The sequence below is a fragment of the Streptomyces racemochromogenes genome, assembly GCF_044129415.1.
Taxonomy (GTDB): domain Bacteria; phylum Actinomycetota; class Actinomycetes; order Streptomycetales; family Streptomycetaceae; genus Streptomyces; species Streptomyces racemochromogenes_A.
On sequence record NZ_JBBDHD010000060.1, the window covers coordinates 1 to 42,925 of the forward strand.

Consider the following 42,925-nt stretch of genomic DNA (forward strand, 5'->3'; position numbering starts at 1 on the left):
CTGTCAAGGGCGCTCCTTCGTCGCGTCGCTGCGCGATGGCCTCCGGCCACCCTTGACAGACCGTCCCGCCCCGGAAAGACAAGGACTGCCGGGAAGCCCCCAGAAGAACGGCACGGTCCAGAGTCGGACAATCGGCTCCCTCAGCGACCAGCCGGGATGGTCGGGGGCCGCCTCGCCGGGCATCCGGGCCCCTCCGGCTGTGACCGGCGCCGCCGTCCGCGACAGATCGCTACGCGCTCCTCCCGCCCCAGCGTCCGCCCCCCGTCTGGGGCTGATACCCGCAGGAAAAGACGACGGAATCGTCCCCCGGGGCCGGTGGGCGCGACAGATCGCTACGCGCTCCTCGAAATTCGGCGTCCGGCGGCCGCCTGGGGCTGATACCCGCACGAAATGCCAATCAGGACGGCATTCCGGGCCGGTAGGCGCCACAGATCGCTACGCGCTCCTCGAAATTCGGCGTCCGGCGGCCGCCTGGGGCTGATACCCGCACCAGATGACGAATCGACCAGCCTACGGAGCACCCAGGGCCAGATCGCTGCGCGCTTCGCTCTTCTCGGCGGCCGCCGGCCGTCCGGGGCTGATCAGACCGTCAGGAGTGCTCGCCCATGGCTTGGCGGAGCCAGTCCAGGGTGCCCTGGGCGAGGAGTTCATCGGCGAGGCGCTGGGCGGTTTCGGTGGTCAGTCGGCCGCGGCTGTTGTCGATCCAGCGCTGCGCGCTCGCGTAGCCCTGGGCCTTGTATTCGATGCCCTGGAGCATGCACTCCAGCTTGTCGGCATCCCTCGCGCAGATCGATTCGGGTGTCTCCTTGGCCTCGTACTCCGCGACGAGGTCCTGGATGGTCGCGGCGAGGAGGTCGGGCATGCCGGCCGTCTGGTCGGCTGTGATCGCGGCGGGTTCGGCGGACGGGGAGTACTTCTTGCCCAGGTGGTTCACATCGCCGCTGCGCGTTTCCTGCGTGTCGTGCCAGACGGCGAGGAAGGCCGCACGTGCCGGATCGGCTCCTTCCAGTTTGGCGATCACGGAAGCGATCAGAGAGGTACGCCAGGAGTGCTCGGCCACGCTCTCGGGGTTGTTGACGCCGGCCATCCACCAGCCCGTGCGGCGTGCGTTCTTGAGCGTGCCGGCCTCGTAGAGGAAGTGGGCCACCGCGGACAGGTCATCAGCCACGTCTGTCTCCTTCTCATGCCTCGGCGAGGCGGATCGCGTACCGAATGCCTTCGAGCTCGCGACGCGCTCTGGTCGAGGGCTCGGTGCCATCCAACAGCACGGGCATCCGGGCCCGCAGGTCTCGGGCGGTGGAAGCGGCCGTCTTGAGGAGGCCGGGACGGGCGGCCAGGAGTGCCCAAAGGGTGTGGACGTTCAGGTCGAAGTAGCCATGCTGTGGCCTGAGTCCCTTCACCAGATGCTGGAAGAGCCTGTGTCCTTCCCAGGAGAACGCATCGGTCTGCACGATGAAATCGTCGGACAGTTGGAGGTGTGCTGCCTCTCCGATCCAGTACGCCCAGTAGTTGAGGTTGGCGGTTTCGCCCAGCTCGTCGCCTTCGAGTGTGGAGATGAAGTGACCCAGGCGCTCAGGGTCGCCTTGACGGGCAGCAACAGTGGCCACGGAACGGGCATTGAGCCAACGGGTGAGCCAGCCGTCGGGCCTCTCAGCCTGCTGCTGCATCAGCCAGTCGACGGTGTCCGCTGCCTGGTCGTAGCCCGCGAGGTACAGGGCTTGTCGGCGCAGCAGGAACTGATCAGTGGCTCGGGTCTCTTCGGCTGTCGTGCGCAGGTACCGCTGGGTACGTTCTGCCGCCGCCAGTTCAGGCCCGCTTGGCACCGGGCCGCGCCGGGAGCGGCTGGAAGGCGGCAGCGCACGCATGGACTCCGGGGCTTCGCCATTGAGCGGCCAGGCGAGGAGTTCGACAAGGTCCCGTTGCATGACCCACGCGCCGAGAGGGCTGCCGTTGGTCGCCTTGTCCCCTTCGAGGGCGCTTAGTAGCAGGACGTCTGCCTCCATCGCCTTTTCCAAGGTGGTGAGTAATGCTGCCGGAGTCCCCATGCGCAGGAGCCGATGGCGGTGTCCGAGCATCTGGCCGACAGAGAGAGCCGTGAGCGGCCGTCTGCCGGATTCCCACCCCGCGATGGCGTCCGTCGAGAGGTGAAAGGCCTCCGCGAGGCTGTCCTGTGTGTGGCCGAGCTGCTCCCGGATGACCCGGAAGACGTACCCGGAAACCGTTCCAAGACGGTTGGACCGTCGGCTTCCCGGACCGCTGGTCAGGGTCGAGTACCCCTCGCCGACCACAGCACCTCCCTGTCCTCAGTTTCTTCGTCAAATACCCGTACCGACGGTCACTTCGACCGGCACGTGAACGCGGCAGAGAAAGGCGCAGCCGGCGGAGAGGATCCGTTCGGTGATCACCCTGGTATCTCCTGGCCGGAGCCGAAGGATGGTTCCACTCCCAGCCCGGCGCTTCTCGCCCGAGCGCACCTCGGCTGGGAGCACTTCGTCGATTCCATGGAGGAGGACCCCGATGAGTGAGTGCTACGAGTACATCCCGCACCGCCTCCTCCACCGCCGTGTCCGCGACATCGCCTCCGGCATCGAGGGCGTGCTCATGGCGGTGATCAACGAGAACGTCTCGGACACCGGCATCGAGCGCTGGATGGAGCTCGCCTACATCCGCAACGCCTCCGGTCGCGAGTTCACCACCGCCATCGCCAACGTCCACCCCGCCTATGACCAGCCCCGGACGGCCGTCGGCCGCCGACAAGACAGGAGCACGTAGCGATCTGCGGCACTCACCGGCCCGGGATGCCGTCCTGACTGGCATTTCGTGCAGGTATCAGCCTCAGGCGGTCGCCGGACGCTGAGAAATGAGGAGCGCGTAGCGATCTGGGGCGCCCACCGGCCCCGGATGACGACTTCGTCGTCCTCGGGTGACAGCAGCAACCCCAGACGGCCGGTAGACGCTGAGACGAGAGGAGCGCGTAGCGATCTGGCGCGGAGGGTGGCCCCGGAGGGTACTGGACAGCGGGCCGGATGCCCGGTCTGCCGGGCCCCGACGACCCCGGCTGGTCGCTGAGTCCGCCGCATGTCCATGGAACGTCCGTCCCGTTCCTTTGGGGGTTTCCCGGCAGTCTTCGTCTTTTCCGTGGCGGGACGGGCTGTCAAGAGTGGAGCGCAGCGACATCGCGTAGCGACGCGACGAAGGAGCGCTCTTGACAGGCCGGCCCGACGCGGAAGGACGATGAGACGGACGGGAAAGCCCCAACCGATCTCCGAGACCGCCCGGCCGGGGACCCGCCCCTCCCAGTACCGGGCAGCCGTCCGGGCACCGCCCGGCGGGATCCCGCCCCCGCCCCACCCACCCGCACCCGGGGAGGCGGGTGGGCAGCCACCGCCCGACCCCCACCCCTCGCAGGGGCGGTGGCGGGCCCGCGCCGTGGGTCAGAACGCCGGCCGCTCCGGATCCAGTGCCGCGCGGCCCTCCACCGGGGACGACGCCTCCGCGAAGCGGCGTGGGGGGATGCGGCCCGCCCGGCGGGCCAGGCGGCCCGCCGAGACGGCGTCGCGCATGGCCGCCGCCATCAGGGCCGGCTCCTGGGCGCGGGTCACCGCCGAGGCCAGCATCACCGCCGCGCATCCCAGCTCCATCGCCAGGGCGGCGTCCGAGGCCGTTCCGGCTCCGGCGTCCAGGATCACCGGGACCCCGGCCCGCTCCACGATCAGCTCGAAGTTGTGCGGGTTGCGGATGCCCATCCCGGAGCCGATCGGAGAGCCCAGCGGCATGATCGCCGCGCAGCCCACGTCCTCCAGCTTCCGGGCCAGTACCGGGTCGTCGTTGGTGTACGGGAGCACCGTGAACCCCTCGTCGACCAGGACCTCCGCCGCGTCCAGCAGCTCGACCCCGTCCGGCAGCAGGGTCCGCTCGTCCGCGACCACCTCCAGCTTGATCCAGTCCGTACCCAGTGCCTCGCGCGCCAGCCGGGCGGTCAGGACGGCCTCGCCGGCGGTGAAGCAGCCCGCGGTGTTGGGCAGGACCGCGATGCCGAGCCGGGACAGCACGGACAGGACCGAGCCCTGCACCGTCGGGTCCAGGCGGCGCATCGCGACCGTGGTCAGCTCGGTGCCGGAGGCGATCAGGGCGCGTTCCAGGACGTCCAGGCTCGGGGCCCCGCCGGTGCCCATGATCAGGCGGGAGGAGAAGGTCCGGCCGCCCAGGGTGAACAGGTCGTCGGCCATCGTGCTCAGCCTCCCTGCACCGCGGTGAGGACCTCGACCCGGTCGCCGTCTCCGACGGAGGTCAGGGCCCACTGGCCGCGCGGGACGACGGTCTCGTTGAGGGCGGCGGCGACACCGGACGGAGCCGTGGTGAGGGTGGCGACCACCGCGTCGAGGGTGGTGCCGGCCGCGACCTCGCGCGGCTGGCCGTTGACGGAGATGGTCATGCGTACGACTCCTGGTGTGCGGGGGAGAAGCGGCGGGGGCTGAAGGGGCGGGCGACGTCCGGCACGGCGCCGGTGGTCAGCAGCTCCGCCATCACGTCGCCGGTGAGCGGGGTCAGCAGCACCCCGTTGCGGTAGTGGCCGGTCGCCAGGTGCAGGCCGGGCAGGTCGGTCGGGCCGAGCAGCGGCGCGTTGTCGGGGGAGCACGGGCGCAGCCCGGCCCGGGTCTCGACCAGCGGCAGCTCGGTGATGCCGGGGACCAGCTCGTGGGCGTCGCGCAGCAGCTCGTACACCCCGCCGGCGGTGACGGTGGTGTCCCAGCCGAGCTCCTCGCTGGTCGCGCCGACGACGAGCTCGCCGTTCTCCCGCGGTACCAGGTAGACATGGCTGCCGCGCACCACGGCCCGCACCGTCCGGGACAGGAACGGCGCGTAGGCGGGCGGGACGGCCAGCCGCAGCACCTGTCCCTTGACCGGCCGCACGGGCGGGGCCACCTCGGCCGGTACGCCCTCCAGCCGGCCGCTGAGCGAGCCCGCGGCCAGGACCACCTGGTCGGCGAGCAGCTCGGTGCCGTCGTCGAGGAGCGCGCCGCGGGCCCGGTCGGCGGTGACGAGCAGCCGGCGCGCGGCCGCCCGGTGGACCCGTACGCCGGCCCGCTCGCAGGCGGTGAGCAGGGCGGCCGCGAGGCGGCGGGGGTCCACCTGGTGGTCCCCGTCGACGCGCAGTCCGCCGCGCACGCCCGGGGCGAGCATGGGCTCCAGGCGGCGGCACTCGCGGCCGGTGAGCCACTCGGACTCCAGGCCGCAGCGCCGCTGGAGGGCGTGCAGTTCCCGCAGGTGGAGGCGGTCGTCGGCGTCGAGGGCGACGGCGAGGGTGCCGCAGGCGCGGTAGCCGAGGTCCATGCCGCCGCTGGCCTCGGTGAGTTCGGCGGCGAACTGCGGGTAGCGGGCGGCGGAGGCCAGGTTGAGCCCCAGCAGGGTCTCCTCGCCGTAGTGCAGCTCGGTGACGGCGGCGAGCATGCCGGCCGCGACCCGGGCGGCGCCGCCGCCGGGGTCGGGGTCGGCGAGCGTGGTGCGCAGCCCCTGCCGGGCCGCCCGCCAGGCGGTGACCAGGCCGATGATCCCGCCACCGATGACGAGGACGTCGCCGCCCCGGTGGTCGGATCCCTTGTCGGATGCGTGCATGGGCGTCCAGCCCCTCCCTTCGCCGGCATGACCCGGATCAGGTTCGTACGGTCGGAGGCCGGCCAGCCTCCCTCTCAGCCCGGTGCGCCCGGACTCCCGCGATAGGTACGGTGGCCAGCCTAACCCCGGGGCCGGTGGCGGGTAAGGCTGCCTCCCCGGGCCGGCCCGCCCCCGCTTTCCTGACGAACCGTCAGGTGGCTAGGCTGGCCGTGTGAGTGAGCAGACGGAACAGACGAAGCCCGGTGTCGTGATCGTCGGCGCCGGAATGGCCGGCGTGCAGACCGCCGTGGCCCTGCGGGAACAGGGCTGGACCGGCCCCCTGACCCTGCTGGGCGCCGAACCCCACCAGCCCTACGACCGCCCCCCGCTGTCCAAGGCGGTGCTCCTCGGGAAGGCCGAGGACTCGGCCTTCGACGTCGACTTCGAGGGCCTCGGCATCGAGCTGCGCCTCGGGACCGAGGTCACCGGCCTGCGCGCCGCCGACCGCATGCTGGACACCGAGGCCGGCCCGGTCCCGTACGAGGTCCTCGTCCTGGCCACCGGAGCCGCCCCCCTGACCCTGCCCGGCACCGGCGGCGTCCCCGGCGTGCACCTGCTGCGCACCCTCGACGACGCCGCCCGGCTGCGCCCCGTGCTGGCCGCCGCCCCCGAGGTCGTCGTGGTCGGCGCCGGCTGGATCGGCGCCGAGTTCGCCACCGCCGCCCGCGAGGCCGGCTGCGCCGTCACCGTGGTCGAGGCGGCCGACCGGGTCCTGGCCGGGGCCCTGCCCGCCGAGGTCGCCGCACCCATGGCCCGCTGGTACGCCGGCGCCGGGGCCACGCTGCTCACCGGTGCGAAGGTGGCCGGGATCGAGGAGGGGCGGGTGCTCCTCGCCGACGGCCGCGAGCTGCCCGCCGGGGCCGTCGTCGTCGGTATCGGGGCCCGGCCCGCCACCGACTGGCTCGACGGCAGCGGGGTCGAGCGCGGCCCCGACGGCTCCGTCACCGCCGACGCCCACCTGCGCACCTCCCTGCCCGGGGTGTACGCCGTCGGCGACTGCGCGTCCTTCCCGTCGGCCCGCTACGGGACCCGGCTGCTGGTCCACCACTGGGACAACGCCCTCCAGGGCCCCCGCGCGGTCGCGGCGAACATCGTCGCCGGGGAGGCCGTCCGGGCCTACGACCCGGTGCCGTACTTCTGGTCGGAGCAGTTCGGCCGCTTCGTGCAGTACGCGGGCCACCACGGCGGCGCCGACGCCCTGCTGTGGCGCGGCGACCCGGACGGCGACGGCTGGTCGGTGTGCTGGCTGCGCGGGGACGCCCTGGTCGCCGTCCTGGCCGTCGGCCGGCCCCGGGACCTGGCCCAGGGGCGGAAGCTGATCGAGTCGGGCGCCCCCGTCGACCCCGCCCGGGTCGCGGACCCGGCCGTCCCGCTGAAGTCGGCCACGGCCTGACGGCGAGGACCTTGCGGCGAGGGCCCGACGGCCGTACCCGACGGCCGTACCCGGCGGCGGCGCCGGGCGGACCCGACCGCCCGGCGGGCCCTCCGGCGGGCCCGAACCCGGACGCCTCCCCCGATCCGGGCGGACCCCCGCCCACGCGGACGGACCCGGACGGACGGGGCCGGGTACCGACCGCCCCGCGGAGGTGGCAGGCTTGGGTGCGTGACCGAGATTGACGCAAAGATCGATGCCCTCGTCCCCTCCTGGCTGTACCTCCCCGACATCGCGGAGATGCTCGACATCGAGGTGACCCGGGTCCGCCAGATGGTCAAGGAAGGGCAGCTGATCGCCGTACGCCGGGGCGAGAACCGCGCTCTGCAGGTTCCGGCCCAGTTCATCGACGGGGACAAGGTCGTCAAGGGACTCGTCGGCCTGCTGACCGTCCTGCGCGACGACCGCTTCTCCGACGAGGAGATGCTGGAATGGCTGTTCACCGAGGACCCCTCCCTGCCCGGCACCCCCGTGCAGGCGCTGCGCGAGAACCGCGGCACGGAGGTGAAGCGCCGCGCGCAGGCGCTCGCCCTCTGAGCGGCTGATCCACGGACGGGGGCGGGCCGGGTAACCTCGGCCCGCCCGCGTTCCACCACCATCAGGGGGGTACTCCCATGCAGCAGCTGTCCGACGCCCGGCTCTACCTGTGCACGGACGCCCGCAAGCGGCAGGGGGACCTCCCCGAGTTCCTCGACGCCGTCCTGGCCGGCGGGGTCGACATCGTCCAGCTCCGCGACAAGGGCATGGAGGCCGGCGAGGAACTCGAACACCTCCAGGTCTTCGCCGAGGCCGCACGCCGCCACGGCAAGCTCCTCGCCGTCAACGACCGCGCCGACGTCGCACACGCCATCCGCTCCGACGTCCTGCACCTCGGACAGGGCGACATCCCCGTCCCCGCCGCCCGCGCCATCCTCGGCCGTGAGGTCCTGATCGGCCGCTCCTGCCACGCCGAGTCCGAGGTGGACGCCGCCGTCGCCGAACCCGGCGTGGACTACTTCTGCACCGGCCCCTGCTGGCCCACCCCCACCAAGCCCGGCCGCCACGCCCCCGGCCTCGGCCTCGTCCGCTACGCGGCCTCCCTGGCCCAGGACCGCCCCTGGTTCGCCATCGGCGGCATCGACGCCGGCAACCTCGACGAGGTCCTCGACGCCGGCGCCACCCGCGTGGTGGTCGTCCGCGCCCTGACCGAGGCCTCCGACCCCGGCGCGGCCGCCGCCGACCTGGCCAAGCGCGTCCGCGCCCGCCTCGCGTAGCGGATCCCCGCGCGGCCGGCCTCGTGCCGCACTCGCACGGCCCTCGTGCCGGGGTCGGGCCGGCGCCGAAGTGTCCAAAAATCTGTCCAAGGGATGGACAGTGCTTCGGTGTCCGCCGGGGCGCGTCTAACCTGCCGGTATGGCCCTTGGTACCGCTTCCACCTGGTCGGACCGTGCACACACGGTCCGCGACCTCCTCGCGTCCGGAGCCTCGTACTCCTTCGAGTTCTGGGCCCCCCGGACCGAGAAGGGTGAGCGCAACCTCTGGAACGCGCTGCGCCGGATCGAGGCGGTCTCCCCGAGCTTCGTCTCCGTCACGTACGGGGCCGGCGGCTCCACCCGGGGCGGCACCGTCCGCGCCACCCAGCAGATCGCCGCCGACACCACGCTCACCCCCGTCGCGCACCTCACCGCGGTGGACCACTCCATCGCCGAGCTGCGCCACGTGATCGGCCAGTTCGCCGACGCCGGCATCCGCAACATGCTCGCGCTGCGCGGGGACCCGCCGGGCGACCCCATGGGCCCGTGGGTCAAGCACCCCGAGGGCGTGGACTACGCGGCCGACCTCGTGCGCCTGCTCAAGGAGTCCGGCGACTTCTGCGTCGGCGTCGCGGCCTTCCCCGAGATGCACCCCCGCTCCGAGAGCTGGGACACGGACATCCGGCACTTCGTGGACAAATGCCGCGCCGGGGCGGACTATGCCATCACCCAGATGTTCTTCGATCCCGAGCATTATCTGCAGCTGCGCGACAGGGTCCAGAAGGCGGGCTGCGAGACCCCGATCATCCCCGAAGTCATGCCCGTTGTGGGCATCAAGCAGCTCGACCGGCTGCCCCAGCTGAGCAACGCGGTCTTCCCTGACGCCGTGAAAGACCGCATGCACGCCGTCAAGGACGATCCGGCCGCTGTACGCTCCATTGGCATCGAGTTCGCCACGGAGTTCTGCGCGCGGCTGCTGTCCGAAGGTGTTCCGGGACTGCACTTCATCACGCTGAACAATTCCACGGCGACTCTCGAAATCTACGAGAACCTGGGCCTGCACCAGCGGGCCTGACCGGCCGTCTCCCCGTCTCCCGCGCGGTACGGCCGTACCGAGAGGGGCCTTGCATGGGAATGACGGTCCTCTACATCGCGTTCGCTTTCGTCGCGCTGTGGCTGCTTGCCGAGGTCCTGATGCAGTACAAGGCCCGGCTGCGCTGGCGCCTGCTCGCCTTCGCCGGGTTCCTGGGCGTCGTGGCCGGGGTCGTGCTGCCGTCGGTGCTCGTCATCGCCATCGGCGCGACCGCCTTCGCCGTCGGCCAGACCCTGGTCACGCTCTCCTTCCGCAAGGGCTTCGTCGCCGGCTGGGCCCTGCGCAAGGGCAAGGGCGGCGAGCCCGCCCGCAAGGAGGGGCAGAGCAGACGCCGCCGCGCCGGGGGCGCCGCGCTGCGCCCGGAGCCCGCGCTGGAGGTGACCGGGCTGGAGTACGGCTCCCAGGAGCCCGGCGCCGCCCGCGACGCCGACGACGACCGGGACGACCGCAACGTCTTCACCCCGCAGCCGGTGCCCGAGGAGACCGGCTCCTACGGGATACAGAGCTTCGCCCCCCAGCAGCCGGACGCCACCGCGGCCTTCGCCTCCCCGTTCGCCGCGGACGGCCAGGACGGCGGTCAGCACGCCGCGTACTACGACCCCGGCCAGGGTCAGAACGGCTACGACTACGGCGGCTACCCGGCCGGCGGCCAGCAGGTCTACGCCGCCTACTCGGACCCGTACATCGGCACCGGCGGCGCGGTGGCCCCGGGCCAGCAGTACGACTACCCGCACTACGACCCCGCGCAGCAGCAGTACTCCATGGACACCCCGCCCGGCGGTGTCTGGGTCCCGCAGCAGCGCGCCACCGAAGCGGCCCCCCAGCCCCACCCGGAGCAGGACCCGCAGCAGCAGCCCCAGGGCTACCCGTACCAGGGCAACGGCGAATACGGCCAGTACCGCTACTGAGCCGGGCCCGGGCGCGGCGACGGGATCACTGCGAGCCGCGGAAGTCCGCCCCCTCGACGATCAGGCCCGCCACCAGGGCCCCCGTCATCCCCGCGTGCGCCAGCCCGCCCCCGGGGTGCGCCCAGCCGCCCGCGAGGTACAGCCCGGGCAATCCCGTCGCGTTGGCCGGGTACAGCAGGCGGCCGCCGTCACCCGGCAGGGCCGGGGCGGGCACCGAGCCGCCGACGGCGCCGGTCGCGGCCTCCACCTGCGCCGGGGTGCGCACCTCCTGCCAGAGCAGCCGCTTGCGCAGGTCGGGGACGGCCCGCGCGGCCAGGTCCAGCAGCTTCTCCGGGTCCGGGACCGCCGCCCCGCCCGCGGGGCCGCACACGGCGCTGACGGTGACCGCCTCGTGGTCGGCGTCGGGCCGGGTGGCCGGGTCGTCCGGGCGCAGCACCGTGACGAGCTGGACGGCGGCGGAGCCGGGGGAGTGCACCAGGGTGCGGTGGACGGCGTCCGCCGGGCGGCCGCCGCGCAGGGCGAGCAGCAGGGTCAGCCGGCCGGGCACCGACCCGCCCCGGGCCTGGACGCTGCCGCGCGGCCAGGACACCGAGCCGGCGAGTTGCCGGGGGTCGATGCCGCAGACGACGGAGTCGGCGGCCGCCTCGGTGCCGTCGGCCAGCCGCACCCCGGCCGCCCGGCCGTCGCGGCTCAGCACGGACTTCACCGAGGCGCCGAAGACGAATTCCACCTTCCGCTCCAGGCAGCGCTCGTACACGGCGGTGGCCAGCTCGCGCATGCCGCCCCGGACGTACCAGGTGCCGAAGGTCTGCTCCATGTACGGCAGGGCCGCCGCCGCGGCGGGGGCCGCGTCCGGGTCGAGCCCGTACGCGAGGACCCGCCCGCGCAGCAGTTCCCCGAGCCCACCGCCCAGCTCGCGCCGGGCCACTTCGGCCAGGGTGGGCTGGCGGCGGCGCAGCAGGCCGCTGCCGCGCAGCGCGGGGTAGGGGTCGCGGCCGAGGACCTGCCAGTCGGGGCGCAGCGGCTCCTCCAGCAGGGGGCGGCGGATGGCGTCCCAGGTGTCGCGGGCACGGCCCAGCAGGTCGTTCCAGCGCTCGCCGGCGCCCGCGCCGAAGGTCTCGTCGAGGGCGGCGGCGACCCCGCCCCGGGAGGTGCCCGGCAGGGTGACGGAGGCGTGGTCGAGGACGTGCCGGACGGCCGGGTCCACCTGGACCATCCCGACGACGTCCTCCAGCGGCCGCTTGCCGGTCTTCACGAACAGGTCGCGGTAGACGGCGGGCAGGTGCAGCAGCCCCGGTCCGGTGTCGAAGGCGAAGCCCTCGCGCTCGTACCGGCCGACCGCGCCGCCGTAGGTGGAGCCGCGCTCGTAGACCGTCACCTGGTGGCCCGCCACGGCCAGCCGGGCCGCCGTCGCCATCGCGCCCATGCCGGCGCCGATCACCGCAATTCTTGCCATGGCGCTGAGCCTATCGAGCGGGCGCCCGGCCCATCGAGCGAGGTCAGCGGGTCAGAACGGCGGAGCCCCGCGGACAGCCGCCATCCGCTTCTCCTCGCGGGCCCGGGCCCGCCGTCGCCGGAATCGGCGGATCCGGTTCCAGAGGAAGGCCAGCATCGCCAGACCCGTGGCGAGCAGGACCGCGGCGATGACCGCCGCGGCCGTGGGGTGGAACACGGCGAAGGCGACGATGCCGGCGACGCCGAGGTCCTCGGCGGTGCTCAGGGCGATGTTGCTGAAGGGTTCGGGGGAGGTGTTGACGGCCATCCGGGTGCCGGCCTTGACGAGATGGCTGGCCAGGGCCGTCGAGCCGCCGAGGGCCCCGGCGGCGATGTCGGGCAGCGAGCCGCTCTGGCCGGCCAGGAGGGCGCCGACCACCGCCCCGGCGACCGGCCGGACGACGGTGTGGACGGAGTCCCAGACGGAGTCCACGTACGGGATCTTGTCCGCGACCGCCTCGCACAGGAACAGCACACCGGCGACGACGAGCACGTCGGTGCGCTGGAGGGCGGCCGGGGCCTCGTCGGTCAGGCCGGTCGCGCCGAAGAGGCCGAGCAGGAGGACCACGGCGTAGGCGTTGATCCCGCTGGCCCAGCCGCTGGTGAAGACCAGGGGGAGCACACTCACACGGAAATCATGCCGCAGCGGCAGGGAAAACGGTGCGGTTCGCTCGGTCCGCCCGATGAGGGGGGACGGCCGCCATCGCGCGGCCGTCCGTCACCGGGCCAACGGACAGGAAGGGGTGCGGGGCTAGTGCCCCTGTTCGTCCCGGCGGCGCTGCCACCGTTCCTCGATACGGGTCATCATCGACCGATGCTGCCGGTTGCGGCCTCGGGCCGAACCGCCTGCATTTCCGGAGACGGGCTGCTCGCCGGGCTTGGGGGCCTTGCGCCAACCGGTGACCACGAGGACCGTACAGGCCAGCATGACGAGGAATCCCACCACGCTGATCCAGAGCACTTCCTGCCAGATCACACCGGTCATGAGGAGCGCGATACCCACCACAATGCCCGCGACTGCCTGGTAGACCCGTCGCCGGGTGTACGTGCGCAGTCCACTGCCCTCAAGCGCTGTCGCGAACTTGGGGTCTTCGGCGTACAGCGCTCGCTCCATCTGCTCGAGCATGCGCTGCTCGTGCTCCGAGAGCGGCACGGGAGTCCTCCTCATCCGTCGGTCGCGGGGGGTAGCGACCAGGGGTCCCCTTCAGGATAGGCGGGGAATCGCCCCCGTGATACCCGCCCTCTACGCCACATTCTGCACATCGCTGAGCGAGAAACCACTGCGTAGAAAACCACTGCGTGAAACGTACCGTCACCAGCGCAATCACTGAGGCGCTTATTCCCCAATGCGTGACCCGCCATGCCGAGCGGTGGTCCGATCATACGGGTCACGGCGCGGGAACGGAGGGGTCTCGCGCAGGTAACCGTGACCGGCCCGCGCGTACGGCCCGGCGATCACTCCCGCAGATCAGGCCCGCTTCTCGCCCAGGACGTGCAACTGCGTGGCCACCGCGTGGAAGGCGGGCAGTTCGGCGGCGGCCTCCTCCAGGCGCAGCAGTGCCTCCACCGCGCCCGGCTCGGTGTCCACCAGCACCCCGGGCACCAGGTCGGCGAAGATCCGCACGCCGTGCACGGCACCGACCTCCAGCCCGGCCCCGGCGACGAGGTCCGCGAGCTGCTCGGCGGTGAAGCGGCGCGGCACCGGGTCGCCCGAACCCCATCGCCCGGCCGGGTCGGTGAGGGCGGTGCGGGCCTCGGTGAAGTGCCCGGCCAGCGCGCGGGCCAGGACGGCCCCGCCCAGGCCGGCGCCGAGCAGGCTGAGCACGCCGCCGGGGCGCAGCGCGGCGACGGCGTTGGCCACGCCCTCGGCCGGGTCGTCCACGTACTCCAGTACGCCGTGGCAGAGGACCGCGTCGTACGCGTCCCGCTCGACGACGTCCAGCAGGCCCTGGGCGTCGCCCTGGACCCCGCGCACCAGGTCGGCGACGCCTTCCTCGGCGACCCGGCGCTCCAGCCCGAACAGGGCGTTCGGGCTGGGGTCGACCACGGTCACCCGGTGGCCCAGGCGGGCGACGGGCACGGCGAACTTGCCGGTGCCGCCGCCGGTGTCGAGGACGTCCAGGACATCCCGCCCGGTCGCCTTCACCCGGCGGTCGAGGGCCTCCTTGAGGACCTCCCACACCACGGCGGTGCGGAGGGAGGCGCGGGGGCGGGAAGTGTCCGACACGGCTGATGGCTCCTCGGCGGCGTTGGGTCGGGGTGCGGTGCGTGCCCCACCCTATTGCCTCGGCCGACCGCGCAGCTCATCCCGCGTCCGGACGCTCCGGCCGGGGCTGCGGCAGGGGTTGCGCCAGGGGGTGCGGCGTGAGCATCCGCTCCACCAGGCGCAGGAACATCCCGGCCTCCCGTACGAGGTCGTCCGCGTCCCGGCTGGTGGCCGCGTCCGGTATCCCCGCCTCGGCCCGGGCCCGGCGGGCCGCGCCCGAGGCGAAGAGGGCGCTCCACTCGGCGAGCTCCGGGGCCAGCTCCGGCAGCACCTCCCACGCACTGCGGATCCGGGGCCGCCGCCGGGGGCGGGCCGGCTCGGGCCGGCCGCGCGCGGCGAGGACCGCGGCGGCGGCACGGAGGGCGGCGAGGTGGGCCGTGGCGTACCGCTCGTGGGGCCGGGCCAGCAGGGCGGCCTCGGCCAGGCCGCTGCGGGCCTTGGCGAGCAGGTCCAGGGCGGCCGGGGGTGCGGCGGCCCTGCGCGGGACGGGGTGGACAGGGGACGGGGACGGTGTGGCCATGACGAACCTCCTGTCGTTGCGTGGTGCTCGGCGGTGGGAGCGGGTGGTGTGCCCGCGTCCGTTCCGTGGATCCATCGTGGCGCCCCCCACTGACAATCGCCCTGACCTGCGCCTTCGTCCTGAAAGTCCCCCTCCGGTACCGACCTTGGGCCCGAACCTGCTAGTTTTTGAACTGACTGGTCAGTTCAAAAGGAGGGGGAGGGCGTGGACAGCCCGCACGGCGCCGCCGTCAAGGCCGAACGCTTCGGACTCAAGGGCCCGCGCGGCTGGGTCTTCCGGGACGTCGCCGTCGACGCGGCGCCCGGCTCGCTCATCGCGGTCGAAGGCCCCTCGGGCAGCGGCCGCACCTGCCTGCTCCTGGCCCTCACCGGCCGGATGAAACCCACCGAGGGCCACGCCGAGATCGGCCGCCTGCGACTGCCGAAGAAGATGGCCGCGGTCCGCCGGATCGCCGCCCTCGGCCCCGTCCCCGGGGTCAACGACCTCGACCAGGCCCTGACCGTCGCCGAGCAGCTGCGCGAGGGCGCCATGCTCCAGCGGCGCTACGAAGCCCCCCTGCGGTCCCTGCTGCGCCGCCGCGGCGCGCACGGAGCACCGGCCCCGGCCGACCGGGTCGAGGAGGCCCTGGCCGCCGTCGGGCTCGACCCGGCCACCCTTGCCAAGGGCCCGCGCACCTCCGTACGGGACCTGGAACGGCTGGAGGCCCTCCGCCTCTCCGTGGCCATCGCCCTGCTGGGCGGCCCCCGGCTCCTCGCCCTCGACGACCTCGACCTCAAGCTCTCGGACGCCGAACGCGCCGAGGCCTGGACCCTGCTCCGCTCGGTCGCCGCCCGGGGGACCACCGTCCTCGCGGTGTGCAGTGAGGCCCCTGGCGACGCGACGGTGCTGCGCACGGGCCCGCGCCCCGAGGCGGCGCCCGCACCGTCCCCCGGCGGGGCGGCCCCCGAGGCCGGCGCCGGCCGGGCCGGGCAGGCGGAGCGGGACACGCGCGACGGCACCCGGGACGCCTCCGACGACGACACCGACGACGACACCGACGAAGAAGACACGAAGGGGGCGGACGATGCGCTCGCCGAAACTGGCCGCGCTTGAGCTGAAGCGGTTCGGTCGGGGGAAGCTGCCCCGGGCCGCCCTCGTCGCGCTGCTCCTCCTGCCCCTGCTCTACGGGGCCCTCTACCTCTGGTCGTTCTGGGACCCGTACAAGCGCCTCGACCAGGTGCCCGTCGCCCTCGTCAACGCCGACAAGGGCGCCACCGTGAACGGTGAGCACCTCGACGTCGGCGGCGAGCTCACCCGGAACCTCCGCGAGCGCAAGACCTTCGACTGGCGCGTGGTCAGCGCGGACGAGGCCGCCAAGGGTCTGGAGGACGGGACGTACTTCCTCTCCCTGACGATGCCCGCCGACTTCAGCGAGAAGATCGCCTCCAGCGGCGGCGCCGCCCCCGCCACCGGGGCCCTCCAGGTCCGCACGAACGACGCCAACAACTACATCGTCGGCTCGATCTCGCGCACCGTCTTCTCCGAGGTCCGCTCGGCCGCCTCCACCAAGGCCTCCCGCCGGTTCCTCGACAAGATCTTCGTCAGCTTCTCCGACCTGCACGACAAGACCGCCGAGGCCGCCGACGGCGCCGACCAGCTCAAGGACGGCGCGGGCAAGGCCCAGGAGGGGGCCCAGGAGCTGGCCGACGGCCTCGACACCGCCAAGGAGAAGACCGGCGAGCTCACCGGCGGCCTGAACAAGCTCGACGAGGCCGCCGGCAAGCTGGAGACCGGCTCCCGGCAGGTCGCCGAGGGCACCCAGAAGGTCGCCGACCTGGCGAACGGCGCCGCCGAGAAGGCCCGCCCCTTCGTCAAGGACCCCAAGAACCTCGCGGACACCGCCAAGCTGGTCGCCGACACCGCCCACGTCGTCAACAACCACCTCGACAAGGCCGCCGAGCACGCGCCGGCCGCCGCCGCTGCCACCAGGCGCGTCTCGGGCCTCGCGGACGCCTCCTACGCCAAGTACTGCGCCAAGCCCGACCCCAAGCTGCCCGCGGGCTTCTGCGAGACGCAGAAGAAGATCAAGGACGACGCGGCCGAGGCCGCCCTGCTCAGCGCCGACGCGAACACCGTCCTCGGCAACGGCAAGGGCGACATCACCAAGCTCCGGGGCCAGCTCACCGACCTGGAGAACAAGGCCCGCGAGCTCGCCGACAAGGCCCCCGGCCTCGCCGGGGACCTCAACGCCGCGGTCGCCAAGGCCAACGCCCTCAACGACGGCGCCCACCAGGTCGCCGACGGCATGGTCAAGCTGCACGCCGGCCTCGGCACCGCCGCGGGCGGCTCCGGCAAGCTCGGCGAGGGCGTCGGCAAGCTCGGCGACGGCGCCCAGCAGCTGGGCGGCGGCATGGTCAAGCTGGTCGACGGCAGCGGACGGCTCGCCGGCGGCCTCCACGACGGCGCGGGCAAGATCCCGGACTACGACCAGCGGCAGCGCGACGCCCGTACGCAGGTCATGGCCGACCCCGTCCAGCTCGCCAGCGACCCCCTGCACAAGGCGCCCAACTACGGCACCGGCTTCGCCCCCTACTTCATCCCGCTCTCCCTCTGGGTCGGCGCGATGGTCGCCTACATGCTGATCGCGCCCATGAACAAGCGGGCCCTGGCCGCCGGCGCCTCCTCCTGGCGGATCGCCTTCGCGGGCTGGCTGCCCGTGGTCGGCCTCGGCGCCGCGCAGGTGGGCGCGCTGATGTCCGTACTCCACTGGGGCCTCGGCCTGGAGATGGCGCACCCGGCCCTGACCGTCGCCTTCCTGGTCCTGGTCACCGCCTGCTTCGCGGCGATCATCCAGTGGCTCAACGCCAAGTTCGGCGCCGCCGGCCGCATCCTGGTCCTCGCGGTCCTGATGCTCCAGCTGACCTCGGCGGGCGGTACCTACCCCGTCCAGACCAGCCCGGGCTTCTTCAACGCCATCCACCCGTACCTGCCCATGTCGTACATCGTCGCGGGCCTGCGCCGCCTCATCACCGGCGGGGACCTCACCCCGGTGTGGCAGGGCAGCCTGGTCCTGCTGGCCTTCACCGCCGGGGCCCTGGCCCTCACCGCCCTCGCCGCCCGCGGCAAGCAGGTGTGGACCATGGACCGGCTGCACCCGGAACTGAGCCTGTAAGGGGCGGTTGACCTGTGAGAATCAGCGCCATGGAAAGCAGCAGCACCACCGCCGGCGGCGCCCGGCGGCAGGCCACGCGTCAGAAGCTGTACGAGGCGGCCGTCACCCTCATCGCGGAACAGGGCTTCTCCGCGACCACCGTCGACGAGATCGCCGAGCGGGCGGGCGTGGCGAAGGGCACCGTCTACTACAACTTCGCGAGCAAGACCGAGCTCTTCGAGGAGCTCCTGCGGCACGGGGTCGGACTGCTGACCGCCTCGCTGCGGGCGGCGGCGGACGAGACGGAGGAGCGCGGCGGCAGCCGCATCGAGGCGCTCGACGCGATGATCCGGGCGGGCCTGGTCTTCATCCACCGCTACCCGGCCTTCACCCAGCTGTACGTCGCAGAGCTCTGGCGCACCAACCGCGCCTGGCAGGGCACGCTGATGGTGGTCCGGGGCCAGGCGGTCGCGGTGGTGGAGTCGGTGCTGCGGGAGGGGGTCGAGCGGGGCGAGCTCAGCGCCGAGATCGACGTGCCGCTGACGGCGGCGGCGCTGGTCGGGATGGTGCTGGTGGCCGCGCTGGACTGGCAGGCCTTCCAGAGCGAGCGGTCGCTGGACGACGTCCACTCGGCGCTGTCGCTGCTGCTGCGAGGGCGGGTGAGCGGAAGCCGCTGACCCCCGGTCGGCGGTGCCGCCCGGGCGCCGGGCGGCGTAGAACTGAGTACCCGTACCTAGGTACACAGATGAGTACCCGTACGGATGGGCTCCCACCTGCGGAAACAGCAGACTGGGGGCTGGGGACAAGGGCCGGTCGGCCCGCACCGCGGACACGGGGCCGCGGAGCGGACCGGCTGCCGCCCGGGGAAACAGAACGCCGGTGCGTCCGGGCTCGGGGGGAACGAGCCCGGCCGCACCGGCGTTTTCCGTCTCCTCGACCCGAGCAGCGGCCCCCGGGGCCGCTCGGGCTGTCAGCCCCGGGTGCGGAGGGGGAGGCGGATGCGGGTGCCCAGGCGGGTCAGGGCCGCTGACCATGCGGAGAGCCGGGCCGAGAAGGCGGTGGCCAGGCGGGAGCCCGAGCGGGGGAGGAGCAGGGCCCGGAGGCGGGTGGGGCGGTCGGTCGCGGCCAGGAGGGCCGTGCGGGCCGTGAGGACGTCCGCGGACAGGCCCGCGTACGCGCCCGCCGCGCCGGGCGGGGCGTACAGCGCCCGCTCCACCGCGCCGGCGACCCGGTGCACCGCCTCGGCGGCCTCACCCTCCAGCCGCCCCAGCAGCACGATCCGCCCCGCCGCACCGCGCGGCGACAGTGCCTCGTCGGGCGGGACGCCCACGTCCCAGGCGCAGTCGCCCAGCTCCCGCCAGGCGGCCAGGACGTCGCCCGAGCCGAGCCGCCGCTCGCGCACCCGGCGCCGCCACAGCAGCGGCAGCAGTGGCACGGCGGCCACCAGCAGCACCAGCACCGTCCAGGCGAGGACCGTCCCCGCCGACACCCCGCCGGACCCGGACCCGGTGCTCTGCTGGGCCACCGGCCCCCCGCACTCGCCGAGCTTCTTCTGCGCCGGCGGGCAGGCCTCGCCGCTCTGCGAGGGCGCCGCGGACGGCGCGGCCGCCGACGGGGAGGGCGCCGCGGACGACGCGGACGGCTGCGGGGCCGGGGCCTCGGGGCGGCTGTAGTCCGGCAGCGTGATGCCCGAGCGGGGCGTCGGCTCGAACCGGGTCCAGCCCACGCCCTCGAAGTACAGCTCCGGCCAGGCGTGCGCGTCCCGCATCGAGACGTTCACCGTGCCGTCGGACTGCTTCTCGCCCGGGGTGAAGCCGACCGCGACCCGCGCCGGGATCCCCAGCGTCCGCGACATGGCCGCCATCGAGAAGGCGAAGTGGACGCAGAAGCCCTCCTTGTCCTCCAGGAAGCGGACGATGGCCTGCGAACCCGTTCCCGAGGACACCTTCGTGTCGTAGCGGAAGCCACCGCTGACCGCGAAGAAGTCCTGGAGCTTCACCGCCCGCGCGTAGTCGTCCTTCGCGCCCTGCGTGACCCGCCGCGCCGTCTCCGCCACCACCGGCGGCAGGTTGTCCGGCAGCTTCGTGTACTCGGCGTGGACCGCCGCGTTCGCGGGCGGCGCCGACTGCAGCTGCTCCGCGGTGGGCCGCAGCAGCAGGCTCCGTACGGTGTACTGCGCGCCCTGCACGTTCTGGAAGCGGTCCTTGCCCAGCTGGTCGCCGACCAGGGTCCGGCCGGCCGGCTCGAAGCGCCACTTCCCGGGGATGTCCACCTGGGTCGCCGGGTACGGCATCGGCAGGTAGCGCTGGGCGTAGGTGTCCGCGGCCGAGACGGTGGTGCGCACCTCCACCGCGTTCTCGCGGACCTCTGCGGTGAGCCCCGACGGGTTCGGCAGCCGCTGCGGGACGTCCGTGAGCGGGCGGGCGGACGCCTCCCACCTGACCCCGTTGAACTCGTCGAGGGCCAGGATCCGCAGGTACTGCTCGCCCAGCTGCGGGCTGTCCGTGCGGTACTTCATGACGACCCGGTTGTCCTGCGCGTTCAGGCTGCTCTGGAGCGAGACCAGCGGGTTGACCGCCGAGATCGTGCCACCGCCGCCGCCCGCCGACGGGGCGTCCTCGCCCTGGGCGCCCAGCATCCCGGCGCCCAGCGACGGCAGCGCGGCCGGCACCGCCAGCGCCAGGCCCAGCGCGACCGCGCCGATCCGCCGCCCGGTGCGCACGGGGGCCACGGCGCGGGCGCCGCCGGCCCCGTTGGCCCCGTAGCCGGAGGCGGCGGAGGCGGGCGTCCGGGCCTCCGGGGCCCCGCCGAAGACGCGGCCCCACTGGGCCAGCCGGTCGCGGCCCTCCGACAGCAGCAGCATCAGGTAGCCCGCCCCGGCCAGCAGGAACGCGAGCCAGGGCTGTCCCTGCCCGGCCGACAGCCCGGCGGCGACCGAGTACAGCGCCAGCAGCGGCAGCCCGGCGGCCGCGGCCGTCCGCAGCGTCACCGCCAGCGCGTCGACGACCAGCCCGACCAGCAGCACCCCGGCGAGCAGCAGCAGCCGGATGCCGTCCGTCAGCGGCGCCGGTATGGCGAACTCGCCGACGTCCCGCACGCCCTGCTGGAACAGTCCGGCGAAATCGGTGACCAGGAAGGCCAGCGGCCCGCTCCCGGTGGACTCGGCCTTCCCCGCGAAGAGGAAGGCGAGCAGCAGCAGCGACACCAGCAGCTGCGCGCCCACGGTCAGCGACCGGGCCAGCGGCACCCGCCGACCGCCGGCGCCCACCGCCGCCTGTACGGCCAGCAGCAGCGCCGCCTGGACCAGCCAGCCGGAGCTCTCCACCAGCGGGGCCAGCGACCAGGCGGTCAGCAGCGTCGCCAGCGCACCGAAGACCGTCAGACGCGTCCGCCCGCTCATCCCGTTCCTCCCGGGGTCCACGTGCCGGCGGGGGTGTTCCCGGCCTGCCGCCACAGTTCGGCGAAGGCGGCGCCGGGCGGGACGGCCAGTGCCGTCCAGCCCGCGTCCCGCAGCCTGCGCAGCCGCTCCTCCACCCGCGAGGGCGCTCCGGCCCACAGCGCGGGGTCCAGCACGAACGCGACCGCGGCCGCGCTGCGCTGCCGCATCCGGGCCGCCATCTCGCTCTGTTCGTCGTCCAGGTCGCCGAAGAAGGCGACCAGCAGTCCGTCGCCGCCGGAGCCCGTCCCGCCGCGCAGCGCGTCGTGGGCGCGGCCCAGGCCGCCGCCCTCGGAGTGGCCGACGACCGCGAGGGTGTCCATCATCAGCCCGGCCGCCTCGGCGGATTCCGGGCCGCCGGCGGAGCTCCCGCCGGCGAAGGCGCCGGCGCCGGGCACCGTGTCGCCGGTGTCGGTGAGCAGCCGGGCCGCGAAGCCCTGTTCGAGGACGTGCAGCAGGGTGGAGGCGGCGGCCGACACCGCCCATTCGAAGGCGGAGTCGGGGCCGGCGCCCTCGTAGGCGAGGTAGCGGGTGTCCAGCAGGACGGTCGCCTTGCTGCGCTGCGGCTGTTCCTCGCGGCGGACCATCAGCTCGCCGTAGCGGGCGGTGGAGCGCCAGTGGACCCGGCGCAGGTCGTCGCCGCGCCGGTAGGTGCGGGGGATCACGTCGTCGTCGCCGGCCAGGGCCAGGGAACGGCGGCTGCCGTCGCCGTGGCCGCCCGCCTCGCCGGTCATGCGGACCGCGGGCAGGGGCTGGGTGCGCGGGACGACGGTGAGGGTGTCGTACGCGGTGAAGGAGCGGGTCAGCTCGACCATCCCGAAGGGGTCGGTCAGCCGCAGCTGGAGGGGGCCCAGCGGGTAGCGGCCGCGCAGGTCGGAGCGGACCCGGTAGGACACCTCGCGGCGGCCGCCGGACTCGACCCGGTCCAGGACGAAGCGGGGGCGGGGCCCCAGCACGTAGGGCACCCGGTCCTGGAGCATCAGCAGGCCGGTGGGCATCCGGGAGACGTTCTCCAGCCGCAGCCGGACGCGGGCCTCGCCCCCGGCGGGCACCCTCGGCGGGGTCAGCCGCCGGCCGGCGGTGACCTGGTGGCGGGTGCGGTGCAGGGCCAGTACGCAGATCAGCGGCAGGACGACGAGCAGCAGCCCGACCCGCAGCAACTGGTCCTGCCCGAGGACGTACGCGCAGACGGCGGCGGCTGTGCCGGCGGCGAGGAACGAGCGGCCCCGGGTGGTGAGGCCGGACAGCGAGGCGCGCACCCCGCCGGGGCGCCCTGCCTGGCCGCCGGCGCCGTGCGGGGCACCGGCCGCCATCAGAAGCTCCGGGCGCCGGCGCCGGGCGGGACCTCGCCCCGGGTGTGCGTGGCCGGGACGGGGGTGCGCTGGAGGATGTCGTGGACGACCTGCTCGGCGGTGCGCCGGTTCAGCTGGGCCTGCGCGGTCGGCAGGAGACGGTGCGCGAGGACGGGCGTGGCGAGCCGCTGGACGTCGTCGGGCAGCACGTAGTCCCGGCCGGACAGGGCGGCGGAGGCCTTGACGGCGCGCAGCAGGTGCAGGGTGGCGCGGGGGGACGCGCCCAGGCGCAGGTCCGGGTGGCTGCGGGTGGCGGAGACCAGGTCGACGACGTAGCGCTTGACCGGCGCCGCGACGTACACGTCGCGGACGGCCTCTATCAGCTTGACGACGTCGTGGGCGTGCGCGACGGCGGTGAGGTCGTCGAGCGGGGAGAGCCCGCCGTGCACGTCGAGCATCTCCAGTTCGGCCTCGGGGCTGGGGTAGCCGACCGAGACGCGGGCCATGAAGCGGTCGCGCTGGGCCTCGGGGAGGGGATAGGTGCCCTCCATCTCGACCGGGTTCTGGGTCGCGACGACCATGAACGGGCTGGGCAGGGCGTAGGTGGTGCCGTCGATGGTGACCTGGCGCTCCTCCATCGACTCCAGCAGCGCCGACTGGGTCTTGGGGGAGGCCCGGTTGATCTCGTCGCCGATCACGATCTGCGCGAAGATCGCGCCGGGCTTGAACTCGAACTCGCGGCGCTGCTGGTCGTAGATGCTGACGCCGGTGATGTCCGAGGGCAGCAGGTCCGGGGTGAACTGGATGCGCTGGACCGAGCAGTCGATGGATTTGGCCAGGGTCTTGGCCAGCATCGTCTTCCCGACGCCGGGCACGTCCTCGATGAGCAGGTGGCCCTCGGCCAGCAGCACGGTCAGCGCGAGGCGGACGACCTCGGGCTTGCCCTCGATGACGCGCTCGACCGACTGGCGGACCCGCTCGGCCGTGCTGGTCAGATCAGCGAGGCTCGCTCGGTCGTCGTACGTGGTCACCTGGTTCTCCTCGGCCCTTTCCCAGGGCCGACGCGCATGGCACACGGTCCGGCCCACCCCGAAACACGGACACCGCCCCGGAGTGGTTCCGGGTGACGTCTCACCGCATTCTTGACGGCGTCCGGCGCTGTGTCACTCAGCCGGCCGGATCGATCTCCCGCAGGAGCCCGGTGTGCACGTCGAAGACGAAGCCTCGCACATCGTCCTTGTGGAGCAGGAACGGGTTCGTCCGGACCCGCTGCATGGACTGGCGGACGTCCTGGTCCACGTCGCGGAAGGCCTCCACGGCCCAGGCGGGGCGCTGGCCGACCTCGTCCTCCAGCTCGTGCCGGAAGTCCTCGGTCAAGCTTTCGAGTCCGCAGCCGGTGTGGTGGATGAGTATCACCGAGCGGGTGCCGAGGGCGCGCTGGCTGATGGTGAGCGAGCGGATGGTGTCGTCGGTCACCACGCCGCCGGCGTTGCGGATGGTGTGGCAGTCGCCGAGCTCCAGACCGAGGGCCTTGTGCAGGTCGAGACGGGCGTCCATGCAGGCCACGACCGCGACGCGCAGGACGGGGCGGGCGTCCATACCGGGGTCGGTGAACTCGGCGGCGTAGCGGCGGTTGGCCGTGACGAGCCTGTCGGTGACGGAGTCGCCGGACGCCGGGCGTGCGGGGTGTGCGGGCAGGGATGCGGAGGTCGTCATGTCTACGACGTTAGTGGTCACGGGCCGTCCGGGCAGGGGGTGAGGACGGACAAAGAAGGTCAAGCATGATTGTTGTGAGCTAACCCACAAGGGTGCGAAGGAGGCCGCCGTCCGGGTGATTCGCGGCTTTTGCGGGTGCGCCGGGGGAGGGGCGCACCGCGCGCGGGCCGGTTCGTTGACCGGGGCGGGCGTTGCACTAAAGTGACGCGAACCGGCCGGAGCCCGGCCCCACCGGCCGCCCGGCCCCCTGGTAACACTCCGCGTGCGCGGCGCGGCGTATGCCTGCCGCGCCGTTATCTGAGAGGGCGCTTTGAGTAGCGAGTCCCGACATGTCCCGGTGATGCTCCAGCGGTGCCTGGACCTGTTGGCCCCGGCGCTGGAGAGGCCGGGGGCCGTCGTCGTCGACTGCACCCTCGGCCTCGGCGGCCACAGCGAGGCCCTGCTGACCCGGTTCCCCGAGGTGCGCCTGATCGGCCTCGACCGCGACAAGGAGGCCCTGCGCCTCTCCGGCGAGCGGCTCGCGCCCTTCGGCGACCGGGCCACCCTCGTCCACGCGATCTACGCCGACCTCGCCGAGGTCCTCGACGGCCTGGGGCTGCCCACCGTCCAGGGGATCCTCTTCGACCTCGGCGTCTCCTCCATGCAGCTCGACGAGGCCGACCGCGGGTTCGCCTACGCCCAGGACGCGCCGCTGGACATGCGCATGGACCAGACGACCGGCATCAGCGCCGCCGAGGTCCTCAACACCTACGCCCCCGGCGAGCTGGTCCGCATCCTGCGCCAGTACGGCGAGGAGAAGCAGGCCAAGCGGATCGTCTCCGCGATCGTGCGCGAGCGCGCCAAGGAGCCCTTCGGCAACAGCGCCCGGCTGGTGGAGCTGATCCGCGACGCGCTGCCGCAGGCGGCCAAGCGCACCGGCGGGAACCCGGCCAAGCGGACCTTCCAGGCCCTGCGCATCGAGGTCAACGGTGAACTCGCCGGGCTGGAACGGGCCATCCCGGCCGCCGTGGACCGGATCGCGGTCGGCGGGCGGATCGCGGTCCTGTCGTACCACTCCCTGGAGGACCGGCTCGTCAAGCAGGTGTTCACGGCCGGCGCCACCTCCACGGCCCCGCCCGGACTGCCCGTCGTACCGGAGAAGTACCAGCCGAAGCTGAAGCTGCTCACGCGGGGCGCGGAGCTGCCCACCGAGGAGGAGATCGCCGAGAACCGGCGGGCGGCCCCGGCCCGGTTCCGGGGCGTCGAGCGGATCCGCGAGGCACGGCCGTGACCAAGGCCGGCAAGGCGGGGAGGGCCGGGAAGGTGGCCACGCTGACCCGCGGGCAGGCGGCCCGCCTCGTCCGGGGCCGCCCGGCCGGAGCGGGCCCCGGCGGGGCCCGGCAGGCGGCGCGGATGCCCTTCGTGCTGCTGGTCGTGGCGCTGCTGGCCGGCGGCCTGATCAGCCTGCTGCTGCTGAACTCGGCGCTCAACCAGGGGTCCTTCCAGCTGAGCCGGCTGAAGAAGGAGACCACCGCGCTCACCGACGAGCAGCAGGCACTCCAGCGGGACGTCGACGGCTACTCGGCCCCCGACGCGCTCCAGCGGCGGGCCCGCGAGCTCGGGCTGGTGCCGGGCGGCAGCCCCGTCTTCCTCGGCCCCGACGGCAAGACGGCCGGCACCCCGGCGGTGGCCGAGGCCCCGCCCCCGCCCTCCCCGGCCCCGACGCCCACGCCGCCCGCTGCGGCCGCGCCGGTCCCGCCGCCTCCGTCCCCGGCCGGGGCGCCGCAGTCCGCGGCCGCCGGCCAGAACCCCGACACCCCGGCCCCGCCGGCCCCGAGCGGGGCCCCGCAGCCCACCCCGACCCCAGGCAGGTGACGTCGTGACGCGGTTCCCTGCGGGACTTCTCCCCGCCCCGCCCTTCCTCCGCCTCGACCGCCGGCGCGGCTCGTCGCAGGGCGCTGCCGCGCCCGCGCCGCGAACGCCGGCGGGCATTCCGGCCCCGGCCGGGCACAGCCCCGCCCCGCCGGTGTGTGAGGCGCGGGGTCCGGGGCGGAGCCCCAGCGGGCCGGGCGCAGCCCCCTCGGGCAGCCGCGGAGTGCACCGGTGAGCCCCAAGGAGCCCCCGCGGCGGGTTCCCGGCCCCGGGCGGCGGCCGGCCGCGAAGCCCGCGCAGCGGGCCCCGCACACCATCCGGCTCGGAAGCCCCAAGCCCCGGCTGCGCCTGGTCGGCGTCGGGCTGACCCTCGTGATGCTCGCCTTCGTCGTCCGGCTCCTCCAGGTGCAGGCCGTCGACGCCTCCGCCTACTCCGCCAAGGCCACCGAGAACCGCTTCGCCAAGTACGTCCTGGCCGCGGAGCGCGGTGAGATCACCGACCGCAAGGGCGTCGCCCTGGCCACCAGCGTCGACGCGTACGACATCACCGCCGACCCGAAGATGTTCACCCCCCAGGAGAGCAAGGCCCCCGACGCCCCCGAGCAGGCCGCCGCCCTCCTGGCACCGATCCTCGGCAAGGACGCCAAGGAGATCGCCGCCCGGCTGAAGACCAAGGACACCCGCTACGTGGTCCTGGCCCGCCGGCAGACCCCCCAGGTCTGGAACCAGATCAAGGACCTCAAGAAGCTCTTCGCGGACAAGGCGGCCGCCGACAAGCGGAACAACGGGCCCGGGGCCAACGTCATCGCCGGGGTCTTCAACGAGAACAGCAGCAAGCGCGTGTACCCGAACGGCGACCTCGCCGCCGGGATACTGGGCTACGTCAACGCCGAGGGCAAGGGCGGCGGCGGCCTGGAGTCGGCCCTCGACAAGAAGCTGGCCGGCAAGGCCGGCGAGATCACCTACGCCCAGTCCGGCGGCCGCCGCGTGCCCACCGCCGGATCCCACGAGAAGCCCGCCGTCCCCGGCGAGGACATCGAACTGACCATCGACCGCGACATCCAGTGGGCCGCCCAGAGCGCCATCGCGGAGCAGGTCGAGAAGTCCGGCGCCGACCGCGGCTACGTCGTCGTCCAGGACACCCGCACCGGAGAGGTGCTGGCCATGGCCAACGCCCCCGGCTTCGACCCCAACGACCTCAGCCGGGCCCGCTCCGCCGCCATGGGCAACGCCGCCCTCCAGGACGTGTACGAGCCCGGCTCCACCGCCAAGGTGATCTCCATGGCCGCCGTCCTGGAGGAGAAGAAGGCCACCCCCGACACCCATGTCGAGGTCCCCAACCGGCTGCACCGCGGCGACCGGCTCTTCAAGGACGACATCGACCACCCGACCTGGTACCTGACCCTCAACGGGGTCCTCGCCAAGTCCTCCAACATCGGCACCATCCTGGCCACCGGCCAGCTCGGCGCCACCCAGGCCGAGGCCAACAAGGTCCTGTACTCCTACCTGGACAAGTTCGGCATCGGACGGCCCACCGGCCTGAACTACCCGGGCGAGTCCCGCGGCATCCTCGCCAGGCCGGAGGCCTGGTCCACCTCGCAGCAGTACACGATCCCCTTCGGCCAGGGCCTGTCCCTCAACGCGATGCAGGCGGCCTCGGTCTACTCCACCGTCGCCAACGGCGGCGTCCGCGTCACCCCGACCCTGGTCCGCGGCACCAAGGGCCCCGACGGCCGCTTCACCCCGGCTCCGGCACCCGAGAAGACCCGGGTGATCAGCCAGCAGACGGCCAAGACGCTCTCCGAGATGCTGGAGTCCGTGGTCGACGACCAGGAGGGCACCGGAACCAAGGCGAAGATCCCCGGCTACCGGGTCGGCGGCAAGACCGGCACCTCCAACCGGGTGGATCCGGCCACCGGCCGCTACAAGGGCTACACCGCCTCCTTCGCCGGCTTCGCCCCCGCCGACGACCCGCGGATCACCGTCTACTGCGCCATCCAGAACCCCACCAAGGGCAGCTACTTCGGCGGCCAGATCTGCGGCCCCATCTACAAGACGGTCATGGAGTTCGCACTCAAGACCCTCCAGGTCGCGCCCACCGGAACGGCCCCCGCCGGCCTCCCGGTGACCTACGCGTCCGCTCCGCCGGCCCCCGCCCCCAACGCCGCGCAGCCCAGCCCGCAGCCCTGACAGAGAACCGACCGTCCCACCACCCACGCGTGAGGCTCCATCAGTGACAACGATCACCCCGAAACCCGGGAACCAGACGGCCGAAGCCGCCCAGGACGGGCCCTCGCTTCGCGAGCGGCCCGCCGCGCCCGGTACGCTCACCGCCGTGCCCCACGCTGATCAGCCCAGAACCGCCCAGAAAGACGCCCCGGCAGCGCCGCCGGGAGCGCCCCGGCCCGTGACCGCCCGCCCGACACCCCTGGGCGAGCTGGCCGGCCTGCTGGGTCTGCCCGAGTCCGGCGCCGCTCAGATCACCGGCATCACGCACGACTCCCGTGCCGTGCGCCCCGGCGACCTGTACGCGGCCCTGCCCGGCGCCCGGCTGCACGGCGCCGACTTCGCGGCCCAGGCGGCCGCCCTCGGTGCCGCCGCCGTGCTGACCGACCCGGACGGCGCCGAACGCGCCGCCGCCACCGGCCTGCCCGTCCTGGCCGTCGCCGACCCGCGCGGCCGCATGGGCGAACTCGCCGCGCAGATCTACGGCCGGCCCGGCGAAGCCCTGCTCCAGCTCGGCATCACCGGCACCTCCGGCAAGACCACCACCGCCTACCTCGTCGAGGGCGGACTGCGCGCGGCGGGCAGGACCACCGGCCTGGTGGGCACCGTCGAGATGCGCATCGGCGACGAGCGCATCAAGTCCGAGCGCACCACGCCCGAGGCCACCGACCTCCAGGCCCTGTTCGCCGTGATGCGCGAACGCGGCGTCGAGGCCGTCGCCATGGAGGTCTCCAGCCACGCCCTGGTGCTGGGCCGGGTCGACGGCTGCGTCTTCGACGTCGCCGTCTTCAACAACCTCAGCCCGGAGCACATGGAGTTCCACTCCGACATGGAGGACTACTTCCAGGCCAAGGCGCAGCTCTTCACCGAGCGCCGCGCCCGCCTGGGCGTGGTCAACGTGGACGACGAGTACGGCCGCCGCCTCGCCAAGGAGTCGCCGATCCCGGTCGTCACCTTCTCCGCCGCCGGCGACCCGTCCGCCGACTGGCGCGCCGAGGACGTGGTCAGCGGCCACATGGACTCCACCCTGACCCTGGTCGGGCCGGAAGGACAGCGCGTAAGGGCCAAGGCCCCGCTGCCCGGCCCGTTCAACGTCGCCAACACCGTCGCCGCGGTCGTCACCCTCGCCGCCGCCGGGATCGACCCGCAGACCGCCGCCGACGGCGTCGCCGCGGTCCCCGGCGTCCCGGGCCGGCTGGAGCGGGTCGACGCGGGACAGCCGTACCTGGCCGTCGTCGACTACGCCCACAAGACGGACGCCGTCGAGTCGGTGCTGCGCGCCCTGCGCGAGGTCACCACCGGCAGGCTGCACATCGTGCTCGGCTGCGGCGGCGACCGCGACACCACCAAGCGCGGCCCCATGGGCGCCGCGGCCGCCCGGTACGCCGACACCGCCGTCCTGACCTCCGACAACCCGCGTTCCGAGGACCCGCTGAAGATCCTCGCCGCGATGTTCGAGGGCGCCGTCTCCGTCCCCGCCGAGGAACGCGGCACCGTCCTGGTCGACGCCGACCGGGCCGCGGCCATCGCCGCCGCCGTCGCGCGCGCCGAGGCCGGCGACACCGTCCTCGTCGCGGGCAAGGGCCACGAGCAGGGGCAGGACACCGCGGGGGTCGTACGCCCCTTCGACGACCGCGCCGTGCTCCGCGCGGCCATCGAGAACCAGCAGCCCAGCGCCCGACAGGCCGAGGTGAACCAGTGATCGCCCTCTCCCTCGCCGAGATCGCCGACATCACCGGCGGGCGGCCCCACGACATACCGGATCCCACCGCGGTCATCAGCGGCCCGGTCGTCATCGACTCCCGCCAGGTGGAGCCCGGCAGCCTCTTCGCGGCCTTCGCGGGCGAGCACGTCGACGGCCACGACTACGCCGCGCGCGCGGTCGCCGCTGGCGCCGCCGCCGTCCTGGCCGCCCGGCCGGTCGGCGTTCCCGCGATCGTGGTCGACGACGTGGAGCGGGCGCTCGGCGCCCTCGCCCGGGCCGTCGTCGGCCGTCTCGGCACCGACGTGGTCGCCCTGACCGGCTCGGCCGGCAAGACCTCCACCAAGGACCTGATCGCCCAGGTGCTGCAGCACCACGCGCCCACCGTGTGGACGCCCGGCTCCCTCAACAACGAGATCGGCCTGCCGCTCACGGCCCTGAAGGCCACCGCCGAAACCCGGCACCTGGTCCTGGAGATGGGCGCCCGCGGCATCGGGCACATCGCCTACCTGACCGGGCTCACCCCGCCGCGCATCGGCCTCGTGCTGAACGTCGGCACCGCCCACATCGGCGAGTTCGGCGGCCGCGAGGCCATCGCCCAGGCCAAGGGCGAGCTCGTCGAGGCCCTGCCGTCCGAGGCCGAGGGCGGTGTCGCCGTCCTCAACGCCGACGACCTGCTGGTGCGCGCGATGTCCGCCCGCACGAAGGCCCGTACGGTCCTGTTCGGCGAGGCCGAGGACGCGGACGTCCGCGCGACCGAGGTGCGGATGACGCCGGCGGGACAGCCCTCCTTCACACTCCACACACCGACCGGGTGCAGCGACGTGACCTTGCGCCTGTACGGTGAGCACCACGTGTCGAACGCGCTCGCCGCGGCCGCCGTCGCCCATGTCCTGGGCATGTCAGTCGAGGAGATCGCCACCGCGCTCTCCGGGGCGGGCACCCTGTCCCGGTGGCGCATGGAGGTCACCGAGCGGGCGGACGGCGTCACGATCGTCAACGACGCCTACAACGCGAACCCCGAGTCCATGCGGGCCGCCCTGCGGGCACTGGCCGCGATGGGCGGCGCCGGCAAGGAGGGCGGGGGACGTACGTGGGCGGTGCTCGGTCCGATGGCCGAGCTCGGTGACGCGTCGCTGGCCGAGCACGACGCGGTGGGGCGGCTTGCCGTCCGGCTCAACGTGAGCAGGCTCGTGGCAGTCGGGGGCAGGGAAGCGTCCTGGCTGCAGCTGGGCGCATATAACGAGGGTTCGTGGGGTGAGGAGTCGGTGCTCGTGTCCGACGCGCAGGCGGCGATCGACCTGTTGCGCAGTGAACTGCGCCCGGGGGACGTCGTGCTGGTGAAGGCTTCCAGGTCGGTCGGTCTGGAGCGGGTGGCCTTGGCGCTGCTCCAGGGCGAGGGCGAGGTCGCCGGCCGATGAGGCAGATCCTGTTCGCCGGTGTCATCGGCATGTTCCTCACCGTCATCGGCACCCCGCTGCTGATCAAGCTGCTGGCCCGCAAGGGCTACGGCCAGTTCATCCGCGACGACGGCCCCCGCGGCCACGCGGGCAAGAAGGGCACGCCCACCATGGGCGGTATCTCCTTCATCCTGGCCACGCTCATCGCCTACGCCCTGACGAAGGTCATCACCGGCGAGGAGCCCTCCTTCTCGGGCCTGCTGGTGCTGTTCCTGATGGCGGGCATGGGCCTGGTCGGCTACCTCGACGACTACATCAAGATCGTCAAGCGGCGTTCGCTCGGTCTGCGGGCCAAGGCCAAGATGGCCGGCCAGCTGATCGTCGGCATCGCCTTCGCCGTGCTCGCGCTCCAGTTCAAGGACTCGCGCGGGCTGACCCCGGCGTCGACGAAGCTGTCGTTCGTCACGGACTTCGGCTGGGCCATCGGCCCGGTGCTGTTCGTGGTCTGGGCGCTCTTCATGATCCTGGCCATGTCCAACGGCGTGAACCTGACGGACGGTCTGGACGGCCTGGCCACCGGCGCCGCCGTGATGGTCTTCGGCGCCTACACCTTCATCGGCGTCTGGCAGCACCAGGAGTCCTGCGCCAACGCGGTGACCCTGACCAACCCCAACGCCTGCTTCGAGGTCCGCGACCCGCTGGACCTCGCGGTCGTCGCCTCCGCCCTCATGGGAGCCTGCTTCGGCTTCCTGTGGTGGAACACCTCGCCCGCCAAGATCTTCATGGGCGACACCGGCTCGCTCGCGCTCGGCGGCGCGCTCGCGGGTCTCGCCATCTGCTCCCGCACGGAGTTCCTGATGGCGCTCCTCGGCGGCCTCTTCGTGCTCATCACGATGTCGGTCGTCATCCAGGTCGGCTCCTTCAAGCTGACCGGCAAGCGAGTCTTCCGAATGGCCCCGCTCCAGCACCACTTCGAACTCAAGGGCTGGTCAGAAGTCCTTGTCGTGGTCCGCTTCTGGATCATCCAGGGCATGTGCGTGATCGTGGGTCTCGGCCTCTTCTACGCGGGATGGGCAGCGGACAAGTGACCCCCTGGCAGGACCGGAACATCACCGTCGCCGGCCTCGGCGTGAGCGGCATCAGCGCCGCCCGCGCCCTGGCCGGCCTCGGCGCGGTAGTGACCGTCGTCGACAACGGGGACGGGGACGCGCACCGTGCGCGGGCCGCCGAGCTCGCGGAGCTGGGCATCGAGGTACGCCTCGGCCGGCTGGAGAGCGGCGAGCGGGCCGGCGAGGTGCTGCCCGAGGGCACCGACCTCGTGGTGACCTCACCGGGCTGGCAGCCCGACAGCCCCCTCTTCCTGGCGGCCGCCAAGGCCGGCGTGGACGTCGTCGGCGACGTCGAGATCGCCTGGCAGCTGCGCGAGATCGGCGCCGAGCGGCGTGCGGCGGCGTCCGGTGAACCCGGCGAGCCCCGCCGGGAACCGGCCCCGTGGCTGGCGATCACCGGCACCAACGGCAAGACCACCACGACCCAGATGCTGGCCTCGATCCTGCGGGCGGCCGGTCTGAAGACCGCCGCCGTCGGCAACATCGGCACCCCCATCATCGACGTGGTGACCGGCGAGGAGCAGTACGACGTCCTCGCCGTCGAGCTCTCCAGCTACCAGCTGCACTGGGCGCCCTCCGTGCGCGCCCACTCGGCGGCCGTGCTCAACCTGGCCCCGGACCACCTCGACTGGCACGGCTCCATGGAGGCGTACGCCGCCGACAAGGGCAGGATCTACGAGGGCAACACCATCGCCTGCGTCTACAACGTCGCCGACCCCGCCACCGAACGGCTGGTCGAGGAGGCCGACGTCGAGGAGGGCTGCCGGGCCATCGGCTTCACCCTCGGCGCCCCCGGCCCCTCCATGCTCGGCGTGGTCGACGGGATCCTCGTCGACCGGGCGTTCGTGCAGAACCGGCAGAAGAACGCGCAGGAGCTGGCCCACGTCGACGACGTCAACCCGCCCGCCCCGCACAACATCGCCAACGCCCTCGCGGCGGCGGCCCTGGCCCGCGCCTTCGGCGTCGAGCCGCGGGCCGTGCGCGACGGGCTGCGCGACTTCCGCCCCGACGCGCACCGCGTGGCGTACGTGGACGAGGTCGACGGGGTCCGCTACGTCGACGACTCCAAGGCCACCAACACCCACGCGGCCGAGGCCTCCCTGGCGGCCTTCGAGCCGGTCGTCTGGATCGCCGGCGGCCTCGCCAAGGGCGCGACCTTCGACGAGCTGGTGCGGAAGTCCGCGAAGCGGCTGCGGGCCGTGGTGCTCATGGGCGCCGACCGGGCGCTGATCGCCGAGGCGCTGGCGCGACACGCGCCCGAGGTCCCGGTGACCGACCTCGAACGGACCGACACTGGGGCGATGCTCGCAGCGGTCCGGGAAGCGGCCCGGCTCGCGGAACCCGGAGACACCGTCCTGCTGGCGCCGGCCTGCGCCTCGATGGACATGTTCGCGAACTACAACGAGCGGGGCGACGCGTTCGCCCGCGCGGTGCGCGAACTCGCCTCCGGGAGCGCCGCGGACACGGCCTAGCCGAGGGCGCCCGACAGGTTCCCTCCGGCCGGCTGCTCGCCTCGTACGAGTGGAGGGGAAGATCACAGATGCCGGCCAAACAGATGCTGCCGGGACGGCGGCCCTCCGCCGTCAAGGCGCAGGGCCGCCGACGTCCCGCGGCCGGGGCCAAGCGGCCCGGGCGGGGCGGGCCCCTGGAGCGGCTGCGGCGTGCGCGGCGGCAGGTGACGAAGGCCTGGGACCGCCCGCTTACGGCGTATTACCTGATTTTCGGCAGCTCGCTGCTGATCACCGTGCTCGGCCTGGTGATGGTCTATTCGGCGTCCATGATCAAGGCCCTCCAGCTGGGCCTGGGCGACGCCTACTTCTTCAAGAAACAGTTCCTGGCCGCCGCCATCGGCGGCGTCCTGCTGTTCGCCGCCTCCCGCATGCCGGTCAAACTGCACCGCGCCCTGTCCTATCCGGTGCTCGCCGGCACCCTGTTCCTGATGGTCCTGGTCCAGGTCCCCGGGATAGGGGTCTCCATCAACGGCAACCAGAACTGGATCTCCCTGGGCGGCCCGTTCATGCTCCAGCCCAGCGAGTTCGGAAAGCTGGCGCTGATCCTGTGGGGCGCCGACCTGCTGGCCCGCAAGGGCGACAAGGGCCTGCTGACCCAGTGGAAGCACCTGCTGGTGCCGCTGGTCCCGGTCGCCTTCCTGCTGCTCGGGCTGATCATGCTGGGCGGGGACATGGGCACCGCGATGATCCTCGGAGCGGTCCTGTTCGGCCTGTTGTGGCTCGCCGGGGCGCCGACGCGGATGTTCGCCGGCGTGCTGGCCTTCGCGGGTGTGATCGTCGCACTGCTCATCAAGACCAGCCCGCACCGCATGGACCGGCTCGCCTGCATCGGGGCGACCGACCCCGGCAAGAACGACCTCTGCTGGCAGGCCGTACACGGCATCTACGCCCTCGCGTCCGGCGGATGGTTCGGTTCCGGTCTTGGTGCGAGTGTGGAAAAATGGGGGCAACTGCCCGAAGCCCATACCGACTTCATCTTTGCCATCACCGGTGAGGAACTGGGCCTGGCGGGGACGCTGTCGGTGCTCGCCCTGTTCGCGGCTCTAGGCTATGCGGGTATCCGCGTGGCCGGACGCACGGAGGACTCCTTCGTACGGTATGCCGCGGGAGGCGTGACCACCTGGATCACGGCCCAGGCCGTGATCAACATCGGTGCGGTGCTCGGTCTGCTGCCGATCGCAGGGGTGCCCCTCCCGCTGTTCTCCTACGGGGGGTCCGCCCTGCTGCCGACCATGTTCGCGGTCGGACTGCTCATCGCGTTCGCGCGGGAGGAGCCGGCGGCGCGCGCGGCGCTCGCGATGCGACGGCCGGGTGCCGGCTGGAAGCGGAGCGGGCCGATATGGAAGTCGATGAGACGGCGCGTCAAGAGGCGTCCGTCCGGAGAGCGGTGAATTTCGGTGCATGTCGTACTCGCCGGTGGGGGGACCGCCGGCCACATCGAGCCGGCGCTCGCCCTCGCGGACGCCCTGCGCAGGCAGGACCCGACCGTGGGCATCACCGCCCTCGGCACGGAACGCGGCCTGGAGACCCGCCTCGTGCCGGAACGCGGCTACGAACTGGGGCTCATCCCCGCCGTGCCGCTGCCCCGCAAACCCACACCGGAGCTGATCACCGTCCCCGGACGGCTGCGCGGCACCATCAAGGCGGCCGAGGAGATCCTCGTGCGCACCAAGGCCGACGTGGTCGTCGGCTTCGGCGGCTACGTGGCCCTGCCCGGCTACCTGGCCGCCAAACGGCTCGGGGTGCCGATCATCGTCCACGAGGCGAACGCCCGGCCCGGACTGGCCAACAAGATCGGTTCCCGCTACGCGCACGCCGTCGCCGTCTCCACCCCCGACAGCAAGCTGCGGGGGGCCCGCTACGTGGGCATCCCGCTGCGCCGCTCCATCTCCACCCTCGACCGCGCCGCCGTCCGCCCCGAGGCGCGGGCCGCCTTCGGCCTGGACCCCAACCTGCCGACGCTGCTCGTCTCCGGCGGCTCACAGGGCGCGCGCCGCCTCAACGAGACCATCCAGCAGGTCGCGCCGAACCTCCAGCGCTCCGGGATCCAGATCCTGCACGCCGTCGGCCCGAAGAACGAACTGCCGCGTGTCGACAACATGCCCGGGATGCCGCCCTATGTGCCGGTACCGTACCTGGACCGGATGGACCTCGCGTACGCCGCCGCCGACATGATGCTGTGCCGCGCGGGCGCGATGACCGTCGCCGAACTCTCCGCCGTCGGACTGCCGGCCGCCTACGTACCGCTGCCCATCGGCAACGGCGAACAGCGGCTCAACGCCCAGCCGGTGGTCAAGGCCGGCGGCGGCCTCCTCGTCGACGACGCGGAACTGACGCCCGACTGGGTGCTCGGCCAGGTCCTCCCGGTGCTGTCCGACCCGCACCGCCTGTACGAGATGTCCCGCGCCGCCGCCGAGTTCGGCCGGCGGGACGCCGACGAACTCCTCGTCGGCCTCGTCCACGAGGCGATCGCGGCCGCACGCGGGTAACCGCTGACCCAGGAGGCGCAGGAGTGGCCGGAGCGACGACGGCACGACGCGGACCGTCCGGCCGGGCGGGCGGCGGCGGCAAGGGCGCGGGCACGCCCAAGCCGCCCCGGCCGCCCAAGTCGCCCAAGGGCGCCGGCCCGCGCGGGTCCGGCGGCGGGAGACCGCGCCGGGTCCGGCTGTTGGCGACCCTCGCCGCCGCGGCGCTCCTCGCCGGGGGCGGCACCTGGGCCCTCTACGGCTCCTCCTGGCTGCGCGTCGAGAAGGTCACGGCCTCCGGCACCGAGGTGCTCACCCCCGAGCAGGTCCTCTCCGCCGCGGCCGTGCCAGTCGGCGCGCCCCTGGTCGGCGTGGACACCGACGAGATCGCCGAGCGGGTGCGCGCCCGGCTGCCCCGCATCGATTCGGTCGATGTGGTGCGGGCCTGGCCGCACGGGATCGGGCTGAAAGTGACGGAACGCAAACCCGTCCTGCTCATCAAAAAGGGCACGGACTTCATCGAAGTGGACGCGGGCGGCGTGCGGTTCGACACCGTTGCGAAAGCACCCGTCGGCGTTCCGCTCCTCGAAATGGCCGCGGACCGCTCACCGAGCGCCCGCCGCTTCGACGAGGAGCGGTTGCTGAAGGAGGCGGTGGGCATCGCGGGAAGCCTTCCCGACGCAGTCGCGAAGGAGACGTTGCAGGTCAGGGTGCGGTCGTTCGACTCGGTCGTCCTGGAGCTGACGAAGGGCCGTTCGGTGGTGTGGGGCAGCGGTGAACTGGGGGAGGCCAAAGGCCGCGCGTTGACCGCCCTGCTGAAGGCCGCGCCCAAGGCCGACCACTTCGACGTGAGCGTCCCCACCGCTCCGGCGGTGTCCGGGAGTTGACGTCGGATCGACGGCCGACGCACCCTGGTTGGCCACCGATACGGGTGATCACATAGGGTGAAAAGAAAAACGGGAGGTTCGGCGTGTTCGTTGAACACGCGCTACTTGTCGACTTAGTGTCCTGTTCGGAAGAGTCCAGGGAACAGACACACCCCTAACCCTAAACTTCAGGGTTAGGGTTCGGGTCGGCGCGTACGGACCGTCCCACATTTCGGCATCAGTCGTCGCACCGCAGACCCGCGAGGCGGCGACACGTAATCGAGGCGAGAGGCCTTCGACGTGGCAGCACCGCAGAACTACCTCGCAGTCATCAAGGTCATCGGTGTCGGCGGCGGTGGTGTCAATGCCATCAACCGAATGATCGAGGTCGGTCTCAAGGGCGTCGAGTTCATCGCCATCAACACGGACGCGCAGGCGCTGTTGATGAGCGACGCCGACGTCAAGCTCGACGTCGGCCGTGAACTCACCCGGGGCCTCGGCGCCGGAGCCAACCCGGCCGTCGGCCGCAAGGCGGCAGAGGACCACCGCGAGGAGATCGAGGAGGTCCTCAAGGGGGCCGACATGGTCTTCGTCACCGCCGGCGAGGGCGGCGGCACCGGCACGGGCGGCGCGCCCGTCGTCGCCAACATCGCGCGCTCGCTCGGCGCCCTGACGATCGGCGTGGTCACCCGCCCGTTCACCTTCGAGGGCCGGCGCCGCGCGAACCAGGCGGAGGACGGCATCGCCGAGCTCCGCGAAGAGGTCGACACCCTCATCGTCATCCCCAACGACCGCCTGCTGTCCATCTCGGACCGCCAGGTCTCGGTGCTCGACGCCTTCAAGTCGGCCGACCAGGTCCTGCTCAGCGGCGTCCAGGGCATCACCGACCTCATCACCACCCCGGGCCTGATCAACCTCGACTTCGCCGACGTCAAGTCCGTGATGTCCGAGGCCGGCTCGGCCCTGATGGGCATCGGCTCCGCCCGCGGCGACGACCGCGCCGTGGCCGCGGCCGAGATGGCGATCTCCTCGCCGCTGCTGGAGGCGTCCATCGACGGCGCCCGCGGCGTGCTGCTCTCCATCTCCGGCGGCTCGGACCTCGGTCTCTTCGAGATCAACGAGGCCGCGCAGCTGGTCAGCGAGGCCGCGCACCCCGAGGCGAACATCATCTTCGGCGCCGTCATCGACGACGCCCTGGGCGACGAGGTCCGCGTCACGGTCATCGCGGCCGGCTTCGACGGCGGCCAGCCCCCGGCCCGCCGGGACAACGTCATCGGCGCCGCGTCCTCCAAGCGTGAGGAGCCGGCCCCCGCGCCGGTCCGCGCGCCCGAGCCGGTCCGTCCGGCCTTCGGCGGACTCGGCACCGTGGCCCCCCGCGAGGAGCCCCCGGCCCCGGTCGAGATCCCGGTCGAGGCCGCTCCCGCCCCGCCGCAGGTCCCGACGGCCCGGCCCTACCAGGACAGCCCGGCCGAAGAGCTGGACGTTCCGGACTTCTTGAAGTGACGCTGGAGCAGCATCACGAGAGCGGCGCCCATTTCGCCTTCACCGACCGGTGGGGCGGGGTGAGCGCCGTTCCGTACGAGGAGCTCAATCTCGGCGGCGCGGTCGGCGACGACCCGGCCGCCGTTCGCGCGAACCGGGCCGCCGCCGCGAAGGAGCTGGGCATCGACCCGGACCTCGTGGTCTGGATGAACCAGGTGCACGGGCGGGACGTGGCCGTGGTCGACGGGCCCTGGGGCTCCGACGCGGACATCCCCTCGGTGGACGCGGTGGTGACCGCCCGTCGGGGGCTCGCCCTCGCCGTGCTCACCGCCGACTGCACGCCCGTGCTGCTGGCCGACCCCGTGGCCGGGGTCGCCGGGGCCGCCCACGCCGGGCGGCCCGGGCTGGTCGCCGGGGTGGTACCGGCCGCCGTCGAGGCGATGGTCGCCCTCGGTGCCGACCCGGCACGGATCGTCGCCCGTACCGGACCCGCCGTCTGCGGGCGCTGCTACGAGGTGCCGGCCGAGATGCGGGAGGCGGTCGCGGGGGTGGTGCCGGCCGCGTGGGCCGAGACCAGCTGGGGGACGCCGGCCGTGGACGTGGTCGCCGGGGTGCACGCGCAGCTCGCCGAGGCGGGGGTGGCGCACGGCCGGCGTTCGCCGGTCTGCACACTGGAGTCGCGGGACCACTTCTCGTACCGCCGCGACCGGGTGACCGGGCGGCTTGCCGGATATGTCTGGTTGGACTGACTCATGACGGATCGTAAGTCCGAGCTCGCCGAGAACCTCGCGCGGGTGGAGGAGCGGATCGCGTCCGCCTGCGCGGCGGCGGGCCGGAAGCGGGAAGAGGTGACCCTCATCGTGGTCACCAAGACCTACCCGGCGACCGACGTACGTCTGCTGGCGGACCTGGGCGTCCGTCATGTGGCGGAAAATCGTGACCAGGACGCCGCCCCCAAGGCGGCGGCCTGCGCGGATCTGTCGTTGAACTGGCACTTCGTGGGCCAGTTGCAGACGAACAAGGTCCGTTCCGTGGCGGGATACGCGCACGTGGTGCAGTCGGTCGACCGGCCGAGGCTCGTCACGGCGCTCTCGGCGGCGGCGGTGGCCCGGGGGCGCGAGATCGGCTGCCTCGTGCAGATCGCCCTCGACGCCGAGTCGGGGGAGCGCGGGAGCCGGGGCGGTGCCGCGCCCGAGCAGATGGCGGAGTTGGCGGATCTCGTCGCCGGCGCCCCGGGGCTGCGGATCGACGGTCTCATGACCGTCGCCCCTCTCTCCGGGCGCTACGCGGGGCGCGAACAGGCGGCCTTCGAGCGGATGATGGAATTGTCATCCGGCCTGCGCGCGGACCATCCGGCTGCCACGATGGTGTCGGCGGGAATGAGCGCCGACCTGGAACAGGCCGTCATGGCCGGTGCGACACATGTACGCGTCGGCACTGCGGTACTCGGCGCGAGACCCCGGCTCGGGTAACGTCGCGAAGAAAGTCGGACCACAGCAGAAAATATGGTCATTTCCGCAGATGAGCGGACAGACCACGTGGATCGCGGGCAGTTGGTGACTTTGGTGACACAGCGACACCTGCGACAGGGCGATCCACCACAGAGCGGAGGACTCGGAGAATGGCCGGCGCGATGCGCAAGATGGCGGTCTACCTCGGCCTCGTGGAGGACGACCGGTACGACAACCCGGGGTACGACCCCGACGACGAATTCGAGCCCGAGCCGGAGCCCGAGCGCCCCCGGGAGAGGGAGCGGCGTCAGCAGCCCGTGCACCAATCGCCCGTAACGGACGAACCGGTACGAGCGGTGCAGCCGCCGGCGCCGCGCGAACCCCTCCCAATTCCGTCAGAAAACGGACGTCCTGCGCGAATTGCCCCCGTGGCATCCATCACACCTGACCGCACCAACCTGGAGAAGAACGCCCCCGTGATCATGCCCAAGGTCGTCTCCGAGCGGGAGCCGTACCGCATCACGACGCTGCACCCCCGGACCTACAACGAGGCCCGTACCATCGGGGAACACTTCCGTGAGGGCACCCCGGTGATCATGAATCTCACGGAGATGGACGACACCGACGCGAAGCGTCTGGTCGACTTCGCGGCCGGTCTCGTCTTCGGTCTGCACGGCAGTATTGAACGCGTGACACAGAAGGTGTTCCTGCTGTCGCCTGCTAACGTCGATGTCACGGCGGAGGACAAGGCCCGCATCGCGGAGGGCGGGTTCTTCAACCAAAGCTAGACCGATCCGTCAGATACGGGGCCGGGTACAGAGCGGGAGCAGGGGAGAGGGAAGCGCGGGATGGGCGTCGCACTGCAGGTGGTCTACATCGCGCTGATGTGCTTCCTCATCGTGCTGATCTTCCGACTGGTCATGGACTACGTGTTCCAGTTCGCACGTTCATGGGCACCCGGCAAGGCGATGGTGGTCGTTCTGGAGGCCACCTACACTGTCACCGATCCACCGCTCAAACTCCTTCGGCGGTTCATCCCGCCGTTGCGTCTCGGGGGCGTGGCGCTCGACCTGTCCTTCTTCGTTCTGATGATCATCGTTTACATCCTCATCAGCTTCGTGAGCACCGCTGCGAGAAGCGTGTGAACGATGAGCTCCCCCGCGCCTGCGGGGACAGTCCCGATACGGTCCTGCCGACTGCCGACGACTACGTAGAGGTGAAGAAGACATGCCGCTGACTCCCGAGGACGTGCGGAACAAGCAGTTCACGACCGTCCGCCTGCGAGAAGGCTATGACGAGGACGAGGTCGATGCCTTCCTCGACGAGGTCGAAGCCGAGCTGACGCGCCTGCTGCGCGAGAACGAGGACCTGCGCGCGAAGCTGGCCGCCGCCACGCGTGCCGCCGCGCAGAGCCAGCAGCAGGCCAACATGCGCAAGCCGGAACCCCAGGACCAGCGAGGCCCGGGCGCCCCCGTGCCGGCGGCCATATCCGGCCCGCCGCAGCAGCAGCAGCCGCAGATGGGCCCGCCGCAGCTGCCGGGCGGCCAGCCCCAGCTGCCTCCGGGTCCCGGCGGACACGGACCGCAGGGTCCGGGCCCGATGGGCGGCCCCATGCAGCAGCAGCAGTCCATGGGCGGCCAGCACCCGATGGCGCCGCAGCAGCAGATGGGCCAGCAGCCCATGCCGCAGCAGATGCAGCAGCAGTCCATGGGCGGCCAGAACCAGCTCGGCCAGCCCATGGGCCAGCAGATGCAGCCCATGGGTCAGCAGATGCAGCAGATGGGCCAGCAGATGCAGCCCATGCAGCAGCCGCAGCTCCCGCAGCAGGGCCCCGGCGGCGACAGCGCCGCACGCGTCCTGTCGCTCGCGCAGCAGACCGCCGACCAGGCGATCGCGGAGGCCCGCTCCGAGGCCAACAAGATCGTCGGCGAGGCCCGTTCGCGCGCCGAGGGCCTGGAGCGGGACGCCCGCGCCAAGGCCGACGCCCTGGAGCGGGACGCCCAGGAGAAGCACCGCGTCGCGATGGGCTCCCTGGAGTCCGCCCGCGCCACGCTGGAGCGCAAGGTCGAGGACCTTCGGGGCTTCGAGCGCGAGTACCGCACGCGTCTGAAGTCCTACCTGGAGTCGCAGCTGCGCCAGCTGGAGACCCAGGCCGACGACTCCCTGGCCCCGCCGCGCACCCCGGCCGGCCCGGCCCTGCCGCCGTCGCCGTCCCCGTCGATGGCTCCGGCCGGTGCGATGGGCATGGGCGGTCCGTCCCCGATGGGCGGCCCCTCGCCGATGGGCGGCCCCTCCCCGATGAGCGGTGCGCCGTCCTACGGTGGCCAGCAGCAGATGTCCCCGGCGATGACGCAGCCGATGGCTCCGGTGCGGCCGGCTGCTCCGCAGCCGATGCAGCAGGCGCCGTCGCCCATGCGGGGCTTCCTGATCGACGAGGACGACAACTGACGTAGCCGTCGGCAGTCTCTACGGGCCGGGCCCGGTTCCCCTGAGGGGGACCCGGGCCCGGCCCGTTTCCGCTGCGCGGGGCCGGGCTGACATCAGCCCCGCCGGCGTTTGAGGCGGAAACGGAGAATGGGCGGGGCGGGGAGAGAACACGAAAGCGGGGGGGGCCCCCCCCCCCCCGGGGGCCGCCCGCGGGGGGGGGGGGGGGCGGGGGGGGTGGGGGGGCGGGCGGGGGGGGGTTTT

The 42,925-nt window shown here is 73.0% G+C and carries 39 protein-coding genes and 1 riboswitch; of the genes, 25 read left to right on the forward strand and 14 right to left on the reverse strand.

Annotation, left to right across the window (positions count from 1 at the left end; translation table 11 throughout):
- Positions 1-589 precede the first annotated feature (589 nt).
- A complete protein-coding gene (locus WDV06_RS21835; protein WP_395511453.1) occupies positions 590-1,168 on the reverse strand; it encodes an HD domain-containing protein in 579 nt (192 codons plus the stop codon).
- Between the two features lie 13 nt (positions 1,169-1,181).
- On the reverse strand, positions 1,182-2,288 hold the full coding sequence (locus tag WDV06_RS21840; RefSeq protein ID WP_395511454.1) for a helix-turn-helix domain-containing protein: 1,107 nt from the start codon (positions 2,286-2,288) through the stop codon (positions 1,182-1,184).
- A 229-nt stretch (positions 2,289-2,517) separates the two neighbouring features.
- Between WDV06_RS21840 and WDV06_RS21845 the strand changes: the two genes are divergently transcribed.
- Complete coding sequence (locus WDV06_RS21845; protein WP_395511455.1) at positions 2,518-2,772, forward strand: hypothetical protein; 255 nt, start codon at positions 2,518-2,520, stop codon at positions 2,770-2,772.
- 662 nt (positions 2,773-3,434) lie between these two features.
- Here WDV06_RS21845 and WDV06_RS21850 read toward each other — a convergent pair.
- The 3 genes from WDV06_RS21850 to thiO all read right to left on the reverse strand — a co-directional run bounded on the left by WDV06_RS21850 (position 3,435) and on the right by thiO (position 5,616).
- The gene (locus WDV06_RS21850) at positions 3,435-4,229 is read right to left on the reverse strand and encodes a thiazole synthase (RefSeq protein ID WP_395511456.1); all 795 of its coding nucleotides are present in this window, start codon (positions 4,227-4,229) and stop codon (positions 3,435-3,437) included.
- 5 nt (positions 4,230-4,234) lie between these two features.
- Positions 4,235-4,435 carry a sulfur carrier protein ThiS gene (gene thiS, locus WDV06_RS21855; RefSeq protein ID WP_395511457.1) on the reverse strand — a complete coding sequence of 67 codons (201 nt, stop codon included), beginning with the start codon at positions 4,433-4,435 and terminating at the stop codon, positions 4,235-4,237.
- Positions 4,432-5,616, reverse strand: a complete 1,185-nt coding sequence (gene thiO / locus WDV06_RS21860; RefSeq protein WP_395511458.1) for a glycine oxidase ThiO — start codon at positions 5,614-5,616, stop codon at positions 4,432-4,434. Before thiO ends, thiS begins: the two co-directional genes overlap by 4 nt.
- Positions 5,614-5,726, reverse strand: a riboswitch (TPP riboswitch). It overlaps the preceding gene by 3 nt.
- Positions 5,727-5,827: 101 nt before the next feature.
- Here thiO and WDV06_RS21865 point away from each other — a divergent pair.
- The 5 genes from WDV06_RS21865 to WDV06_RS21885 all read left to right on the forward strand — a co-directional run bounded on the left by WDV06_RS21865 (position 5,828) and on the right by WDV06_RS21885 (position 10,320).
- Positions 5,828-7,048 (forward strand): NAD(P)/FAD-dependent oxidoreductase, encoded by a 1,221-nt coding sequence (locus WDV06_RS21865; protein ID WP_395511459.1) that lies wholly within the window; start codon positions 5,828-5,830, stop codon positions 7,046-7,048.
- Positions 7,049-7,258: 210 nt separating this feature from the next.
- The gene (locus WDV06_RS21870; protein WP_042803199.1) at positions 7,259-7,624 is read left to right on the forward strand and encodes an Rv2175c family DNA-binding protein; all 366 of its coding nucleotides are present in this window, start codon (positions 7,259-7,261) and stop codon (positions 7,622-7,624) included.
- A 77-nt stretch (positions 7,625-7,701) separates the two neighbouring features.
- Entirely contained in the window at positions 7,702-8,340 is a 639-nt protein-coding gene (gene thiE, locus WDV06_RS21875) for a thiamine phosphate synthase (protein ID WP_395511460.1), read from the forward strand.
- A gap of 139 nt (positions 8,341-8,479) precedes the next feature.
- Complete coding sequence (metF, locus tag WDV06_RS21880; RefSeq protein ID WP_395511461.1) at positions 8,480-9,394, forward strand: methylenetetrahydrofolate reductase [NAD(P)H]; 915 nt, start codon at positions 8,480-8,482, stop codon at positions 9,392-9,394.
- Between the two features lie 53 nt (positions 9,395-9,447).
- Positions 9,448-10,320: a hypothetical protein gene (locus WDV06_RS21885; protein ID WP_395511462.1), complete on the forward strand. Its 873-nt coding sequence runs from the start codon at positions 9,448-9,450 to the stop codon at positions 10,318-10,320.
- Between the two features lie 25 nt (positions 10,321-10,345).
- On the opposite strand, the gene WDV06_RS21890 is transcribed toward WDV06_RS21885, so the two are convergent.
- From WDV06_RS21890 to WDV06_RS21910, 5 genes are all read right to left on the reverse strand, one after another.
- Positions 10,346-11,776, reverse strand: coding sequence for a phytoene desaturase family protein (locus tag WDV06_RS21890; RefSeq protein ID WP_395511463.1), 1,431 nt, complete (start codon positions 11,774-11,776; stop codon positions 10,346-10,348).
- Between the two features lie 51 nt (positions 11,777-11,827).
- Positions 11,828-12,442 carry a DUF4126 domain-containing protein gene (locus WDV06_RS21895; protein ID WP_395511464.1) on the reverse strand — a complete coding sequence of 205 codons (615 nt, stop codon included), beginning with the start codon at positions 12,440-12,442 and terminating at the stop codon, positions 11,828-11,830.
- Positions 12,443-12,565: 123 nt separating this feature from the next.
- Positions 12,566-12,967: a DUF3040 domain-containing protein gene (locus WDV06_RS21900; RefSeq protein ID WP_395511465.1), complete on the reverse strand. Its 402-nt coding sequence runs from the start codon at positions 12,965-12,967 to the stop codon at positions 12,566-12,568.
- 315 nt (positions 12,968-13,282) lie between these two features.
- Positions 13,283-14,041 carry a class I SAM-dependent methyltransferase gene (locus tag WDV06_RS21905; protein ID WP_395511466.1) on the reverse strand — a complete coding sequence of 253 codons (759 nt, stop codon included), beginning with the start codon at positions 14,039-14,041 and terminating at the stop codon, positions 13,283-13,285.
- Between the two features lie 76 nt (positions 14,042-14,117).
- Positions 14,118-14,600 (reverse strand): SAV_6107 family HEPN domain-containing protein, encoded by a 483-nt coding sequence (locus WDV06_RS21910; protein ID WP_395511467.1) that lies wholly within the window; start codon positions 14,598-14,600, stop codon positions 14,118-14,120.
- A gap of 204 nt (positions 14,601-14,804) precedes the next feature.
- On the opposite strand from WDV06_RS21910, the gene WDV06_RS21915 reads away from it, so the two are divergent.
- From WDV06_RS21915 to WDV06_RS21925, 3 genes are read left to right on the forward strand one after another with little or no spacing between them, the layout of a single operon-like run.
- Positions 14,805-15,692: an ATP-binding cassette domain-containing protein gene (locus WDV06_RS21915; protein ID WP_395511468.1), complete on the forward strand. Its 888-nt coding sequence runs from the start codon at positions 14,805-14,807 to the stop codon at positions 15,690-15,692.
- Positions 15,664-17,751 (forward strand): YhgE/Pip family protein, encoded by a 2,088-nt coding sequence (locus WDV06_RS21920; RefSeq protein ID WP_395511469.1) that lies wholly within the window; start codon positions 15,664-15,666, stop codon positions 17,749-17,751. The genes WDV06_RS21915 and WDV06_RS21920 overlap by 29 nt, the downstream gene beginning before the upstream one ends.
- Positions 17,752-17,780: 29 nt before the next feature.
- On the forward strand, positions 17,781-18,407 hold the full coding sequence (locus WDV06_RS21925) for a TetR/AcrR family transcriptional regulator (protein WP_237292765.1): 627 nt from the start codon (positions 17,781-17,783) through the stop codon (positions 18,405-18,407).
- 293 nt (positions 18,408-18,700) lie between these two features.
- On the opposite strand, the gene WDV06_RS21930 is transcribed toward WDV06_RS21925, so the two are convergent.
- The 4 genes from WDV06_RS21930 to WDV06_RS21945 all read right to left on the reverse strand — a co-directional run bounded on the left by WDV06_RS21930 (position 18,701) and on the right by WDV06_RS21945 (position 24,174).
- Positions 18,701-21,130, reverse strand: coding sequence for a transglutaminase TgpA family protein (locus WDV06_RS21930; RefSeq protein ID WP_395511470.1), 2,430 nt, complete (start codon positions 21,128-21,130; stop codon positions 18,701-18,703).
- Positions 21,127-22,479, reverse strand: a complete 1,353-nt coding sequence (locus tag WDV06_RS21935; protein ID WP_395511471.1) for a DUF58 domain-containing protein — start codon at positions 22,477-22,479, stop codon at positions 21,127-21,129. The genes WDV06_RS21930 and WDV06_RS21935 overlap by 4 nt, the downstream gene beginning before the upstream one ends.
- Positions 22,479-23,489 carry an AAA family ATPase gene (locus tag WDV06_RS21940; RefSeq protein ID WP_395511472.1) on the reverse strand — a complete coding sequence of 337 codons (1,011 nt, stop codon included), beginning with the start codon at positions 23,487-23,489 and terminating at the stop codon, positions 22,479-22,481. The genes WDV06_RS21935 and WDV06_RS21940 overlap by 1 nt, the downstream gene beginning before the upstream one ends.
- A 136-nt stretch (positions 23,490-23,625) precedes the next feature.
- Positions 23,626-24,174: a beta-class carbonic anhydrase gene (locus WDV06_RS21945; protein ID WP_395511473.1), complete on the reverse strand. Its 549-nt coding sequence runs from the start codon at positions 24,172-24,174 to the stop codon at positions 23,626-23,628.
- 310 nt (positions 24,175-24,484) lie between these two features.
- Here WDV06_RS21945 and rsmH point away from each other — a divergent pair, with 310 nt between their 5' ends.
- The 16 genes from rsmH to WDV06_RS22025 all read left to right on the forward strand — a co-directional run bounded on the left by rsmH (position 24,485) and on the right by WDV06_RS22025 (position 42,685).
- Complete coding sequence (gene rsmH / locus WDV06_RS21950) at positions 24,485-25,444, forward strand: 16S rRNA (cytosine(1402)-N(4))-methyltransferase RsmH (RefSeq protein ID WP_463668223.1); 960 nt, start codon at positions 24,485-24,487, stop codon at positions 25,442-25,444.
- A 41-nt stretch (positions 25,445-25,485) separates the two neighbouring features.
- Positions 25,486-26,028 carry a cell division protein FtsL gene (ftsL, locus tag WDV06_RS21955; protein ID WP_395511486.1) on the forward strand — a complete coding sequence of 181 codons (543 nt, stop codon included), beginning with the start codon at positions 25,486-25,488 and terminating at the stop codon, positions 26,026-26,028.
- Between the two features lie 228 nt (positions 26,029-26,256).
- Positions 26,257-28,215, forward strand: a complete 1,959-nt coding sequence (locus WDV06_RS21960) for a peptidoglycan D,D-transpeptidase FtsI family protein (protein ID WP_395511474.1) — start codon at positions 26,257-26,259, stop codon at positions 28,213-28,215.
- 43 nt (positions 28,216-28,258) lie between these two features.
- Positions 28,259-29,953 (forward strand): UDP-N-acetylmuramoyl-L-alanyl-D-glutamate--2,6-diaminopimelate ligase, encoded by a 1,695-nt coding sequence (locus WDV06_RS21965; RefSeq protein ID WP_395511475.1) that lies wholly within the window; start codon positions 28,259-28,261, stop codon positions 29,951-29,953.
- On the forward strand, positions 29,950-31,374 hold the full coding sequence (locus WDV06_RS21970) for a UDP-N-acetylmuramoyl-tripeptide--D-alanyl-D-alanine ligase (RefSeq protein WP_395511476.1): 1,425 nt from the start codon (positions 29,950-29,952) through the stop codon (positions 31,372-31,374). Before WDV06_RS21965 ends, WDV06_RS21970 begins: the two co-directional genes overlap by 4 nt.
- On the forward strand, positions 31,371-32,441 hold the full coding sequence (gene mraY, locus WDV06_RS21975) for a phospho-N-acetylmuramoyl-pentapeptide-transferase (protein ID WP_079426112.1): 1,071 nt from the start codon (positions 31,371-31,373) through the stop codon (positions 32,439-32,441). The genes WDV06_RS21970 and mraY overlap by 4 nt, the downstream gene beginning before the upstream one ends.
- Positions 32,423-33,934: a UDP-N-acetylmuramoyl-L-alanine--D-glutamate ligase gene (gene murD / locus WDV06_RS21980; RefSeq protein ID WP_395511477.1), complete on the forward strand. Its 1,512-nt coding sequence runs from the start codon at positions 32,423-32,425 to the stop codon at positions 33,932-33,934. The genes mraY and murD overlap by 19 nt, the downstream gene beginning before the upstream one ends.
- A 68-nt stretch (positions 33,935-34,002) precedes the next feature.
- Complete coding sequence (gene ftsW / locus WDV06_RS21985) at positions 34,003-35,364, forward strand: putative lipid II flippase FtsW (protein ID WP_395511478.1); 1,362 nt, start codon at positions 34,003-34,005, stop codon at positions 35,362-35,364.
- Positions 35,365-35,370: 6 nt separating this feature from the next.
- Entirely contained in the window at positions 35,371-36,462 is a 1,092-nt protein-coding gene (gene murG, locus WDV06_RS21990) for an undecaprenyldiphospho-muramoylpentapeptide beta-N-acetylglucosaminyltransferase (RefSeq protein ID WP_395511479.1), read from the forward strand.
- A 23-nt stretch (positions 36,463-36,485) separates the two neighbouring features.
- A complete protein-coding gene (locus WDV06_RS21995; protein WP_395511480.1) occupies positions 36,486-37,325 on the forward strand; it encodes a cell division protein FtsQ/DivIB in 840 nt (279 codons plus the stop codon).
- 279 nt (positions 37,326-37,604) lie between these two features.
- Positions 37,605-38,807 carry a cell division protein FtsZ gene (gene ftsZ / locus WDV06_RS22000; RefSeq protein ID WP_395511481.1) on the forward strand — a complete coding sequence of 401 codons (1,203 nt, stop codon included), beginning with the start codon at positions 37,605-37,607 and terminating at the stop codon, positions 38,805-38,807.
- Complete coding sequence (gene pgeF / locus WDV06_RS22005) at positions 38,804-39,535, forward strand: peptidoglycan editing factor PgeF (RefSeq protein ID WP_395511482.1); 732 nt, start codon at positions 38,804-38,806, stop codon at positions 39,533-39,535. The genes ftsZ and pgeF overlap by 4 nt, the downstream gene beginning before the upstream one ends.
- A gap of 3 nt (positions 39,536-39,538) precedes the next feature.
- Entirely contained in the window at positions 39,539-40,258 is a 720-nt protein-coding gene (locus WDV06_RS22010) for a YggS family pyridoxal phosphate-dependent enzyme (protein WP_395511483.1), read from the forward strand.
- Positions 40,259-40,407: 149 nt separating this feature from the next.
- Entirely contained in the window at positions 40,408-41,025 is a 618-nt protein-coding gene (locus tag WDV06_RS22015; RefSeq protein ID WP_045949551.1) for a cell division protein SepF, read from the forward strand.
- Positions 41,026-41,085: 60 nt separating this feature from the next.
- Positions 41,086-41,382: a YggT family protein gene (locus WDV06_RS22020; RefSeq protein WP_007263603.1), complete on the forward strand. Its 297-nt coding sequence runs from the start codon at positions 41,086-41,088 to the stop codon at positions 41,380-41,382.
- A gap of 82 nt (positions 41,383-41,464) precedes the next feature.
- Positions 41,465-42,685, forward strand: coding sequence for a DivIVA domain-containing protein (locus WDV06_RS22025; protein WP_395511484.1), 1,221 nt, complete (start codon positions 41,465-41,467; stop codon positions 42,683-42,685).
- The last annotated feature ends 240 nt before the right edge of the window (positions 42,686-42,925 follow it).

Coding starts and splice junctions, on each gene's coding strand:
- WDV06_RS21890 (WP_395511463.1), bottom strand. CDS start 11,776: ATGGCAAGAATTGCGGTGATCGGCGCCGGCATGGGCGCGATGGCGACG.
- WDV06_RS22015 (WP_045949551.1), top strand. CDS start 40,408: ATGGCCGGCGCGATGCGCAAGATGGCGGTCTACCTCGGCCTCGTGGAG.
- WDV06_RS21845 (WP_395511455.1), top strand. CDS start 2,518: ATGAGTGAGTGCTACGAGTACATCCCGCACCGCCTCCTCCACCGCCGT.
- WDV06_RS22025 (WP_395511484.1), top strand. CDS start 41,465: ATGCCGCTGACTCCCGAGGACGTGCGGAACAAGCAGTTCACGACCGTC.
- thiO (WP_395511458.1), bottom strand. CDS start 5,616: ATGCACGCATCCGACAAGGGATCCGACCACCGGGGCGGCGACGTCCTC.
- WDV06_RS21925 (WP_237292765.1), top strand. CDS start 17,781: ATGGAAAGCAGCAGCACCACCGCCGGCGGCGCCCGGCGGCAGGCCACG.
- WDV06_RS21920 (WP_395511469.1), top strand. CDS start 15,664: ATGCGCTCGCCGAAACTGGCCGCGCTTGAGCTGAAGCGGTTCGGTCGG.
- metF (WP_395511461.1), top strand. CDS start 8,480: ATGGCCCTTGGTACCGCTTCCACCTGGTCGGACCGTGCACACACGGTC.
- WDV06_RS21930 (WP_395511470.1), bottom strand. CDS start 21,130: ATGAGCGGGCGGACGCGTCTGACGGTCTTCGGTGCGCTGGCGACGCTG.
- thiE (WP_395511460.1), top strand. CDS start 7,702: ATGCAGCAGCTGTCCGACGCCCGGCTCTACCTGTGCACGGACGCCCGC.
- WDV06_RS22020 (WP_007263603.1), top strand. CDS start 41,086: ATGGGCGTCGCACTGCAGGTGGTCTACATCGCGCTGATGTGCTTCCTC.
- thiS (WP_395511457.1), bottom strand. CDS start 4,435: ATGACCATCTCCGTCAACGGCCAGCCGCGCGAGGTCGCGGCCGGCACC.
- WDV06_RS21945 (WP_395511473.1), bottom strand. CDS start 24,174: ATGACGACCTCCGCATCCCTGCCCGCACACCCCGCACGCCCGGCGTCC.
- ftsW (WP_395511478.1), top strand. CDS start 34,003: ATGCCGGCCAAACAGATGCTGCCGGGACGGCGGCCCTCCGCCGTCAAG.
- WDV06_RS22010 (WP_395511483.1), top strand. CDS start 39,539: ATGACGGATCGTAAGTCCGAGCTCGCCGAGAACCTCGCGCGGGTGGAG.
- WDV06_RS21910 (WP_395511467.1), bottom strand. CDS start 14,600: ATGGCCACACCGTCCCCGTCCCCTGTCCACCCCGTCCCGCGCAGGGCC.
- WDV06_RS21850 (WP_395511456.1), bottom strand. CDS start 4,229: ATGGCCGACGACCTGTTCACCCTGGGCGGCCGGACCTTCTCCTCCCGC.
- WDV06_RS21935 (WP_395511471.1), bottom strand. CDS start 22,479: ATGGCGGCCGGTGCCCCGCACGGCGCCGGCGGCCAGGCAGGGCGCCCC.
- WDV06_RS21885 (WP_395511462.1), top strand. CDS start 9,448: ATGGGAATGACGGTCCTCTACATCGCGTTCGCTTTCGTCGCGCTGTGG.
- murD (WP_395511477.1), top strand. CDS start 32,423: ATGGGCAGCGGACAAGTGACCCCCTGGCAGGACCGGAACATCACCGTC.
- mraY (WP_079426112.1), top strand. CDS start 31,371: ATGAGGCAGATCCTGTTCGCCGGTGTCATCGGCATGTTCCTCACCGTC.